Annotated in this window: 36 protein-coding genes and 1 pseudogene; 14 read left to right on the plus strand and 23 right to left on the minus strand. The window is 44.7% G+C overall.

The annotated features are described in order from the left end of the window. Positions 1–130: 130 nt before the first annotated feature. A complete protein-coding gene (locus V2H45_RS11460; RefSeq protein ID WP_330483785.1) occupies positions 131–343 on the minus strand; it encodes a hypothetical protein in 213 nt (70 codons plus the stop codon). Between the two features lie 319 nt (positions 344–662). Between V2H45_RS11460 and V2H45_RS11465 the strand changes: the two genes are divergently transcribed. Further along, positions 663–1,034, plus strand: coding sequence for a hypothetical protein (locus tag V2H45_RS11465; RefSeq protein WP_330483786.1), 372 nt, complete (start codon positions 663–665; stop codon positions 1,032–1,034). Positions 1,035–1,183: 149 nt separating this feature from the next. On the opposite strand, the gene V2H45_RS11470 is transcribed toward V2H45_RS11465, so the two are convergent. The 4 genes from V2H45_RS11470 to V2H45_RS11485 form a co-directional block, all read right to left on the minus strand. Continuing rightward, complete coding sequence (locus tag V2H45_RS11470) at positions 1,184–3,559, minus strand: tetratricopeptide repeat protein (protein ID WP_330483787.1); 2,376 nt, start codon at positions 3,557–3,559, stop codon at positions 1,184–1,186. A 278-nt stretch (positions 3,560–3,837) separates the two neighbouring features. Continuing rightward, positions 3,838–5,184 carry a S41 family peptidase gene (locus V2H45_RS11475; RefSeq protein WP_330483788.1) on the minus strand — a complete coding sequence of 449 codons (1,347 nt, stop codon included), beginning with the start codon at positions 5,182–5,184 and terminating at the stop codon, positions 3,838–3,840. A gap of 134 nt (positions 5,185–5,318) precedes the next feature. Beyond that, positions 5,319–5,849 carry a Coq4 family protein gene (locus V2H45_RS11480; RefSeq protein ID WP_330483789.1) on the minus strand — a complete coding sequence of 177 codons (531 nt, stop codon included), beginning with the start codon at positions 5,847–5,849 and terminating at the stop codon, positions 5,319–5,321. A gap of 168 nt (positions 5,850–6,017) precedes the next feature. Continuing rightward, positions 6,018–6,470 carry a Spy/CpxP family protein refolding chaperone gene (locus V2H45_RS11485; protein ID WP_330483790.1) on the minus strand — a complete coding sequence of 151 codons (453 nt, stop codon included), beginning with the start codon at positions 6,468–6,470 and terminating at the stop codon, positions 6,018–6,020. Between the two features lie 174 nt (positions 6,471–6,644). Between V2H45_RS11485 and V2H45_RS11490 the strand changes: the two genes are divergently transcribed. Both V2H45_RS11490 and V2H45_RS11495 read left to right on the plus strand, forming a co-directional pair. Next, the gene (locus V2H45_RS11490; protein WP_330483791.1) at positions 6,645–7,997 is read left to right on the plus strand and encodes a sensor histidine kinase; all 1,353 of its coding nucleotides are present in this window, start codon (positions 6,645–6,647) and stop codon (positions 7,995–7,997) included. 27 nt (positions 7,998–8,024) lie between these two features. Continuing rightward, complete coding sequence (locus V2H45_RS11495) at positions 8,025–8,714, plus strand: response regulator transcription factor (RefSeq protein WP_330483792.1); 690 nt, start codon at positions 8,025–8,027, stop codon at positions 8,712–8,714. 168 nt (positions 8,715–8,882) lie between these two features. On the opposite strand, the gene gyrB is transcribed toward V2H45_RS11495, so the two are convergent. Both gyrB and ilvC read right to left on the minus strand, forming a co-directional pair. Beyond that, positions 8,883–10,820 (minus strand): DNA topoisomerase (ATP-hydrolyzing) subunit B, encoded by a 1,938-nt coding sequence (gene gyrB, locus V2H45_RS11500; RefSeq protein WP_330483793.1) that lies wholly within the window; start codon positions 10,818–10,820, stop codon positions 8,883–8,885. A 334-nt stretch (positions 10,821–11,154) separates the two neighbouring features. After that, on the minus strand, positions 11,155–12,150 hold the full coding sequence (gene ilvC / locus V2H45_RS11505; RefSeq protein ID WP_330483794.1) for a ketol-acid reductoisomerase: 996 nt from the start codon (positions 12,148–12,150) through the stop codon (positions 11,155–11,157). Positions 12,151–12,367: 217 nt separating this feature from the next. Here ilvC and V2H45_RS11510 point away from each other — a divergent pair, with 217 nt between their 5' ends. Both V2H45_RS11510 and V2H45_RS11515 read left to right on the plus strand, forming a co-directional pair. Then, positions 12,368–12,778 (plus strand): cupin domain-containing protein, encoded by a 411-nt coding sequence (locus V2H45_RS11510; protein WP_330483795.1) that lies wholly within the window; start codon positions 12,368–12,370, stop codon positions 12,776–12,778. Between the two features lie 246 nt (positions 12,779–13,024). Then, positions 13,025–14,131 carry a DegT/DnrJ/EryC1/StrS family aminotransferase gene (locus tag V2H45_RS11515; RefSeq protein ID WP_330483796.1) on the plus strand — a complete coding sequence of 369 codons (1,107 nt, stop codon included), beginning with the start codon at positions 13,025–13,027 and terminating at the stop codon, positions 14,129–14,131. 45 nt (positions 14,132–14,176) lie between these two features. Here the strand turns inward: V2H45_RS11515 and V2H45_RS11520 are convergent, their stop codons facing one another. The 9 genes from V2H45_RS11520 to trxA form a co-directional block, all read right to left on the minus strand. Next, the gene (locus V2H45_RS11520) at positions 14,177–17,707 is read right to left on the minus strand and encodes a CHASE4 domain-containing protein (RefSeq protein WP_330483797.1); all 3,531 of its coding nucleotides are present in this window, start codon (positions 17,705–17,707) and stop codon (positions 14,177–14,179) included. Between the two features lie 232 nt (positions 17,708–17,939). After that, positions 17,940–18,821 (minus strand): 6-carboxytetrahydropterin synthase, encoded by an 882-nt coding sequence (locus V2H45_RS11525; RefSeq protein ID WP_330483798.1) that lies wholly within the window; start codon positions 18,819–18,821, stop codon positions 17,940–17,942. A 108-nt stretch (positions 18,822–18,929) separates the two neighbouring features. Beyond that, a complete protein-coding gene (locus V2H45_RS11530) occupies positions 18,930–19,757 on the minus strand; it encodes an LbetaH domain-containing protein (RefSeq protein WP_330483799.1) in 828 nt (275 codons plus the stop codon). Between the two features lie 48 nt (positions 19,758–19,805). Next, positions 19,806–21,866 carry a ribulose bisphosphate carboxylase small subunit gene (locus V2H45_RS11535; protein ID WP_330483800.1) on the minus strand — a complete coding sequence of 687 codons (2,061 nt, stop codon included), beginning with the start codon at positions 21,864–21,866 and terminating at the stop codon, positions 19,806–19,808. 368 nt (positions 21,867–22,234) lie between these two features. Then, positions 22,235–22,537 carry a EutN/CcmL family microcompartment protein gene (locus V2H45_RS11540; RefSeq protein WP_330483801.1) on the minus strand — a complete coding sequence of 101 codons (303 nt, stop codon included), beginning with the start codon at positions 22,535–22,537 and terminating at the stop codon, positions 22,235–22,237. Positions 22,538–22,668: 131 nt separating this feature from the next. Next, entirely contained in the window at positions 22,669–23,010 is a 342-nt protein-coding gene (locus tag V2H45_RS11545; protein ID WP_330483802.1) for a carbon dioxide-concentrating mechanism protein CcmK, read from the minus strand. 124 nt (positions 23,011–23,134) lie between these two features. Next, positions 23,135–23,443: a carbon dioxide-concentrating mechanism protein CcmK gene (locus V2H45_RS11550; RefSeq protein ID WP_330483803.1), complete on the minus strand. Its 309-nt coding sequence runs from the start codon at positions 23,441–23,443 to the stop codon at positions 23,135–23,137. Positions 23,444–23,979: 536 nt separating this feature from the next. Beyond that, positions 23,980–24,528 carry a bifunctional pyr operon transcriptional regulator/uracil phosphoribosyltransferase PyrR gene (pyrR, locus tag V2H45_RS11555; RefSeq protein WP_330483804.1) on the minus strand — a complete coding sequence of 183 codons (549 nt, stop codon included), beginning with the start codon at positions 24,526–24,528 and terminating at the stop codon, positions 23,980–23,982. A 69-nt stretch (positions 24,529–24,597) separates the two neighbouring features. Next, the gene (gene trxA, locus V2H45_RS11560) at positions 24,598–24,921 is read right to left on the minus strand and encodes a thioredoxin (RefSeq protein WP_330483805.1); all 324 of its coding nucleotides are present in this window, start codon (positions 24,919–24,921) and stop codon (positions 24,598–24,600) included. 432 nt (positions 24,922–25,353) lie between these two features. On the opposite strand from trxA, the gene V2H45_RS11565 reads away from it, so the two are divergent. The 3 genes from V2H45_RS11565 to V2H45_RS11575 all read left to right on the plus strand — a co-directional run bounded on the left by V2H45_RS11565 (position 25,354) and on the right by V2H45_RS11575 (position 27,940). Continuing rightward, positions 25,354–26,718 carry an AmpG family muropeptide MFS transporter gene (locus tag V2H45_RS11565; RefSeq protein ID WP_330483806.1) on the plus strand — a complete coding sequence of 455 codons (1,365 nt, stop codon included), beginning with the start codon at positions 25,354–25,356 and terminating at the stop codon, positions 26,716–26,718. 103 nt (positions 26,719–26,821) lie between these two features. Continuing rightward, complete coding sequence (locus V2H45_RS11570) at positions 26,822–27,586, plus strand: ABC transporter ATP-binding protein (protein WP_330483807.1); 765 nt, start codon at positions 26,822–26,824, stop codon at positions 27,584–27,586. Between the two features lie 78 nt (positions 27,587–27,664). Beyond that, positions 27,665–27,940: a PepSY domain-containing protein gene (locus V2H45_RS11575; protein ID WP_330483808.1), complete on the plus strand. Its 276-nt coding sequence runs from the start codon at positions 27,665–27,667 to the stop codon at positions 27,938–27,940. A gap of 47 nt (positions 27,941–27,987) precedes the next feature. On the opposite strand, the gene V2H45_RS11580 is transcribed toward V2H45_RS11575, so the two are convergent. The 7 genes from V2H45_RS11580 to V2H45_RS11610 form a co-directional block, all read right to left on the minus strand. Further along, a complete protein-coding gene (locus V2H45_RS11580) occupies positions 27,988–29,964 on the minus strand; it encodes a glycosyltransferase (protein ID WP_330483809.1) in 1,977 nt (658 codons plus the stop codon). Between the two features lie 44 nt (positions 29,965–30,008). Further along, entirely contained in the window at positions 30,009–30,812 is an 804-nt protein-coding gene (locus V2H45_RS11585; protein WP_330483810.1) for a class I SAM-dependent methyltransferase, read from the minus strand. A gap of 107 nt (positions 30,813–30,919) precedes the next feature. Then, positions 30,920–31,753, minus strand: coding sequence for a glycosyltransferase family 2 protein (locus V2H45_RS11590; protein ID WP_330483811.1), 834 nt, complete (start codon positions 31,751–31,753; stop codon positions 30,920–30,922). A gap of 89 nt (positions 31,754–31,842) precedes the next feature. Beyond that, complete coding sequence (locus tag V2H45_RS11595) at positions 31,843–33,135, minus strand: ABC transporter ATP-binding protein (protein WP_408648771.1); 1,293 nt, start codon at positions 33,133–33,135, stop codon at positions 31,843–31,845. Positions 33,136–33,304: 169 nt separating this feature from the next. Beyond that, entirely contained in the window at positions 33,305–33,937 is a 633-nt protein-coding gene (locus V2H45_RS11600) for a response regulator transcription factor (protein WP_330483813.1), read from the minus strand. Between the two features lie 14 nt (positions 33,938–33,951). Continuing rightward, positions 33,952–35,052 (minus strand): sensor histidine kinase, encoded by a 1,101-nt coding sequence (locus V2H45_RS11605; protein ID WP_330483814.1) that lies wholly within the window; start codon positions 35,050–35,052, stop codon positions 33,952–33,954. Between the two features lie 21 nt (positions 35,053–35,073). Further along, entirely contained in the window at positions 35,074–35,787 is a 714-nt protein-coding gene (locus V2H45_RS11610) for a Uma2 family endonuclease (protein WP_330483815.1), read from the minus strand. 319 nt (positions 35,788–36,106) lie between these two features. Here V2H45_RS11610 and kdpA point away from each other — a divergent pair, with 319 nt between their 5' ends. The 6 genes and pseudogenes from kdpA to V2H45_RS11640 all read left to right on the plus strand — a co-directional run. Next, positions 36,107–37,894: a potassium-transporting ATPase subunit KdpA gene (kdpA, locus tag V2H45_RS11615; RefSeq protein ID WP_330483816.1), complete on the plus strand. Its 1,788-nt coding sequence runs from the start codon at positions 36,107–36,109 to the stop codon at positions 37,892–37,894. A 248-nt stretch (positions 37,895–38,142) separates the two neighbouring features. After that, positions 38,143–40,206 carry a potassium-transporting ATPase subunit KdpB gene (gene kdpB, locus V2H45_RS11620; RefSeq protein WP_330483817.1) on the plus strand — a complete coding sequence of 688 codons (2,064 nt, stop codon included), beginning with the start codon at positions 38,143–38,145 and terminating at the stop codon, positions 40,204–40,206. Between the two features lie 34 nt (positions 40,207–40,240). Beyond that, positions 40,241–40,471 (plus strand): potassium-transporting ATPase subunit F, encoded by a 231-nt coding sequence (locus V2H45_RS11625; protein WP_330483818.1) that lies wholly within the window; start codon positions 40,241–40,243, stop codon positions 40,469–40,471. A 13-nt stretch (positions 40,472–40,484) separates the two neighbouring features. Then, on the plus strand, positions 40,485–41,090 hold the full coding sequence (gene kdpC / locus V2H45_RS11630; RefSeq protein ID WP_330483819.1) for a K(+)-transporting ATPase subunit C: 606 nt from the start codon (positions 40,485–40,487) through the stop codon (positions 41,088–41,090). A 26-nt stretch (positions 41,091–41,116) separates the two neighbouring features. Continuing rightward, positions 41,117–42,301 (plus strand): sensor histidine kinase KdpD, encoded by a 1,185-nt coding sequence (locus V2H45_RS11635; RefSeq protein ID WP_330483820.1) that lies wholly within the window; start codon positions 41,117–41,119, stop codon positions 42,299–42,301. A gap of 289 nt (positions 42,302–42,590) precedes the next feature. Beyond that, positions 42,591–43,026, plus strand: a pseudogene (locus V2H45_RS11640) (hypothetical protein); the annotation flags it as partial.

Here is a 43,026-nt window from a genome sequence, read left to right on the forward strand (position 1 = left end):
CTTACCCTCTTTTTTACCTCATATTTTACCCTGTCTTATAGCGGAAAGGGAGTAATGGCTTCAATTGATTTATTGGAGAGCTTTTCAGATTGATTCATCCACCAAAGCCAAACATGGGTATCGAGAATAATCATTGCTCGGCTTCCCACAGGGTATCAATCGGAGAAATGATGTCATTTTCAAAGGTGATACTGCCTTTAAGTGGATTGGTTGTTTCTAAGAAAGCGAGATTTGAAGTAATTGGTATGGGTTTTCTGAATGCCAAAATGATACGATGGAGCATTTCGAGATGCGTGTCATCGATCGCATCAATGGCTAGTTTTAGCTGATCGCGGCTAATCATTGGCTTAACAAAGAAAAAGTTTTTGATAGAGTTTATCCTAGCAAAAAACAAGATTGCAGGGGTTAGGCAAGAGTATCGAGTAAATAGGCTTGAGTTGCGACAATTATAAACTTTGCTCATTTCATCAACTCCGATCGCAAGTATTCTCTAAGCGATCAGGAATCTTTCTCTAAGCGATCGCGACTTACTTCCCCAGCGATCGCAAGTTTTCTCTAAACGATCATAATCTTCCTCTCGCGATCGCTAGAACTCTTTACTAATATAGGATATACACTTCTTCTTTATGCAATAATTGAGCTATAAAAATAAAGGAGATAAAATGGCAAATAACCTAAACGAGGCACAGATAGATGCTATAAAAAATCCACGAATAGAATGGTCAGATAAATATCATAAAGATGGAAGTTCGTCTGGAGAATTTTTCTTTAATCTTGCTCCCTTTTCATTGCAACCCAAAGAGCATGGAATTGGGATTCATGCCACGTATTGTGATGATGGGAGGAAAGTAATTGTACAGGGGCATAAAGGTTCGGTCGGTGTTCTTTGTGGTTTGGAGGATTGTCTAAGTGAACTACTATCCAACTTGGAAGAGGTGTATGAAATCAGCTTCTGCCCATTAGACAAATGCTTGCAACGTATAAAAGTTAGCACTGAAAGGAGAATGGGCACTGACTTAGTTGAATTTACCTAGTCTTGATAGTTGATAAAAGAGCGATGTCAACCACTTATACAACTTTGCGTGAAAAGCTGAAGCAAGATCAAGGATAAGGAACCTCCGTTCGGGTTAAAAGGAACCTCTGTTCGGGTTAAGACGATTTTATAGGTTATTCTACGACGAAATTATATTTTTGCTGAATTACTTTGTTCTTTAAAAAGTTCAGTAGACTTTTGAAAGTCCGTTTGTGCTCCCTGATAATCTCTTAATTCGGACTTTACAAGCCCACGATTGTAGTAAGCATTAGCGTCGTCAGGATTGATGCGGATGGCTTCTGTGAAATCAGCAATTGCTCCTTGATTATCGCCTACCTTTGACTTGTCTACCCCGCGATTGCCATAAGCATTAGCATAGTCAGGATTGATGCAGATAGCTTCTGTGTAGTCGGCAATTGCTCCCTGAATTTCTATTAGTTTGGACTTTGCTAATCCGCGATGGTAGTAGGCATAATCATCAGAAGGATTGATGCGGATGGCTTCTGTGTAGTCAGAGATTGCTCCCTGATAATCTCTTAACTCGGACTTAGCTACCCCGCGATTGCCATAAGCATCGGCATAGTCAGGATTTAGACAGATGGCTTCTGTGTAGTCAGAGATTGCTCCCTGATAATCTCTTAACTCGGACTTAGCTACCCCGCGATTGCTGTAGACATTAGCATGGTCAGGATTGATACGGATGACTTCAGTGTAGTCAGCAATTGCTCCCTGATTATCTCCTAACTTTGACTTCGCTACCCCGCGATTGCCGTAAGCATCAGCATAGTCAGGATTGATGCGGATAGCTTCTGTGAAATCAGCAATTGCTCCCTGAATTTCTCTTAGTTTGGACTTTGCTAATCCGCGATGGTAGTAAGCATAATCGTCAGAAGGATTGATGCGGATGGCTTCTGTGTAGTCAATAATTGCTCCTTGATAGTCTCCTAACTTTGACTTCGCTAACCCGCGATTGTAGTAGTTGTTAGCATCGTTAGGATTGATGTGGATAACTTCTGTGTAGTCAGAGACTGCTCCTTGATTATCTTCTACCTTTGACTTCGCAATCCCACGACTGTAATAAGCATTAGCGTAATCAGGGTTGATACGGATAGCTTCTGTGTAGTCAGAGATTGCTCCTTGATTATCTTCTACCTTTGACTTCGCTACCCCGCGATTGATATAAGCATAATCGTCAGAAGGATTGATGCGGATGGCTTCTGTGTAGTCAGAGATTGCTCCTTGATTATCTTCTACCTTTGACTTCGCTACCCCGCGATTGATATAAGCATAATCGTCAGAAGGATTGATGCGGATGGCTTCTGTGTAGTCAGAGATTGCTCCTTGATTATCTTCTACCTTTGACTTCGCAATCCCACGACTGTAATAAGCATTAGCGTAATCAGGGTTGATACGGATAGCTTCTGTGTAGTCAGAGATTGCTCCTTGATTATCTTCTACCTTTGACTTCGCTACCCCGCGATTGATATAAGCATTAGTGAAATTAGGATTGATGCGGATGGCTTCTGTATAGTCAATAATTGCTCCCTGATAATCTCTTAATTCGGACTTCACTAGCCCCCGATTATAGTAGGCATCAGCATAGTCAGGATTGATGCGGATATCTTCTGTGAAATCAGCAATTGCTCCCTGATTATCTCCTAACTTTGACTTCGCTACCCCGCGATTGCCGTAAGCATCAGCATAGTCAGGATTGATGCGGATAGCTTCTGTGAAATCAGCAATTGCTCCCTGAATTTCTCTTAGTTTTGACTTTGCTAATCCCCGATGGTAGTAAGCATCAGCATAGTCAGGATTGATGCGGATGGCTTCTGTGAAATCAGCAATTGCTCCTTGATTATCTCCTAACTTTGACTTGTCTACCCCGCGATCGTAGTAAACAAAGGCAAAGTCAGGATTTAGACGAATGAATTCTGTGTAGTCAGCAATTGCTCCCTGATAATCTCTTAATTCGGACTTAGCTACCCCCCGATTGTAGTAGGCATCAGCATAGTCAGGATTGATACGGATAGCTTCTGTGTAGTCAGAGATTGCTCCTTCTTTGTCTCCTAAAATAGACTTGCATGTTCCGCGATTGCCATAAGCATCGGCAAAGTCAGGGTTGAGGCAGATGGCTTCTGTATAGTCAATAATTGCTCCCTGATAATCTCTTAATCTAGACTTTGCGGAACCACGATAATTGTATACTTCGACATATGAAGGTTCAAGACGAAGAGCTTTGTTGAAATCAGCAATTGCACCTTTGATATCACCTACTTCGCGCTTTATTAACCCACGAGTAGAGTAATCTTCAGCATGACTCGGTTCAAGATGGATGAGTTCATCGTAATCATCAAGTGCTTCTTCGTAGTTTCTTAATCTTATCTTCGCTATTCCTCGATAACGGTAGGCTTCTGTAAAATCAGGTTTTAGATGTATGGCTTCTGTAAGGTAATCAATTGCCCCTTGACTATCTCCTTCATTTAAGGTTTCTAAACCACGATTAAAACAAGCTTCCAGTCTATTCATATGGATTACTCTCAAGTAATTTTTTATACTCTTGTCTTGCAGACAGGTGCACTTTAATACCAGTGATAAACTAGCCTTATATCTTTATACGTTTGATGCAGAAGGCTTTCGTGCGATCAGTAAACTAGATCTGCATCGATCGCAAAACTTAGCTGTTAGTGGATTCGGACAATTGCAAGCAAGACAAAGGCAGTTGCTCATGCTTCAAATTGTTGGAAAATCTGGCTTCAACAATTATGACATTTTCATTAGTGGTTGCAATCTGCCTTAGTCACAAATTAACCTTTGACTTCAGTTTGGCTCATCCCCACCTTAGAACTCAAGAGTTGTAAAGCAGCGACATATTGTCCATCATCTTTTGTGCCCAGTTTCTCGCGGGTGAGCGGTTCGGTGAGTTTGACCTCAACATCAGGCGTAATTCCTTTTTTGTGGATGTCGTGATGTTTGGGCGTTTCATATTTAGCGATCGTTACAGCTAAACCAGAACCATCATCAAGATCGTAAAGGGATTGAATCAACCCCTTGCCAAAAGTGCGCGTACCTAACAAAGCAGCACGCCCATTCTCTTGTAATGCGCCTGCAAGAACTTCGCTAGCACTTGCCGTACCACCATCAGTCAAGATCACCAAAGGATCGCCAGTCAACGCTGCATTTGTCGCAGCATAGCTTTCTTGCAAACCTTGCCGATCGCGTGTAAACACAATTACGCCTTCGGGCAACCACATCCGCGCAATTTCTAAGCCAGCATCAAACAGCCCACCAGGATTGCCACGCAGGTCTAAAACATAGCGATCGGCTCCCTTGGCTTCGAGTTGCTTAATCGCCTTTGACATATCAGCGGCGGCATTGCCGTTAAATTGACTCAGCCGAATGTAGCCAACCTTATGCTCTTCTTCTTGGTTGAGCTTAGCAATCACGGGGTTTACCGCAATGCGATCGCGTTGGATCGTCACCTCAAGGGTATCAACCTTGCCTTTTAAGCCATTCTTCGCATCCTTAGGCTCAGACTTAGGATCGAACTTAGGATCGGGGGCTTGACTGACTAATTCTGTCGAGACAGGTCGTGCGATCGTCAGCGTCACTTTTGAGCCAAGACTACCGCGCATGCGTTCGGCGCATTCATCTAAAGTCATGTTTTCCGTAGAGGCATTATCGATCTTGACAATGCGATCGAGCGATCGCACGCCAGCTCTATCCGCAGGGGAGCCTTCGATCGGCGCGACGACAATAATGCTGTGCGATACCGTATCGACGGCAATCTGCAACCCTACGCCCGTGAGTTCGCCAGCGGTACTGGTTTGCATACTGCGAAATTGATCGGGTCTGAGTAGGCGCGTAAACGGATCGTCCAGCGTCGCCAACATTTCTTGAATTGCCGTGTAGGTTTCGTCGCGGCTGTTAAACTTACGGTTAGCAAATTTGCGCCGAACTTTGTACCAGTTTTGATGGTTAAAGCTGCTATCAACGTAGGAACGATTGACCAGTTGCCAAACGTTGGTTAAAAATTTTTGTTCGTTATTGTAGTCCGTTACGGCTGCGATCGCACCACCCATAAACAGCAACTGGGCACTCAAAACAACAGACAAGACTACAAGCCAAGACCAAAATTTACGCTGCTTCAACATGCTTGATAAATTAAAAAATTAAATAGGAGGAAATAAAATCTGATTTTATTCTCTCCATGTTACCCAATCCTGACCATACGTCACAGGATACAGTTCGTCGATCTTCAGCGCGAGTTAGATCGGGTTAGATCGAGTTAGATCAAGAATAGTTGCCGAACTTCAGCCAAGGAAACTTCCCACAACAATTCGGGTTGCCATGTATCCGCATCAAAGTTAGACTCACAGCCGCGATTGTAGGCAGCTTTTAGCCTTGCTTCAATGGCTTTTTCACCCTGTCCTGATAGGGATACCTCACGCCCAATGCGTCTCATCAAAGCCGCTAAAAGCACAATGTGCACCAGCATAAATTTGGAACCCAGCAGAAATGCCTGCACCTCTGCCTCACCGATCGCATCCGTACCATAGCCAGTCAAAACGTGAACGCCATCGTGAAGTTGCTTGCGCCGCGCACCCGTGGTCAAGGGGGATAGGCGATTTCGATCGAGAAAATCAGCCCAAGCCCGTCCAAAACTGCCTACAGGCAGCGATCGCAACTGAGCGATATTCACAATGGGCGAGACATTTAAACCCATGACGCCTGTGACACGATCGACACTTTTTAAAAAGCGATCGACATTGCCAACATGATTTGAAGGAGAGAGAAAAGCAAGTGTGGGACTAAGCATAACGGTATGGGGGGGTAGGAATAGTTATGTCAATGAATTCCAGATTTAGTGTCATTAGATAGAGGCGAAGCCTTGGGAACAGAAACCTTCGCAAATTGCAAATTTAGAGACCAAAAGCCGCACCTGTCTAGAGAACTTTAATCGTTCGCGATCGCCAGCATGGGAAGCCTAATTCCCTCGATTCATAAACTGTTGTTGCATGTGCTGCCGCATTTTTTGCTGTTGCTCGGGCGTAAGAACGGCTTGCATCTGTTTGCGAGATGCTTGCATAATCGCTCGGATTTGCGTTTTTTGTTCGCTAGAGAGAACGCTATCCATTGCCTCTCTGAAATCTTCCCCATTGTCGATCGCCGTTTTAACCTGCTGTTTTTGATCGGGTGTGACAATACCTTCAATTTGAGCACGGGTTGATTTGCGAATCTGGTCTAATTGTGTTTTTTGCTGTTCGGTCAAACCAAGATCTGGGGGCATCATATGTCCGCCACCGCCTGGGTGGGGAGCCATCATGCGATCGCCACTGGTGGGGCTACCGGGCATAGATTGGGCTAAAACAATGGTAGGGGTTGCGATCGAGAGGGCTGCGATCGCCGCTGAGACAAGGGGAATTAGCTTAAATTTCATAGGATTATCTTGTTTCGGAGGTCTTTAACAATGCCAACATCCTAGAAACATTCACCAAATTTGCCATGCTGCAAACGTCATGAATACAGTCATGACAAAAGTCATAGTTTTTAAGTGCGAGAAAGTGACTAAAGAGCGCGATCGAAAGTGACAGGATGCCATACATTAAGAGGTATGAAACTGCGATCGCCTATTCATACCCATCCCTTTAAACTGCTGCTCTACTTAGAGTGGGCGTTGCTAGCGCTCACTTTTTTAATTGAAGCTTCACCACCAGGTCCATCCCTCCCATTTATGCCTAATGGGACGATCACAAATCTATTGAGCATCTTGGCATTTGGGTTGATGGGTTTATGGATCCCCACGAGGCGACGTACGCACAAACTAGTCTATACAGGTATCGAAGTTGCACTCTTGCTGTTCATGACCATACCCAGTCGTGTGATGCTGATGCCGTTGGTTTGTGTGGTTATGGTGATCCGTGGGTGTGTCATGTTTTCAATGCCCGGTCGCATCATCACCGTGGCTTCAGCCTTTGGACTGTTTCTGTTTGGGCAAATACAGCATTTTAATCGGTTCAAAAGCTTTGCTCCACCCGGATTAGAATCCTGTCTGGTTTTTAGACCCCGTGATGTGGGTTCGCTTTCGGCCGGACTAGATTCGCTCAGGCAATTTCAGATTGGTTTATCGATTATTTTTGGTTTGTGTTTAATCTTTGTTTTATTGCTTGTGAATGCGGTCTTATCAGAGCGACAGAGCCGCGAAGAACTCGCGATCGCCAACGATCGCTTGCGTCGCTACGCCCTACGCATTGAAGATCAAGCAAAATTAGAGGAACGCAATCGTATTGCCCGTGAAATTCATGATTCGTTAGGACATTCGCTCACGGCTTTAAATATTCAAATGGAAACAGTGCTAAAGCTTTGGCAGGCAAATCCCGAAAAAGCTGCCACATTTCTTGCTGAAGCCAAACGCCTAGGTTCTACAGCCTTGCAAGACGTGCGTCAATCGGTCGCAACCATGCGATCGGATCCCCTAGAAGGCAAGTCCTTGGATGAAGCGATCGCTTCTCTTTGTCAAGAATTTCAACTTTCGACAGCGATCGTCCCCCATGTCCAAATCGATGTCCCCCTTGACAGTCTGCCTTCTGATGTTAATGTTGCCGTATTTAGGATCGTGCAGGAGGCGCTCACCAATATTTGCAAATATGCTGTAGATGGAACAGAACCCTTAAAAGTTCAAATTGGTTTGCAGATTCAGAATGCAAGTCTACATTTACAAATCCAAGATAACGGCAAGGGATTTGAACTGAAACAGAACAAAACGGGATTTGGTTTGCAGGGAATGCGAGAAAGAACCCTAGCTCTAGATGGGCAATTTCACATTTCTAGTGCGATCGATGCTGGCTGTAAGATTGATGCCTATTTCCCTCTACCCAAATTAAAGCTGACTGGCCCACCAACTCCCCTTCCACTCGTTCCAGCTTGGAATCGAGAAGAAGATTCCCAAAATGGACGCTGCTTTTAATCGCTCATCCAATCATCAACAAAAACTATGATTCGCGTTTTGTTAGTTGACGATCAAAGTTTAATTCGCCTAGGTTTGAGAGCATTACTCGAACTAGAACCCGACCTAGAGATTGTAGCCGATGCTGAGAATGGTGAAATTGCTATAAATCTATTGGAAAATTTGAGCGCTACGGCGACATTACCCGATGTGATCTTGATGGATATTCGGATGCCAGTGATGGACGGTGTTGCGGCAACCCAAATCATCAGCCAAAAGTTTCCCAGTGTAAAGGTTTTGGTGCTGACCACCTTTGACGATCGCGACTATGTGACAGAGGCATTGGCAGTAGGGGCTGTTGGTTATTTACTCAAAGACACGCCCTCAGAGGAGTTAGCTAGTGCCATTCGCACGATCTACAAAGGCTATACGCAGTTTGCTCCAGGGATTTTGCAAAAAGCCTTACCCAAAGTGAATTCATCTCTGTCTACTCAAACTAGTAACAGCAAATTGAATGCGAGCGAACAACTGCCCCCAGGGTTTCACGATCTCACCGCGAGAGAAAGAGAAGTTTTACGCTTAATTGCTACAGGCGCAAGTAACCGAGAAATCGCTCAATCTCTCTATATCTCTGAAGGCACGGTCAAAAACCATGTCACCAATGTGCTCAGTCGTCTCAATTTACGCGATCGCACCCAAGCCGCAATTTTTGCCAATTCGGTTTTAGATGAGCTGTGAAGTTCTATCCATCTCATGTAACGCTTCAAACGGGCATGAGTTGACATACCGATCTCAAGGGTTCTAGGAGGATTCCTAAAATCTGAAATCACTGTATGCCATATCAATTCACATACCTCTCTCAAGTTTCGCCCCAACCTAATGACTATTCCCAAATTCACATAAACGCTAAATGTCCAAATCAGTGAGATTCATCTTAGGCCCATAGGTTTCGATAAATTCCCGTCGAGGAGCAACCTTATCGCCCATCAAGATTGTGAAAATGCGATCGGCTTCTGCGGCATCTTCGATCGTGATTTGCTTGAGCGATCGCGTCGCAGGATTCATCGTGGTTTCCCAGAGCTGCGTAGGCATCATTTCACCCAACCCTTTAAACCGTTGGATGTTGTAATTGGCATTGGCAGGGAAGCTGGAGAGAAGTACCTGTAAATCGCGATCGGTGTAACAATACTGGGCATTTTTGCCACGTTCCACTTTATACAGAGGAGGACAACCAATATAGATATAGCCCTGATCGACAAGCTGTCTTTGATAGCGATAAAAGAAGGTTAGCAAGAGGGTGCGAATGTGCGCTCCATCCACGTCCGCATCAGCCAGCAGAATAATCTTGTGATAGCGCAGTTGCGAGAGATTAAACTCTTCGCCCTTAATGCCCAATCCCAAACCTGTAATCAGCGATTGAATTTCGTTGTTCTTATAAATCTTGCTATCTTCGGCTTTCTCAATATTCAGCACCTTACCGCGCAAGGGTAAAATTGCTTGAAAGTGGCGATCGCGTCCTTGCTTGGCACTTCCACCTGCAGAGTCACCTTCCACCAAAAAGATTTCTGATTCTCTAGGATCGCGAGAACTACAGTCAGCTAACTTTCCTGGTAGGGTAGAAGACTCTAGGGCAGATTTGCGGCGTACCAGTTCGCGCGCCCGTCGAGCCGCCTCAGCCGCATTGAATGCTTGAATTGCCTTGTCGAGAATGGAGGCGGCAACCGCAGGATGGAACTCCAAATATTCATTCAGAACTTCGCCGACAAAGGAATCCACGATGCCTCTGACTTCTGTGTTTCCCAGTTTCGTTTTGGTTTGTCCTTCAAATTCGGGGTTGGGAACCTTGACCGAAATTACCGCAGTCAGACCTTCGCGGACGTTCTCACCCGCTAGATTAGAATCTCCTTCTTTGAGCTTCTTTAACTTGCGGGCGATCACGTTAAGACTGCGAGTCAGGACTGTTTTCAATCCTTCTAAGTGCGTACCGCCATCAATGGTACGGATGTTATTCGCAAAGCCGAGAATGTTGTCATTATAGGCATCGGCACACCATTGCAGGGCGACTTCCACCTGTACGTTATCCCGTTCCCCTTGCACGTAGATGATGTCAGGATGAATCGGTTCCTTTTCGCGAGTCATGTAGGCGACATACTCTCGAATGCCCCCATCGTAGTGATAGATCTCAGTTTTGGGTTCCTCTTCGCGGCGATCGGTAAACTGAATTTTTACGCCTGCATTGAGATAGGCTAATTCCTTTAATCTTCCCGCTAGGGTTGTGAAGTCAAAAACGGTATCGGTTTGAAAGATTTGGGCATCGGGCTTAAACCTAACTTGAGTACCGCGACTGGGCGACTCGGCAATGCTCGTCTTCATATCGCCTAGGGGAACACCACGCTCAAATCGGTGCTCGTGTACGTTGCTCTGCCGCCAAACTTTCACTTCTACCCATTCTGATAAGGCATTGACCACAGAAATACCAACGCCATGCAGACCGCCAGAGACTTTATAACCGCTTTCACCGCCAAATTTTCCACCTGCCCCCAGCTTTGTCATCACGGTTTCTAGGGCAGATTTACCAGTTTTGGGGTGAATATCAACGGGAATCCCGCGCCCGTTATCCGTAACCGTAACGGATCCATCCTCTAAAAGTTCTACGAGAATCAGGTTGCAATGTCCGCCTAACGCCTCGTCAACGCTATTGTCTACGACTTCAAAAACAAGGTGGTGTAGGCCTTTAGGTCCCGTAGAGCCAATGTACATACCCGGACGTTTGCGAACATGCTCTATCCCTTCCAGGACTTGAATTTGGTTGGCATTATAAGTCTCGGCGATCGTTTCAAGCATGAACTAGACAACTCCAAATAAGGCTTCTAGGGTTAATTTTGACTTTAAACATCAAAATACTACGCCATTATAGCTTAAATGGTTTCTGGGTGGTAATAAGTGGCTTTTGAATGTATTTTTTGACTAATGTGTAAGATGCAAGAGTTTCTGGTTTTATTCGGAAGCTCTTGTCATGCTAGGCAAGCACTATGCTACAGGCGGGCTTTGAACTTAGAAAGAATTCGCAGTAATTGGCGCTTTAACCCATGCCTCTTCATATCTAGAATTGTGGGTAATTTAATCCACAATTTCTAGCTCTGCTCAGCCAACCTTGACTGAGCAGACTTGAGTGGATCTAGACTTTTTTTAGCCAGCTAAACATGGCACGTAGATCTTTTCCAACTTCTTCGATTGGGTGTTCGGCTTCACGGCGACGCATAGCGGTAAACCCTGCTTTGCCAGATAGATTTTCTAAAACAAACTCACGGGCAAATTGTCCAGACTGAATCTCAGACAAAATCCGCTTCATTTCAGCACGAGTCGCATCGGTGATGATCCGAGGCCCACGGGTATAGTCGCCATACTCAGCGGTGTTTGAGATACTGTGACGCATTTTTGCCAAGCCACCTTCCACGACGAGATCCACGATCAACTTAACTTCATGCAAACATTCAAAGTAAGCTAATTCGGGTTGATAGCCAGCATTGACGAGGGTTTCAAATCCAGCCTTAATCAATTCGCTCAAGCCACCGCAAAGAACGACCTGCTCGCCAAACAAATCCGTTTCAGTTTCTTCACGAAACGTGGTTTCTAAAATACCTGCACGAGTAGCACCAATACCCCTTGCATAGGCCATAGCGCGATCGCGAGCTTGTCCAGAAGCATCTTGATGAACGGCAAACAAGCCAGGTACGCCTTGTCCTTGGGTAAACACGCGACGCACTAAATGTCCAGGGCCTTTGGGGGCGACCATTACGACATCGACATGGGCAGGGGGAACGACTTGAGCGAAATTAATATTAAAGCCATGGGCAAAGGCAAGCACATCCCCTTGCTTTAGATTAGGGGCAATTTCTTTGTTGAAGATTTCTTTTTGCGTTTCGTCTGGCAACAAGATCATAATAAAGTCGGCAGCAGCAGCGGCATCGGCAACTTTTTTAACAGTTAACCCTTCGGAGGTTGCCTTTTCCCAAGATGGGCTGCCTTCATATAAGCCCACAATCACATCTAAGCCACTATCTTTGAGGTTAAGGGCATGGGCGTGACCTTGAGATCCATAACCAATGATGGCGATCTTCTTATTGGCTAAAAAATCAAGATTAGCGTCCGTGTCGTAGTACATGCGAGCCATAGTATTTAGGTATCTCCGAGGCGATCGATGAGTGATTTATAGAATATGCAAAGTTAATGCGATCTACTAGTTTAGCCAAAATCTGCCCCTATTTTGTGACTCCTGTCTGGGGAAATTGGCAATAGTTTACGGAGCTTTTGTTGGTTACTAGTGACTCACCTTAATCAAACTGATATGCTTAACAAGTAGTAATCCTCACCTTCTGATTAAAATCACTATGCTACAGGTAGAAGAAACTGTTCAGTCGATTCCATCTCTCAATGGCGATGGTCAAAACTCAGTGGCGACACAAAGACCTTGGGGCTCTTTTACAGTATTAGAAGAAGGGCGAGGTTATAAAATCAAGCGCATTGAGGTCAGACCCGGACATCGACTGAGCTTACAGATGCACCATCACCGCAGCGAACATTGGATTGTGGTATCTGGTACTGCAAGAGTTGTCTGTGGAGAAAATGAAATTATGGTGCATACAAACCAGTCTACCTATGTGCCCCAATGTACGGCTCACCGTTTAGAAAACCCAGGGGTTATTCCGCTGATTTTGATTGAGGTGCAAAATGGCGAATATCTTGGGGAAGACGATATTATTCGCTTCCAAGATGACTATTCAAGGCACGAAAAGAAGTAAATCAAGTCCTAGATTGGTAAGTTTAGATAAAATCTAAACTTTATAGCTACAAAATTTTATAGCTATATTAGAGCCGACCTATAGCAATCAGACATCATTCCTAAGAATCGTAGGGGCAATGCATAAATTGTCCTTACATATACATCAAAGAGGATTGCTATATCTAGATCTTGGCTAGCGATCGCCAAATTTTGATGGCTAAAATTCTATCCCCCTACCTAAATCAACTCAATCCTTAACTAAAGCGTGATCAAGATTCCTCCATTTGATGTAACCAAGCAATTTGAACTAATTGGTGAAGAATTAAACAAAACGGTTACAGCCGTCTTAGCCTCAGGTCATTATGTTGGTGGCGAGCATGTCACCCAATTTGAGACTGAATTTGCGCAATATATTGGCACTGAATTTGGTGTTGCTTGCAACTCGGGCACAGATGCACTGTATCTCGCTTTACGATCGCTGGACATTGGTGCAGGGGATGAGGTGATTACGACGCCTTTTACGTTTTTCTCAAGCGCAGAAGTAATCGACATGGTGGGGGCAAAACCTGTATTCGTCGATATTGAGGCCCATAGCTTTAACATTGACCTCGCTTTGGTCGAGCAAGCAATTACAGAACGAACCCGTGCGATTTTACCCGTACATTTGTTTGGTCGTCCCGTCGATATGACCCAACTGATGGCGATCGCCCGCAAACATAGCTTATATGTCATCGAGGATTGCGCTCAAGCCACAGGGGCAACTTGGGCAGATCGTAAAGTCGGCAGCATTGGTGATATCGGGTGCTTTAGCTATTACCCTACGAAAAATCTGGGCTGTTGCGGGGATGGTGGGCTGGTAACGACGAAGGATGCCGCGATCGCTCAGAAAATTCGGGTTTTGCGCGAACATGGCAGCCCCCAACGGTACTACCACGACTACATCGGCATGAACTCTCGCCTAGATGCGATTCAAGCCGCGATTTTACGAGTAAAGCTTCCCTATCTGGATAAGTGGAATTTTTTAAGAAAAGCGATCGCCGACCGCTATCAGCAGTCGCTGCAATATCTTGAGGGCATCGTATTACCTGCGGATTGTGCAGGCAGTGTTTGGAATCAATACACGATTCAGATTTGTAACCGAGATCGCAACGCGATCCAAGCCAAACTCAAGGAATTGGGCGTAATTTCCATGATTTACTATCCCTTGCCTTTGCACTTGCAAAAGGTTTATGACTATTTAGGTCATGGGAAAGGTAGTTTTCCCGTTACTGAAGCCGTAAGCGATCGCGTCCTTTCGTTGCCCATGTTTCCCGAACTTTCGGATGAACAGCAAGATATTGTGGTCGATGCACTGAAACAATGCCTGATTTAATGGGCTGGGGTAAAAACCTAACCGCCAATCGCTAATTGCCAAATACTACTGGCTATGAATCTTTCCCCCCCAATGATTTAGCGCTGCTTTAAGCGTTTCTAAACGGATGGGTTTGCTAACGTAATCATTCATGCCAGCCGCAAGACAGCGATCGCGATCTTCGTTCATGGCTCCTGCTGTCATGGCAATAATAATCGGACGCTCTTGGGGCTGCCATTTCTGGCAAATTTGTTGGGTTGCCTCTAAACCATCCATTTCAGGCATTTGCACGTCCATCAAGATGATGTCGTAGGTGCTTTGGTGCAAACAGGTCAAGACTTCTAAGCCATTGTTAGCAACAACCGCATCATAGCCAAGCTTACCCAGCATTCTTAGAGCCACGATTTGATTGACAGGGTTATCTTCAGCTAAAAGGATGCGTAAAGTCGTTGAAGTCTTAGCTTCTCGCTCTGCCTCTACTGAGTCGTCCTGAACCACAACCCGATCGCCGAGATTGGCGAGAATATCAAACCGAAACACAGTGCCTTGCCCTAAAACACTAGTGAAGGTAATTTCTCCCCCCATCAAGCGCACAATCTCACGGCTAATGGGCAAACCTAAGCCCGTTCCCTCATTGGATTTAACACCTGATTCAGTTTGGGCAAAAATTTCAAAGACGCGGTCGCTTTCTTCCGCTGCAATCCCAACCCCAGTGTCTTCCACTTCAAACTTTAAATTCACGGTTGATGAGGAACGATCGATCGCTCCTGTTGAGGCGCGTAACATGACAGATCCCCTGTGCGTAAATTTGATCGCATTGGTGAGCAAATTAATCATCACTTGCCTCAGTTTCATCTCATCGGTTTCAATATGTTGAGGCAGTGACTGCGCGCGTTCAAAGATCAGTTGCAAGCCCTTCGTCTCAGCTCTTTGCCGTAACATATCTTGGATGCCATCCAGGAGGGCATAGAGATCGAAAGGATTGGCATTTAAACTGATTTTGCCTAACTCAATTTTGGACATTTCCAAAACATCGTTGATCAAAGCCAATAAATGTTCGCCACTGTTGTTGATGATGCGAAGATTTTCTCTTTGTTCTTGGGTGAGGGCTAGATCGCTTACCATGAGTTGTGTAAAGCCAAGAATGGCATTGAGGGGCGTGCGCAACTCATGACTCATTTTGGCAAGAAAACTGGTTTTGGCTTTGTTCGCAGCATCTGCATCTTCTTTGGCTTGCTGAAGTTCGAGTTCAGAAGCCTTGCGATCGCTAATATCTCTTGCTACCCAGATCACCGAGTCATCGGCGATCGGCGAAACACTTGCCGAAAACCAAATTGGCTTACCGTTGATTTCCAAGAGGTACTCGGTATTTAGGGTTTGCTGGGTGTTAAGCACCTGCCAAATCTGATGCATAAATTGCTCTGCCTGCGATCGCTCAAACACCTGATATAGCGTCTTACCCACAAGTTCATCGGCAGGTCTGACCAAAAGCGCATCATTCGTAGGCGTAACCTTGAGGTAATATCCTTGCGAATCAATCACCATAATCACATCAGTCATTGCTCTAAATAAGGCTCGCAATTCGGCAGCAGTCCGCTTTTGTTGAATTGCGGCGCCCAATTGTTCGGCTACATCTGAAATTAATTTAACCGAGCGGCGATCGTGTTCCCGAATTTTAACTGTACAAAAAATTAGAATCGCTAAGACCTGACTTTGAGAACTGGTCGGCTCATCTTTAATCAAAATCGGGATGCCCAAAAAGGAATTTAAATCTGCTGCCGTGGCTAAACTCGTTCTCAAGAAACTCTGAGGATATGAGTCAAGGTCTTGAATCCACTCCACCTGCTGGCTCGCCCAAACACGACCGACTAGTCCCTCATTCGGTAAAAAAGAAAATCCCTCCGAAAACGTGCGAAATTCTTGCAAAGCTGCCGCCATCTTTTCATCGTCAAGTGGCTTACAGTAACGGGAAGGCCGACATTCGAGCACAAGCCCATCTGCACTGACCGACCAAGCTTCCCCATAGTACCAACCTGTGGCTTCGCAAACCCCTTGGAGCAACGCTTGCAAGGCTGCATCAAAATCAGGCGCTTCATTAATCGCTTGATTGAGACTGAGCAATAACTGAGTCTCCCGATCTGCCCGCTTGCGATCGCTAATTTCTCGCACGATCATTAAAACTTCATCTTCACCGCTGACTGCAATGCGCCCCTCATAGTCAAGCATCTCGCCATCGATCGACAACTGGTAGTCAAAAATTTGAACTTTACCCGTCAAAAGAGCTTGTTCTATATGGTGCATGCGCTGTTGATAGACATCAGGTGGCAAAAAATCCACAATATTTTTGTGAATGGTTGTCTCAATGGGATAAAGAGTTTTTACATCTTTACCGGGCTTCATATCCAGATAGGTACCATCTCGATTTAACCGAATCATTAAATCTGGAAACGCCGATACGATCGCTTGATTGCGGTTTTCGCTCTGCTGTAAAGCAATGGCTGACTGACTTTGTTGGCGATCGCGCTGCTCCAAGACTTGCAGCAATTGATTCATCGAATTTGTGAAATTTCCCAGCTCATCGTCGCTAGTTGAACCGAGACGGGCAGACAGATCGCCCGTCTTACTAATCTCAGAAATGGATTTATCCAAGCGTGAAATCCGCGAGAGCACCAGCTTTTCTAAACAAAAGAGAGTAACGACACCAAAGATCGTACCTGTCACCACGATCAACCACATCAGTTGAATCACTGCCTGCTGGGCATTTTGGTAGGTTGACCGATTAAGCTCTATGCGTAGGAGTAAAGCAGGCTTACCATCAATATCTGCGAGCAGTGTATAGGAAGAAAGTACCGATTCGCTGAGCGGTTTGATAAAAATAGGCATCGACTCAGAGGATGGATTCGACGCACTGAGCATCAAGGTAGCTTTTGCAGCTTGCCAATCAGCAGGCAAATTTCGATCATCAAACGCAAATACTTTCAGATTGACACCTGATAGTTGAAACAAGTTGGTCAAGTAATTGCTATCCATATAGCGTCCAAAGATTGCGGTGCCACGTACTGGGCCTTTGGCATCGCTGGTGAGAATTGGATGGGCAGTAATGAGCATAGGAGCTTTGGGCATCATCACAATCCCCGTCAAGGGCTTTGGGATTTCTGCCGTAGTGGGTTTACGCAATAGGCTGCCCGTTATGATGCCCTGTTCGATCTGCTCGGGAATTGGCGATCGCTGCTTTTGCAGCCAATCAAACCCCGTTGCATAAATGGTTTTGCCTGCAAGATTGACATAGGCGATCGCATTGATTTTGAGGTTCACCAACTGCTGATCGGCTAAATTTGAGGAGATATAGGTTTGATTGCGATTCTCAATAAATGCGTAGGTATCATCCCATTGACTCCAGTCATACCAACGCTCTTGAAACAGACGGCGATCGCTGAGGAGAATATTGACAGTTTCTTTAATGTTTTGACGCACATCAATTTTCTCTTCTTCCAGCGCATTTCTCACTAAAATCGATGATGACACGACATATAGTGCAGCATTAAGACCAATTAGGGTTGTAGCGATCGCGAAAAGGGTCTTTTTCCGCAGTGTCATAGAACGATTCGTCCAAAGAATTCAGAAAATCATTACCATTGCTTAGGCGTTGCTGAATCGTGGCATAAAACCATATGGGTAGCTTACCCTGTTAACTGTCCTTACAAAAGCTATGTAGTAACAAACTATTAAAAAACTATGTAGTGGTAGGCTCGATCGTAAATCTAGGGCAATAGAGTTCATAATGCCCCTATTACCCTAACTAATAATACTTCCAAGTCAAAATTTCAAGCTATGCGATCGCCATTGGCTCTGGAATCGCTTCCGCCAGAGACTGCTCGACCTGCAACAGCAGATCGGGACTGTACACCTCACAAGAATTATTTGGGCTTTCGATCAATTTGACGCAGTACAACTCAGCACCCAATTCGCGAATAGGCTGGGTTAAGACCGTTTGAATGTAAATTGCAATATTTTCTGCCGTAGGGACGACGTTGGCGAAGTAAGGAATGTCCTTATTTAAAAAGGTATGATCCATCGGATCGAGCACATACTCAGCGATCGCCTGTTGGACTTTTCCTAAGTCGGCAATCATGCCCGTACGCGGATGGATCTCGCCACGAATCGTCACTTCTAAATGATAGTTATGACCATGCCCATTTACACGAGCGCATTTGCCATAAATTTCTGAGTTTTCATCGAAGCTGAGATGATCGAGCGCCAAACGATGAGCTGCCGAAAAGTGCGTACTAACTGTGAGATGTGCGTGCATAGCTTTACCTTGATAATCTGCCCAGAGTTCGGGATGTTCAAATAGTCGAATTTTAACCAATGGCAAATGGGGTGCGAGACGTTGCCATATAATGCGGGCAATATTTTCGGTTGTTGGCAAGGTTTGCTCAAACTCAGCCCAAGCATGATTCAGAAAACCGAAATTTAACTGAGAGATAACCTCTTTGGCAATAATATGCTTTACCTGAGATAGGTTTAGCACCATTCCCGTATTATCGATCTCTCCCAACATCGAAACATACAAAACATAGTTGTGACCATGCCCTGGAAAGTTAGAACAAGCACCAAATTCAATTTGGTTCTCACGATCTGAAAGTTCGGGTAGCCAATAACGATGACTTGCCGAAAATTCAGCCCGTCGGTTAATTACGCATTTAGGCATCAGATATAGGGGCTTTAGAGATTGTAAAGTTTCTTTTAATAAGGTAGCACTGCTATAGGATGCATGGGAAAGGTTCCATCTCCATATCTCTAAAACCTATCTTTGGGCTTATGCTGGTGGGTTAGGAGGTTGAGTGGGCTGAATGAGATTATTTTGCCTGTGGGCAAAGAGCTTGCCCATCAGTTGATTGAGTTGCGTTTGTCCGTAGGTTTGCTGCGTACTGATATTTGTTGAAGCTTGCGTTTCTGGCGTTTGTGGAGTTGGGGTTACTTCAGCAATTTCTGGGGTTAGCGATGCTCGATCGGGAATCGCACCGTTCGGCTGATTGGTTGGCTGACTAGTGGGCAGATTGAAAGGTTGATTCAGCAAAGGTGGTGGAACAAAAGGAGTCGCTGGAAAAGGCGAACTCACAGAAATAAGTTCGGGTGGTTTATAGGGGGATGGATCGACAAACGTAGATATGGGCTCAGTGGAAGGCGTTTCTGTTGATTTCTCTATGGTTACTGGCACTGCCGATGGGGGTAATGGGGGTGCAGGATCCTCTGATACGGATATCGCTGGTGGCGCGATCGCCTCACTAGGTGGAGCTATGGTTTCACACAGCAAAGATCCAGGTGCAATTAAAGCCCTTGCTGCGATCGCATAGTTCACAATCGAACTAGATGACCCCACGCAGGCATTTTCACCGACTTTGCTCTTCCCAAAGATGAGAACCCCAGCACCGAGATTTACCCCTGCGGCGATTTCGATCGCGCCATCTTGAGCGTGTAAAACCGTGCCCATGCCAATGCAGACCCCAGCCGCAATTGTGATTTTGCTGCCAGGGTCTGCTTGGATTAATACACCCGGTGCGATCGCCGCACTAGGATGAATTGTGACATCGCCACTTATGTAGGTGTGAAAATCACCAATTGGTTCCAGAGGTGGCAAATGCATTGACTTATTTGGTTGGCTTACTTGATGAACTCTCTAAAGCAGAGCAGATTAAGGACGTTGAATAATTCCTTCAAATACACGACGCTTTGCCTTGGAATCAATTCCTAGCAAACGGACATATTCACCGTTGTGTTCGTTCATACAGGCTTCAAGCGCTGCAATCACTGAGGCTTCTGTCGTTGCTTCTAAAGGAGAGCAGCTATGCCAAGAACTAATGCGGAAGCGACGCTCATCGGTATGTTCCGTACCAATGCGATAGCCCTGTGACAGCAACTGACGCACGCGGTTCACAATATCAGCACTGAGTTTGCCTAAATAGGCTTGGGCTGTACCTTGGGCTTTGCCACTCGTAGCAGCAGAACTAGAACTTGGAGCAGCGCTAACACTTGGGTTACCACCAGGACGATGAATAATGGTTTCAACAACCCGACGTTTGGCTTTTGGATCGACACCCACCAAGCGTACATACTCACCGCTATATTCGCGCAAGCTGGCTTCTATCGCCGCGATCGCACCTGCTTCATGGGTTGCTGTAATTGGAGCGCAGGGCTGCCAAGCACTGGTTTTTAAGCGGCGATCGTCGGCATGTTCGAGACTAATACGATGACCTTGTCCCAGCAAATTTCTGACTTGACCGACAAAATCATTCCCTCCAGCACCGCCTGCATTAGAGCTAGCACTCTTGTACGAACTGGCGGATGGCGAAGAACCTTGAGCAGAGAGAGGGGCTTGCCCAGGACGATGCACGATCGCTTCAAAAATGCGACGTTTGGCTTTTGGATCGACGCCCACCAAGCGTACATATTCGTTACTATGCTCGGCTGTATAAGCAGATAGCGCCGAAATTACACCAGCTTCGTTAGAGGCATCAAAAGCAATGCCCGTTTGCCATGCACTCGCCTTTACGCGACGTTCGTCGGCAAACTCAGTACTGACGCGATAGCCTTGAGCCAATGCCTGTCTGAGTTGACTCAGCACATCTTGGGACAAAGCACTTCCATTCCCGCCACCATTTGAGGGGCTATGGGTCGCTCCCACATTGGAACTGGCACTATAGGAAGATGGAGATGAACTCGAACCGGTCGAAGCAGCCACAGGTTGGTCGTCAGGACGTTGCACGATGATTTCTTGCACCCGACGTTTCGCTTTTTGATCGATACCGACCAATCGGACATATTCACCCGTATGCTCTTGCAAGCAAGTTTGGATCGCAGAAATCACGGTTGATTCGCTGCTAGATTGTGGCAAGGTAAAACTCTGCCAAGAACTCGTACGAAAACGACGTTCATCCGCATACTCTGCGCCGATCCGAAGTCCTTGAGCTAAAAGTTGGCGAACTTGACCTGCAAGATCCTGTTTGTGTTGTCCGTTCTGTGACTGCATATTCGTGAGGTTTTGATTAGTAGATTTTGATTCAGTCGTTGCTTTCGCGGCTTTTGCGGCTTTTGCTCCATTCGCTCTAGAGGACTGTTTGGAGGGCTTGCGCAAATTATCACGAATAGGGGCGATACATTCAATATTATCGGCACAGCGATAGCCCATTCGCAATGCATTATTTACACCAATCACATGACTGGCAAATTTCTGTTCGTCTTCATGAACATCAGGCAAGCGATCGGCTTGCTGTTGCGTCGTAATCACAGATCCAGAGGGCACATACTTACCTTCTGGAATCTCTACATCTTCTATAAGTACGTGCATTCCTACAATACAACCGTCCCCTACGATGGCGTTAAAGACTGTAGAGCGAAAACCGATAAAGCAGTTATCCCCAACATAGGCAGGTCCATGGATTAATGCCATGTGGGTAATCGAAGAGTTATTGCCAATCCAAACAGAGTATTGTTTGTCATCATCCCCAGTTACTCGCCCTTGTTCGAGCCCATGAATGACAACGCCATCTTGAATATTCGTGTTATCACCGATGCGAAAGGGATTGCCCTCATCAGCACGAATAGAAGTTCCGGGTGCAACGAGAACATTCGCTCCAATCCGAACATCACCTATGATGTTAGAGAAGGAATGAACATAGGCAGATGAGTCAATTGTTGGCTCAGCTAAATTTTTAGACCAAGGGGTGGGGGGAGCAGCAAAGCTACGAACTACCATACTCTTAAACGTGCCATAAAACTTCCTTGATTACCGCGATCGCGGCGACATCGGTGAGCTAAAAGCGCACTCTCCAAATAACGATTACAATGACAAAAATGACTTAAATACGTCTGCAAATCCTTTAACTAAATAGCTTATTTAGGCTTATTTAGTTAGTCAACTGACCGAACGCCCAAGGGCGAGAGGATGTGAAGCCTGATTAATATACATGCTTGATAAATCTGGAATAAATCTTCGGACTGCGAGACATCACAAAACCGATAAGATTCTCTCTAAATAATTTTCTCACGAATTGATTAGCCTTGAATATTTTTGGATCGAAATATTTTGATCGAAATAAAATATTTCGCTCGAAATCGTAAGCGTTATCTTCCTTCAGATTTTTTGCTGTAGAGAAGGTAATTATCAAGGCTAACTGTATCAATGATTGCTATCACAGCAGCGTCAATGGGACGTTTTTCACTATCTCGTACAAGACGTGCACCACTACCACGACTAACGAGTACCCACTCTTCTACACCTGCTCCTACAGTATCGGCTGCCACTTCATAGTCCATCGAGAGTTGTCCTTCAATATCAATGAGTTGCAACATCAAAAACTTAGTTCCTGATAGATTGTCCTCTTTGTATGTACTGACAACTGTGCCGACAACTTTAGCAATTTGCATGATTCTATAGAGAGGTGAAAAAGAGTCGCGAAGTTTGAATTGAGATCGCCATGGCGATTAAGTTCATGATTCTTGACTCGCAGTCATTTCGTGGCCGATAACCCTATAGGGCTAGGTCTACATTAAGCGCTTTATGGTCTGTTTAGAGGACGGATAGCGTTAACATTATCGCGGAATTGTTCAACTTCTTCGGTGTAGCGAATCGGTAGAACGTATTCTAAGTTTTCATGAGGACGAGCAATGATGTGGGTAGATAGCACTTGTCCACCATTGACTCTCTTAACAGACTCAGTACCAGCGGCAACTGAAGCTTGTACTTCAGAGACATCCCCTCTAACGATAACGGTTACACGGCCACTACCAATCTTTTCGTAACCAACAAGGGTGACACGGGCGGCCTTGACCATAGCATCTGCGGCTTCGACTACGGCTGGGAAGCCTAGTGTTTCGATCATGCCAACTGCGATCGCCATAAAATATACTCTCCTTAAAGTTCAGTGATAGATTTTCAGTGGTTTACTATTTCTAGAACAGTAATGTTTTAGAAATTAGTCATTCATAATTCGGAATTGCTCAGATCGATATGATTCGCGTTGCTCAAAAAGCGAATTGTTCTACTTCACGCGTATAGCGAATAGGTAAGACATATTCGAGGTTTTCATGAGGTCTGGCAATAATGTGGGTAGATACAACCTCACCACCATTGACTCGCTTCGCCGACTCAACGCCTGCTGATACGGAGGCTTGTACCTCAGACACGTCACCTCTAACGATGACGGTTACACGCCCGCTACCAATCTTTTCGTAACCGACAAGAGTGACACGAGCGGCTTTGACCATAGCATCTGCTGCTTCGACAATAGCAGGAAAGCCTCTGGTCTCAATCATTCCAACTGCAATGGGCATATTATGTTGATATCCTATGGCTTTATATAGAGGCTGATGACAGCCATAAAGCAATTTGTACTTCAAGAAATGCGATGAGACAGAGTAAAAATACTTAGTTTTTCATCTAGTGAATTGATTCCAAATTGCTTAAGCTCTAGGCAAGAATTAACCTGAGCGCAACTTTAAATTTTAGCTAGGATTGTGAACATATTTGATATTAATTTTTAATGATTAATACAACGCAATATTCTTCAATTGCTAAGTTCACAAAACGACCAAAAAGTTAAGTGGAATTTGCTACGAGGATAGCCATGATCGAAATTAAAATTCGATAACGGACTATTCAAGTTTGCTTACCTATATATCAGCATAAGCAGTGAGTTTGCATTTTGCAACATAAGTTACGATGATTAATCTAAATGCCTGACATAATAGGTGGTTATACTTAATGTCAGCTTAGCTTAATATCGGTTTGGGATGCGATCGCCCTTACCAAAGCATCTCAAAGCTCGTCTGGCTTTTCGGAAGTGAAGCTTCTGCCTATCTACTCAGTTCTACTCAGCGATCGGCTTGATCAGAACGACCCCATCTCGTTGGTCAAGGTCTTGGAGAAAAACTTTTATCTGCTCGTCTTTGGCAGTGGGTAGAGTTTTCCCAACAAAATCGGGATGAATCGGTAGCTCCCTATGCCCTCGATCTACTAAAACCAACAGCCTAACCACTTTAGGTCTGCCATAGTCATGGATTGCACTCAGCGCCGCACCAATCGTACGACCGCTGAAAATAACATCGTCCACGAGAACGACTAACTTGCCGTTAATATCAAACGGGATTTCTGTTTTACCAGGCGCACGTAAACCAATCCGATCTAAATCATCTCGGTAAAACGTAATATCGATCGCACCTACAGGCACAGAAACGCCTTCTAAGAGCAGAATCTGTTTGGCAATTAGCTCACCTAAAGGGACGCCTCTGGTACGAATACCCAATAAGGCAATCTCTGACAAACTGCTACTACCCTCAATCACCTGAGATGCTAATCGATTTACAGTACGACGTAATTCATCAGCAGAAAGAATCTCAACCGTTTTTTGCTTAGGCACACAAATTAGGTTCTTTAGCTAGATAGGCTTTTGAATATTATGCTTACTGGCAAGGATGCCAAGATATGTTTAGAGATATTTCTCAATCGTACCTGCAAGTGTAGCCTTAGGAACAGCGCCAACAACTACATCAACTCTTTGACCTGCCTTGAACAGCATGAGTGTAGGGATACTCCGAATGCCATACTGACTGGCAACATTAGGGTTCTCATCGGTGTTGAGCTTCACAACTTTGATTTTGCCTTCATATTGCTCGGCAATTTCATCAACCACAGGAGCTACCATGCGACAAGGACCACACCAAGGTGCCCAGAAATCAACCAGAACAGGCACTTCGCTGTTTATTACGTCCTGCTCAAAGCTAGAATCTGTGACTGCAACCGCTGATGACATGTTCTGTTAACTCCCTATGGTAATAAGTGGACAGCTTTTAAGGCAAATAACTTTGTAGCTAGTATAACAGTTAAGTGCAGGAACACAAAAAACGATCTATGCCCAACGACATGTATTTTTAAACTAGGGTTCTTAGAAAAAGCGCCATCCTAAAATCTAGAAATCTCCATCACTTCAGTCTCTTCGGTGACGATTTAGACTAATGTGTAAGTATTCCTGCTCATTCACAAAGAATATATAAGAAACCGCCTAGACAAATTGCCTAGGCGGAATGTGGTGTGAGGAGTGAACGGAAACTTTCGTCTCCGCTTATCTATATATTGTAATCTAATCTCAAGGATTGTTATTAGCTACATGCAATGTCTTCAGAATTGTGTAGAGATTTTATCAATTTATGTATTCTTCTTAACCAATGAGAGCCACTGTTAACCAATGAGAGCCACTGAATCTTTGCTGAAGGTATTTCAAAGTCGGAAGATGGCTGCTCTCTTGTTATTAGGTTTTTCGTCAGGCTTGCCCTATGCCTTAACAGATGATGCTTTTAGAGCTTGGATGACAAAGGCTCAGCTAGATTTAAGCACCATAGGCCTGCTTGGCTTGATTAACCTACCCTACTCGTTAAAATTTCTGTGGGCTCCCTTTATCGATCGCTTTGTCCCCCCTTTTTTAGGACGACGACGCGGGTGGATGGTCATTACACAGGTGGGTTTATTGCTGGCAATTTTGCTAATTTCGGCACAAATGGCGAGTCTGATCGCTTTACCTGTTACAGAACGATCAGGTGCGCTCGGTGCTTTGACCATTACGGCTTTGGCGATCGCTTTTCTGAGTGCTACCCAAGATATTGTGATTGATGCCTATCGTACCGATGTTCTAGAAGAGCGAGAACTTGGCGCAGGCGCGGGAATTTGGACGGCAGGTTATCGAGCGGCACTGATCTTAACAGGGGTTATAGGGTTTAATCTTGCTGATCGGATTAGTTGGCATTGGGTGTATGCCTTGATGGCGATTTTAATGGCAGTAGGTATATTTACAGCAACCTGGTCGCCCGAACCCGTTCGTCCTGCTACGCCACCAGAGACCCTCGATCGCGCGGTGATCGGCCCCTTTTTGGAATTTTTTCGCAGACTGGGCTGGCAGCAGGTCGTTCTGACCTTAATCTTCATCATTCTTTATCGCTTGGGTGATGCCATGGTTAGCAAGATGGCAGTTCCGTTTTTGGGCGGGAAAGGACTGGGATTTAGCGATGCGGATATTGGCAATGTCAGGCAGGGGTTAGGGTTATTTGCCACAATTGTGGGCACGTTAACGGGGGGAGCAATTCTCAGCCAAATTGGTATCAACCGATCGCTATGGATATTTGGATTTTTACAGGCAGTGAGCAATTTAGGCTATTACGCCCTCGCGATCGCGGGGAAAAATCTCTACTGGCTGATTGCTGCCATTAATGTTGAGAACTTTTGTGGTGGTTTAGGAACGGCTGCATTCCTCGGTTTTTTGATGAGTCTATGCAATCCTAGTTTTTCGGCAACGCAGTTTGCTTTATTTTCTAGTCTTTTTGCCGTAGGTCGCGATCTATTGGCTTCTCCTGCCGCTGGCGAAATCGCACAACGATTGCAACAGTATGTTCCTACACAACCTGCTCTCAGCGAAATGATTTATTTAGCAGGAAGCGATCGCAAAGGGTGGCCTTTATTCTTTTTGATTACGCTAATTGCCGCAATCCCCGGACTACTGCTTTTACCCTTTTTTGCACCTTGGAATACCAAACATGATGCGAATCTTGATGATGGATAGAATTCAGTTGTCAGTTGTCAGTTGTCAGTTGTCAGTTGTCAGTTAACAGTTCAAGAGCCAAAGGCTTTTTTCTTAAAATTCGCGATTAAAAGGAGGTAAAAACTTGGAAGAAAGTTGTTTGGATATCAGGTCAATTACCCGTCGTTTTGGTGGCTTGGTCGCAGTCAATCAAGTCTCTTTTTCGGTGAACCGAAATGAGATTTTTGGCTTGATTGGTCCAAATGGAGCGGGAAAAACGACCCTATTCAATATGATTACGGGATTATTGTCTCCCTCTAGCGGCAAACTGGTTTATGAAGGGCGAGACATTACCAAATTGCGGTCTCATCGAATTGCGGCTTGCGGTATTGCGCGAACATTCCAAAATATTCGGCTCTTTGGTGAATTGTCGGCATTAGAAAATGTAGCGATCGCGCACCATATTCATACTAAAACAGGTATCTTTCGCGGCATTTTAGGCTTGCCACCAACAGCCAGAGAGGAACGTCACACCCGAAACAACGCCCGTTCGCTTCTCGATTTGGTTGGTTTAGTTGAGAAAGCCGATCAAAAAGCTAAAAACTTTGCCTATGGCGATCAGCGCCGCCTCGAAATTGCCCGTGCTTTGGCTTTACAGCCCCAAGTTCTGTTATTGGACGAACCCGCCGCAGGCATGAATCCCAATGAAAAGAAACAGTTGAGCGAGTTCATTCGCCAGATTCGCGACCAGTTTAACTTGACAGTGCTGTTGATCGAGCATCACGTTCCATTGGTGATGGGGCTATGCGATCGCATTGCGGTTTTAGACTTTGGTCAATTGATTGCGTTGGGCGAACCTGAAGTGGTTAAAAACGATCCTGCGGTAATTGAAGCCTATTTGGGGGATTGAGGCGATGTAAATGTGCGAAGATCTGTTGTATTTCTTATTGGTTACCTTTCCACCAAAAATCATAGGGACAAACGCATGATGAAATTTTTCCTTTTTCGCAAGTTGCATCGTTATATAGCGCTTGCTGTTTGCCTTCCTCTCTTTCTAACGCTGATCACAGGAATGTTGATTACGGTTGTCCAAGAATGGCAGTTAGATATTGGCGTAAAATCTAACCTACTTTTACGGATTCATACCGGTGAGATCTTCCATTTGCAGGCTTTTTATCCAATTCTCAATGGATTGGGACTGATCGGATTGATTGTGACGGGCTTGAGCATATCAGGCTTATTTAGGAAGCAGCAGCGATCGTAATTGTGGCAGCAGAATAAGGGTTTCGGCTTATCCTGAACTAACGTTATTTAGGCTTGACGTAAGCGCAAAAATCCCATTACAAGACCCAATAGAGATCTTTTCCCATACATACGATATATACAATAGGCTCTTGTCAAGTAATAGGATAATAATTGAATTGAATTGGAATTCTGAGAAAGATGCTCCTTTTGAATATCTAATCTTTTCATAGTTAGCTCTAACTGAAATCTAGGTTCAAGCAGACTGAGTAAACTCTCAAAGAGTTTTACTTTTTCAATCATGCCCCGATCTTCAGAAAGCAAAATGCATTTAACTAGTTGTTTTGCTAACATCTCTTCAAATAGACTAAATGGTTTGCTGTCTTTTATAAGCTTCGTTACATGATTCAGAATATTGGCACTGTCCTGCTTAAATACTTCATTGGTATCTAACACGCGACTAATTCTTTGAGGAATCTCTACAGCCAAATAGAGATCCATAAACTGTCTCCAAATTTCAGCTTCAATTTTGGCTAATCTCCCTGAAGAGATCCAATTTTCAATAAAGATCTGAGAGTCTCGGTCAAATAGTAAGTCAGCTTTTGCAGATCGATAGGGTAAAGTTGCCCCGCCGATATGAGTTACCGTAGTATAGGGCGTACAAATAATCTGATGACCTGCTTCCCAAACTTTTAAACTGTAATCAAGATCTAAAAAATACTTTTTATACTTATCGTTAAATCTGATTTCTCTGCATTTACGCATATCAATCAAAAGCAGCGCACTACATAAGCATTGACAGACTCTTGGTTGATTGGGTAAATCAGTTAGATGTGCGTGCGTACCTAATCCATCGCCTTTAAGATAAACACCCGAAAAGGAAATTCTACCTCTACGATCTTTATGCATGGGGGCAACTACACCCGTGCGATCGTCTACTGATTTGAGCAATCCTTGCAACCATCCATCCTCTACAAAGACATCATCATCCATAATTACAAGAAAATCAGTTTTGACGATATCGAGAACCTTGTTAATCTCTCTAGAATGATTAAAGTCTTTGGTGCCATTGTTATCAAGAATAATTAACTCAAAATCGTTTGTGTACCGTTTTAACTGCGCTAAACATCTACGTGCGTGAGGCTTATAGATACTTGATGTGACTACAGCAATGGTAACTTTATCCTTTACTTCTACCCGATCTGAGCTAGATGTATTAACTTGTCCAATAAATTGAGGTTTACGATAACTAAAGGAATCTCTCAAATCTCGCAACAAGCTCTCGTGTACGATCTGTTGTTGATGCATTCTATGTGAGTCAATGAGATTTATTAGCTTTAAGGCATCTATTTTCCGTTGCTCAAAGGTTGATTGAAAAAATTGCTCGTCTTTGTCAATAATTTGCTGATTGGGTAGATAAACTTTATGGTCGGTAGATTTGAAGACTTGACTTTGAAGTTTCTGTTGTGGATCTAAGCTTTCACGGAGGGCGTAATTGTCATGCTCGAAGATCACATCTGGCAGATAGACGATTCGCTTGTATCCTAGATAAGCCAAAAGATTGTAAATCTCGTAGATATGATCGTCAATACGATATCTTTGATACTCAGGAGCGCAGATACCAATTTCCAAACAAGATTTTCGAGAGAGCATGGGGAAAGTAGGTAACTTTTCCCGAAAGAGAAGATCGTTGACATGAATCAGCACCACATCATCTTCAAACCTCGTTAGTACATCAGCGATCGCTCGATCCCAACCTTTAGTCCGAACGATTATATCGTCGTTGACCAGCATGACATAACGTCCACAAGATGCCTCAAAGCAAGCACGGTTCAGATTACCCATCGTAGAACCTTTAGGCAAAATAACCTTCTTCAGTTGAAGTTCATTATGAATGATATCCTGACTAGCTAAATCATCTTCATCAATGGCAAGAATGATTTCTATCTCTTTGAGGTTTTCGGTTGTATCGACCAGACTTTGAAAGAAGCGATATACTAGTTCGACGCGATCGCATGTTGGCAGCAATAAGGAAAAGGTAGTCATCGTATTATCGGTACTCATTAATTCACGATTTATCAGTAGGGCATTCACTTGATCTTGCGAAAGAAATAGTTGGGCGTTTTGCACACTAGTTCGTAGGCAGGATTGGCAATCACCTCAGCAACTACTTTCTTGCAATCAAAAGGCGAATCATCAGCAGAATCATCAAAAAGCACAAAACCACCCGGCAAGAGATAGCGATCGATGCCGAGAAAGTCTTCTTTGGCTGCCTCATAGGTATGAGCCCCATCGATATAGGCAAAGCTGATTGAACCACCAAACTCTATTGAACGACCAAACACATCTTGAGCGGTTGACTTAGCATGCCAATTTTCTAAAAAATTTCCAGATAAGTCTTCTATTGCGTAGGGTTTTCTATTTCCACTAAAAAGTTCTAAATTCATTTCAAATACTTTTTTAGCATAGTCACGATATTCCTTGCGACTAGCATCAAAATAACCACCAATGGGTTCTTCGGTACATTCAAACAACCAAGGATCGCAACTAAAAAATGGGTTCTTGCGATCGTGCTTAATTGTGAGGTAAGCAATAATATTGGTAGATAACCCTAGAAACGAACCAATCTCAATAACTGCACCATTCTCAGGCATCTGTTTGATCGCATAATCAAACGCAGCAATGTTGCCATGTCCCGCAGAAAGCCATCCTCCTAAAATCTGACAGATCCATTGAATATATTCATCAGATTCAATGCTTTGTTTACTTTCATGAAATCCCTTAAGCTCATCATTCTGTTGATGTTTTGAACGATGAATCAGTTGCCTAATTAAACCTGTTAAAATAGGTGGGGTAACCCCAAAGAATATCTGCTTTGCCAATCGATTGATCATAATTTTTAAAAGCTTTGAGTCCAATTCAATTTACCCATTCTCATTATCCTAAATCACAGCTTATAGCTTTAATCCCCCACGTACTAATAAAACACTTTGCATTAAAATCAACCGTTTTTTAGCCTATTCTTTAACTGATGCCAAAAATTACGAAGTTTCCAAAACCTGCTACTTTCCATAGCTTCAATTTTTTGCCTTAACTCAAGCTCAGTTTTTTGCTTGGACTCCAGCAATCTTTTATAGATGTACTCAAATCCTGGGTTGTTTACAAATTCCCAATTTTCCATAGCCCAATGTTTATCTACCCCCTCACCTAATTTGTCATGCCACTCATTAAAAAAAATCTCTTTATCTTTATCAAAATAATTTTTTAAGTTATCTGATTTTATAGAATCATGAATATCCTTTACGATAAGAACCGCATCTTCACAGACCTCAACTCTTCCACCCAAAAGCCAAACTCGAAGGCACAAATCAGGATCTACCCAAGCAGTTCTATAACTTGGGTTGAAGAGTCCACCCACCATTTCAGCAGTTCCTTTAGATATGCATCCCCATCCAGCATACAATCTACCGTAAACACTGAAGACTGGGAACTTCTCTCCACTCATATATTGTGGGGAGAACCCCGCAATGAATGGTTCTTTCTTTGTTTTTATAAAGTCAAGCATGATAGATAGGCAGTTTATTGCAGGAGACACATCATCAGACAAGTAAACTACGTATTCTCCTGAAGATTTTTTATACGCTAGATTCATGGCTGCAACCGTCCCTGATGGAGTTTCTTCACGAACATGAACTACTCTATCTCCAGTTACTAAAAATGGGCTAACAACAACAATTTCATAGTCTACGTTCGCATTTGTCTCAGCAAACTCTTCTATTCTTTGCAAGATCTCAGTAGGTCGCAGTGTTGGAATGAGAAGACTAATTTTTGACATACCTAATTCCTCAATACTAACAAATTTATTTTAAAACTTTCAACTATCTATCTTGCTACTTAAAAAGTATAAAACAATACAATAACTACTCAATCAATCTTGTCCACCTGCCAATTTAGTCTTGGGCGTACACCAGCATCAATCCATTCATACTGAAAATTCCCACGAACTCCTTCTGGATCGAGTCTATCTGTAACACTAAAGCATAGGATATCATCCCCCCTCGCATGGATGTTATGATGTCCTGTAATAATTCCATAGCTGACAGAAATTGTTCCATCATTCAGAAAGTCCATTGGAATTTCACAAACACTTCGATATAGACCTAAAGGGTATTCCACATCTTTCCACGGAGAATCTAAATTATCCTTGGAAGCAAAAGTAATTTGTCCAATTTCATTACGGAAGAAAAATTCGACAAAAACTCGAACTTCTTTTAAAACATAAAATTCTATTTCTACAAAGACTGGATCTCTAACATCAAAAGTAGTACAGACCTTGTTTTCCTTATCGACAATTCGTATAGCTCTCACACGCACAAATTCATCCCCAGGAGATTTATTCAAGTCTGACCAAACCTGTTGCCCTGCTGAATAACTTGTAGCTGAAGTGAGATATTGTTGTATAACTGAGCCTGCAGCTCCATCAAGGACTAAGTTTCCTTGATTCATCAGTATACATCTGTCGCAAAGAAAGTTGATCGTTCCCATATTATGGCTAACAAATATGACGGTTCTTCCTTCGGATGACAAATTTTCAATTTTCCCAAGACACTTTTTCTGAAATTCTCCATCTCCCACTGCTAAAACTTCATCAACAATTAAGATCTCAGGTTCCAATTGTGCTGCTACAGCAAATGCCAGTCGGGTATACATTCCACTAGAAAAGTGCTTTACAGGAGTATCAAGAAATTTTTCTACCCCTGAAAAGTCAACAATTTCGTCAAATTTTTTACTAATCTCAACTTTACTCATACCGAGAATGGCACCATTGAGAAAGATATTCTCTCGACCCGTGAGTTCTGGATGAAAGCCTGTTCCTACCTCCAATAAACTGGCAACCCTTCCTTTAATAGCAATACGTCCAGAAGTTGGTTCGGTAATGCGACTGAGGATTTTCAATAAAGTTGATTTCCCTGCACCATTGCGACCAATAATGCCAACGACTTCTCCCTGTTTAATTTCAAAGGAAACATCTCTCAATGCCCAAAATTCTTCATAGCTAGGAGCTTCTACTTTCTGATAGGGATTGAATATTCTTTGAGTAATGGATTTAGCCGTGTTTGACAATAGATCGCGCAGTGTCGAATTACGCTGTTGCATTTGATGCCCAATCATGTACTTTTTACTGAGTTTTTCCACATGAATGACAGTTTCAGGCATTTTGCTTCCAACAATGTATAGCTATGTAGATTCTCGCAAATCAAGATGAGAAATAACAGCAATCAAAGACCACACCAGAATATATTGGTAGGTTTTGTTACCTAAAAGTATCTTACCCAAGCTAAGACAGATTACGATCGCTTTAGCGCACCATTATGAGTTAGACCAGTTAGATTAAGCCATTTTGAAAGGCAAAGATGGCGGCTTGGGCGCGATCGCTGACGCCTAATTTATGCAAAATCGTATGGACGTGAACTCTGACCGTTCCAGGCGCAATATAAAGAATATCGGCAATTTCATGGTTGGTTTTTCCTTCTGTAATCAGAACGAGAATTTCTTGCTCTCGCTTGGTTAGGGAATTGGGCGTTGATTCAGGGCTAGATTTGAAATTTCTTTGAAAGGCTGCTTGAATTTCGCCTGTGACGGACTGATCCCACCAAGAAGCCCCTGCTGCTAGCGATCGCAATGCCAAAATTAGGACTTTGGCTTCAATTCCCTTCAGGCAATATCCCTTTGCCCCAGCTTCGATAAGTTGAGCAATCAAAGATTTTTGGGCGCGCGAAGTCAGGATTAGAATCGGAAGTTGCGGTTTAGCCTGTAGAATTTGACGGCAGGCCTCAATGCCACCAATGCCGGGCAAGCCGACATCTAGCACGACTACATCGATAGGTAATTGTTGCGCTAGTTGAACTGCCGTTTCACCATCGCTCGCTTCGGCTAACACATCAATGCCCTCTTGCTGGAGTGCTACCCGCAAACCTAAGCGAAACAATTCATCATCTTCTACCAACAAAATCTTCATGGCATGAATAGGGCTTAATTAGGTAGCGTAAAGCCAAACATAGCACCTTTAGGAGCTTGGTTTTCTGCCCAAATTTTACCGCCATGGGCTTCGATAATTTGACGGCTGAGATAAAGCCCCAAGCCCGAACCCGTATTGAGTCGGCGGTAGGCATCTGGATGGGAATCGCTTTCACCTTGATAAAACCGATCGAATAGGTGGGGCAAATCTTCTGGGGCAATCCCTGACCCCGTATCTAAAACTTTGGCAATACAGATATGGGGAGGCGCTTCTAAAATTAGCCGAATTTCACTGCCACGAATGCTGTGGTGCAGAGCATTGGCAAGTAAATTCACAAATACTCGTTCTAATTGCAGAGCATCGGCATGTAACCAAAAATGGGCAAAACTACTCGTGACTTCCATCCGAATTTCGATCTCGCGACTGGAGGCGATCGCGGCGATCGCTTCCGTAGCTTCTCTGGCAATTTCCACGAGGTTTACCCTTGTAACCTGTAGCCTTAGTCCTCTGGCATCGTTATGAAATACATCCAAAAGCATCTGAACGATGCGCAGGGTATTTCCATGACTTTTTCGCAGGGTTTCAAATACTTGCTGTTGCTCGGGTGTGACCTCGCCAAATTTTCCGTTGGCAAGAAATCGCATCATTTCGATCGCACCCAGTAAGGGTGTCTTGAGATCGTGGGTGAGGGTGGCGATAAAATCTTCTCTCACCTTTGCCAAGGCTTCTTGCGCGTGCAACTGTACTTTCACCTTGGTCATATCCTCAGCATAGTCACGATTGCGATCGGTGAGAATGAAGGTGACGATTAAGGCAATTATCGCGATCGTGCGGTTGGCTACCGTTGAGGCGGCAAAAGCTGTCCCCCCTGGAATCCATAGATCGCCCAAGGTCAAGACGATCGCCAAGGCATAAATCCAGAGAGAAGTGGAACGGCGAAAACGAGAACCCACGATCGCGAGTGGAGCGGTATAGAGGTAGCCAAAGATATAGTCTGGTGGCGTTGAATATTCCATCACTGCGATCGCAATAAATAGAGCGATCGCGACTACACGCGCATCAAATTCCATGCCAGCAATAAATAAACTATTTTGTGGGTGGGATGGGGTGGGCATGGAATCAAGACAAAGTGATTTTTATTGAGGAAGTTCGCCAAAGCGATCGCGATATTGTTTGAGCATTGCCTCCATATCGACAAGCTTTTGAGTAGCTTCCTCGGCACGTAGCCGTTCTTGCTCAGCCCGTAAGCTTTCTTGCTCGGCTCGTAAACTTTCTTGCTCTAACATCCTATGGATTTCAATATAAGAATAGAACTTAGTTCCATCAGGTCGATAGATTTGAAGTTCATCGGCTGACAAATCGAAGCGAATACCGAGTCTAGGACTAACCCAATTATGAGATTCGGGAATGCTATCCAAACTACTACCATGTCTAACCCAGATTTCTAGATTGTCATTCTCAGGGTTATAAATGTAGTACTCTTCAACGCCGTAGCGATCGTAGAAAAGCAGTTTTTTTGCCATGTCTACAGACTTATTGCTGGGCGAGAGAATCTCGAAGACAACTTGAGGAGCGATATTGTCCTCTTCCCATTGTTTGTAGGAGCCTCTGTCTCCTTTAGGGCGACCAAATACCACCATCGTGTCTGGGGCAGCCGAAATTTCAGTTTGTCCCTCAACGGGATACCACAATAAATCGCCAGCAACAAAGACCTGAGGGTCGTTGCTGTATAGCCAGTCAATATTTTGCTGGATTGTCAAAATCCATCGGAACTGCTTGGTATTGTCTGCCATTGGTTTCCCATCGCTTTCGGGATAAATAATTTCAGTTTTGCTCAGTTGGCTGACCATGGGTTTTGGCTCCTGAACTCATTGGTTGCTTTTATTATATAGCGAAGGATTGGGAGCGCTTAGCTGGGTTTGTTTGCAGCGATCGCGAATAGATTGCAGATGATGACTTTGACCGATGGGAAGTGGCTTTGAGCCCGTGCAATCCTTAACGAATCGCGTTTAGATGGTTTCTAAACACAACCTATATCAAGCTTATAAATCACGCCTAAACGCCAGACTATACCTTGCGCAACATGGATTTTCGCGCAAAGATCGAGGGGTTATCGAGTTTACGTTCGAGTCTGTCGATCGCATCTTAAGCACTCGCATTTTAAGCAATATGTTTCAAGGATTTCTGCAAATCGCCCTCACCTTACTGACGATCGTCGCGATCGCGCCCTTTTTGGGCAACTACATGGCGCGTGTATTTCTTGAAGAGAAAACCTTTCTAGATCCCGTGGTACTGCCCATTGAGCGATTTATCTATGCCCTGTTTGGCATTCACAAAAGTAAATCGAATGGGAATATGACAGGCTGGCAATATATTCGTGCCTTGCTCTATAGCAACCTCGTCATGGCTGCGTTCATCTACGCGATCTTTACGTTTCAAGGGTCGCTGCCGCTCAATCCTACGGGCTTGCCTGCGCCCACTTGGGACACTTCTTTGCACACGGCGATCTCGTTTGTTACGAATACGAATCAACAGCATTATTCTGGCGAAACGACCTTTAGCCACTTCAGTCAGATGTTCGCTTTGGGGTTTATGTTTTTCACCTCAGCGGGAACGGGTCTGGCGGTGGGAATTGCCTTCATTCGCGGTTTAACGGGGCGATCGCTGGGAGATTTCTATCGCGATTTAACGCTTGCGATTACACGCATCCTATTACCACTCTCGATCGTGGGCGGCATCTTATTACTGATTGCGGGCGTGCCTGAGACCTTAGCTGCTCCAAAAATAATTACGACCCTAGAGGGTGCAACCCAAGCGATCGCACTGGGCCCCGTCGCTCACTTTGAAATTATCAAGCAATTGGGCGAGAATGGTGGTGGTTTTTTTGCGATTAACTCCGCCCATCCCTTTGAGAACCCTAGTGCTGCCTCAAACCTGATCGCAACGATTGCTATGGTTGCCATTCCATCTTCCCTGATTTATACCTATGGCATCTTTGCTAACAATCGCAAGCAAGGTTGGTTAATTTTCTGGATGGTGTTTGGAATTGCCTTAGTCCTGATTGCTATCGCTGCGATCGGTGAGTTTCAAGGCAATCCCTTAGTTAACAGTTCCCTCGGCTCCCTAGGCACAAATGCACCTAATCTAGAAGGGAAAGAAGTTCGCTTCGGCTGGGCGCAGACAGCTTTATTTGCAGCAATCACGACGGCTACCATGTGCGGTGCGGTAAATGGCATGCATGACTCTCTCATGCCCACGGGTGGTTTTGTCACCCTGTTCAATATGTTCTTGCAGATCGTTTGGGGCGGACAGGGTACAGGCACCGCTTATATCTTTGTCATGCTGATTTTGACCGTATTTCTCACGGGGCTGATGGTAGGACGTACACCAGAATTTCTCGGTCGCAAAATTGAGAAACGCGAAATCGTTCTCTCTAGCGTAATTTTGCTCGTTCATCCCATTGCGATCTTGATTCCAACGGCAATTACCCTCGCCTTTCCCGACTTTCTATCTACTTTCACCAATCCTGGATTGACCGATCCCGCTCAAATCAAAGCCGTAGCCGATGCTTGGAGTACAAGTGGGGCAAGCAATCCCACCTTTCACGGTCTTTCTCAGATCGTCTATGAATATACTTCAGCCGCCGCCAATAACGGTTCGGGATTTGAGGGCTTGGGCGATAGTCAACCCGCCCCAACCGCTCTATGGTGGAATCTCAGCACTTGCTTTAGCCTTTTGGCAGGACGCTATGTGCCGATTATCGCATTACTCCTCCTCGCTGAGAGTATGACGAATAAGCAACCCGTACCGCAAACAGCAGGCACGCTCCGCACCGATACAGGACTGTTTACGGGCGTAACCACTGGGGTAATTCTCATCCTCGGCGCACTTACCTTCTTCCCCGTTCTAGCTCTCGGTGCGATCGCTGAAGCATTCCAGATTGCTAGAGGTGGCTAGCCTTAGAACCTTTGTCCCTGCACTTTCTTCTAAAGTTTCCTGTTGCTTCGTTTTGGGTTTAGATCCCCCCCAGCCCCCCTTAATAAGGGGGGAGAATCTAGAAAGTCCCCCTTATTAAGGGGGATGCCCGATAGGGCAGGGGGATCAAACCCTTTGGATAAATGGAATGTGAGCATAAGGCAGTCACATTCAGAAGGATGTGCAGTAACTCTCCTCATCCGACTAATATAAATTCATAACTGTTCCCTATGACAAATCCATCGCGCCGCAAAACGGCAAAAGTTGATACTTCTGGACTCTATCAAAGGGCAATTCTAGAGTCCTTTACCAAGCTCAATCCCCGCATTGCCGTCAAGAACCCTGTCATGTTCATCGTCTGGATCGGTACGATTGTCACAGCCCTTGTGACGATTGAGCCCAATCTCTTCGGTCAGGCGAGTGGAACGAATCCTAGACTGCTAAATGGGTTAATTACGTTCATCCTGTTTTTTACGGTGGTATTTGCCAACTTTGCTGAAGCTGTAGCCGAAGGACGAGGCAAGGCACAGGCAGATTCGCTCAGAGCCACCAAGTCAGATACCACAGCACGCAAATTACTTCCCGATGGTTCGATTCAAGAGATCAGTTCCACGGCGCTCAGAAAAGACGATACGATTAAAGTTGTCGCTGGAGATATGATTCCCGCCGATGGTGAAGTGATTGGTGGGATTGCCTCTGTGGATGAGTCTGCAATCACGGGTGAGTCGGCTCCCGTGCTTAAGGAACCGGGGTCTGATATGGCAAGCTCAGTTACAGGCGGAACGCGGATTATCTCAGACGAATTGGTGATTAGGGTCACTTCCGATCCTGGGAAGGGATTTATCGATCGCATGATTGCCCTTGTCGAAGGCGCCGAACGCAGTAAAACCCCCAATGAAATTGCCTTGACCGTACTTTTAGCCGTACTCACGCAGGTGTTTCTGATCGTGGTGGTGACCTTGCCACCGATCGCGAACGATGTCAAAAGTCCAGTCAGCGTAGCCTTGCTGATTTCTTTGCTCGTGGCACTGATTCCCACGACGATTGGCGGCTTGCTCAGTGCGATCGGAATTGCAGGCATGGATCGGGTCGCCCAGTTTAATGTAGTTGCCACCTCTGGACGTGCCGTAGAAGCCTGTGGTGATGTCAGTACGCTAATTCTCGATAAGACGGGTACAATTACGCTCGGTAATCGCCTAGCAGAAGAATTTATTCCCGTGAATGGAAATTCGCTCCAAGAGATGGCGAGCGTTGCTCTTGCTGCCAGTGTATTTGACGAGACCCCAGAAGGAAAGTCGATTGTCCGACTGGCAGAGAAGCTAGAGGCAACAGTGGATTTTGAGCGATCGCAAGCGGAGGGCATCGATTTCTCGGCAAAAACCAGAATGAGCGGTACAAATTTACCTGATGGGAAGGAAGTTCGCAAAGGTGCGGTGGAGTCGGTCAAGGGCTTCGTGCGATCGCGGGGTGGTGCCAGCGCTCAAATCTCCTCGGAATTGGATCTTGCCTACGAGCGGGTGTCTAGGCTGGGCGGTACGCCCCTAGCGGTTTGTCAAAACGATCGCATTTATGGCGTGATTTACCTCAAAGACATTATCAAACCCGGCATTCGCGAACGCTTCGATCAACTCAGGCGTATGGGTGTGCGCACGGTGATGCTGACCGGTGATAATCGGATTACGGCGGAAGTGATTGCCGCTGAAGCAGGGGTAGATGATTTTATTGCCGAAGCCACACCCGAAGATAAGATCAGCGTGATCCAACGCGAACAGGCGGAAGGTAAAATCGTAGCGATGACGGGAGATGGCACGAATGACGCTCCTGCCCTAGCCCAAGCCAATGTCGGCGTTGCCATGAACTCTGGTACGCAGGCAGCAAAGGAAGCAGCGAATATGGTGGATCTAGATTCCGATCCGACGAAGCTGATCGATTTGGTGACGATTGGGAAGCAACTCTTGATTACACGCGGAGCCTTGACCACATTTTCGATCGCCAATGATGTTGCCAAATACTTTGCGATTATTCCTGCGATGTTTGCTAGTGCGGGCATTGGTGGCATGAATGTATTATTTCTCAGCAGTCCGAATTCAGCCGTACTCTCGGCACTGATCTATAACGCCCTGATTATTCCAGCCCTGATTCCCTTAGCGCTCAAGGGCGTGCAATTCCGCCCCCTCACTGCCGATCAGCTTCTGCAACGGAATATTCTGATTTACGGGTTGGGTGGTGTGATTGCGCCCTTTATTGCAATTAAAGGCATCGATATCGCGATCGCAGCAGTGGGTCTTGCCTAATTCTATCGTTCTCAATTTTCACGAACCTAAACCTATGAACAGCAATCAAGTTTTCGCTCAAGTTAAGCAACAATGGCAAAAACGGAGAGTTCCCCTAAAGCTATTTCTGTTTATGTGTGCCAACCTCGCCGTTGCGCCAGCTATCTATGCCAATAACGAAGGGATTTCGCAAGGACAGGCTTACGCGATCGGGTTACTCATTCTTACGACCTTCGTTCTGTCTGTCTATCTATTTGTAGTCATGTTCGTACCTGAAAAATTTTAAAGGGAAAGTTTAAATGTTATTCCTGCGAGAAATCACTACTGCTATCCGTGCCACTCTCGTTCTGTGGGTGCTTACCACTGTGCTCTATCCTGTTTTGATGTTGGGAATTGGTGCAATCTTTCCCTATCAAGCAAACGGCAGCATAATTGTCAGTCAGGGGAAAGTTGTGGGTTCGGCTTTGATCGGACAGAACTTTACGGCTGACAAGTATTTTTGGGGTCGTCCCAGTACCACCAACTACAGCAGCTTTACGGATAAAGAGAAAGATCCTAAAAATATCGGTCAAACGACGGGTGTATCGGGAGCTAGCAACTATGCCCCCAGCAATCCCGATCTGCTCAAGCGCGTTTCAGATACCATAGGGAACCTCAAAAAAGCAGGTGTTACGCCAACCGCCGATCTGGTCTATACTTCTGGCTCTTCTCTCGACCCCCATATTACGCCTGAAGGTGCGAAAGCCCAGCTCGATCGCGTCGCAAAAGCGAGATCTTTACCTGCCGCCCAAATCGAACCTCTGATTGCCAAGAATACGGAAGCGAGATTCTTGGGTATCTTTGGAGAGCCTGCTGTGAATGTGCTTAAGTTAAATTTAGATCTAGATGTATTGAAGCCAATTTAGCCGAATCCTGATCGCAATCTACTCCCATGATTTCTTCTCAAGACGCCCAAAATCCTCAAAACGCCCAAAAGAGCGATACCCAAACCCATTACGAGCGACCTCAGCGGCGCGGCAAGCATAAGGTGTTTATTGGTATGGCTCCGGGGGTTGGGAAAACCTATCGGATGCTAGACGAAGCCCATCAAATGAAAGCGGATGGTATTGATGTCGCGATCGGCTTGGTCGAAACCCACGGTCGTAAGGAAACGGCAGCAAAAATCGAGGGTTTGGAGGTGATTCCATGTCAGCAGATCGTTCGGGGTGGGGTGACGCTCCCCGAGATGGATACCGAGGCGATTTTACAACGTCGGCCCCAAGTGGTTCTCATTGACGAACTCGCACATACGAATGTATTTGGTTCGCAACGAGAAAAGCGCTATCAGGATGTTGAAGTCATTCTTGCTGCTGGCATTGACGTGCTTTCGACTGTGAATATTCAGCATCTAGAGAGCCTCAACGATCTAGTTGCTAGAATTACTGGCGTGGTTGTGAGAGAGCGCATCCCCGATCCATTTTTGGATGAAGCGGATGAGTTGGTGGTTGTGGATGTAACACCTGAAACCTTAGAAGAACGTCTCAAAGAAGGAAAAATCTACGCTCCCAACAAGATTCAGCAATCCCTAGAAAACTTCTTTCAGCGTAAAAATCTAGTGGCTCTGCGCGAACTCGCCCTGCGCGAAGTTGCCGACAACATCGAAGAAGATCGCTATGAAGAGCAAAACTCCCTGCCTCGGAGTGCGATCGCGGGTCACAGCTCCACCAATAAATTTTGTAATATCCATGAAAGTGTGATGGTCTGCATCTCGACCTATCCCAACTCCATCCGCCTCCTGCGTCGTGGCGCGAGAATCGCCAGTTATATGAATGCGAGGCTATACATTCTCTTTGTCGAAAACCCCGATCGCTTTCTTACGAAAGAAGAAAGCTTACATATTGAGACCTGCGAACGCCTATGTCGCGAATTTAATGGAACCTTTTTACGGCAAAGCAGTCATGATGTTGCCAAAGCAATAATCGACATGGCAGATAAGTATCATATTACGCAAATTGTGATCGGAGAGAGTCTCAAATCACGCTGGGAAATGTTTTTAAAAGGTTCTCTCACGCAAAATATCGTGCGATCGCTAAAACATATCGATCTCCATATCATCGGTATCGATCGGGATGTATAGAGAAGTGTCAAGACATATATTTTAACGTGGGCTTGGGGCAATCATTTCGGAACAAGGCAAGCTACCTTGTTGGGACTAAAGGGTTTGAGCCCTCGCACATTTCTCTTACAAAACAGCAAAAAGCGTTGTTGTTTTTATTTGAAGACATACTCAATAAAGAGCGAGATCGCCTTAGCAATAGTAAATTGCTTTTCTTTGTAGGATTGTGGCATTTTACATTAAACTAAAATTTTAATGACTATTTATACAATTGTGGGATTTATAGGCGTAATGCCCGATCTAAATCAATATGCAAAGAAGAAAAATCCTGATTGCGACCAAAACCTATCCTTCTATAAGCCAAAAATATAAAGAAACGGTTTGCACAGCTGGGATCCTTTTAGATGACAATGAAAAACCCATACAATGGATTCGTATCTATCCAATTAGATATCGCGGACTAGATACTGACAAGAGGTATAAAAGATGGTCAATTATTAGCGCTGAGATCGAAAGAAACGAAAAAGACTTCAGAGAAGAGAGCTATAGGATCAATGACACATCCATCAATATTATTAGAGAGATAGGAACCAATAATAATTGGGAAGAGCGTAAATCCCTTGTTTTGCCTTTGGAGTTTAATTCAATTACTGAACTTCAATCACAAAAGAAATCCATAGGTATTATTAAACCTAGCCTGAATAATTCATCAGGGAGAGAAAGTGGAGAAAAAAAAGAGCCTAAAA

Source organism: Tumidithrix elongata BACA0141, assembly GCF_036349135.1.
GTDB lineage: Bacteria > Cyanobacteriota > Cyanobacteriia > Pseudanabaenales > Pseudanabaenaceae > Tumidithrix > Tumidithrix elongata.

What these genes read in the sequence shown, in the direction of transcription:
- V2H45_RS11460 (WP_330483785.1), bottom strand. Translation starts at nt 343, where the DNA reads ATGATTAGCCGCGATCAGCTAAAACTAGCCATTGATGCGATCGATGAC.
- V2H45_RS11465 (WP_330483786.1), top strand. Translation starts at nt 663, where the DNA reads ATGGCAAATAACCTAAACGAGGCACAGATAGATGCTATAAAAAATCCA.
- V2H45_RS11470 (WP_330483787.1), bottom strand. Translation starts at nt 3,559, where the DNA reads ATGAATAGACTGGAAGCTTGTTTTAATCGTGGTTTAGAAACCTTAAAT.
- V2H45_RS11475 (WP_330483788.1), bottom strand. Translation starts at nt 5,184, where the DNA reads ATGTTGAAGCAGCGTAAATTTTGGTCTTGGCTTGTAGTCTTGTCTGTT.
- V2H45_RS11480 (WP_330483789.1), bottom strand. Translation starts at nt 5,849, where the DNA reads ATGCTTAGTCCCACACTTGCTTTTCTCTCTCCTTCAAATCATGTTGGC.
- V2H45_RS11485 (WP_330483790.1), bottom strand. Translation starts at nt 6,470, where the DNA reads ATGAAATTTAAGCTAATTCCCCTTGTCTCAGCGGCGATCGCAGCCCTC.
- V2H45_RS11490 (WP_330483791.1), top strand. Translation starts at nt 6,645, where the DNA reads ATGAAACTGCGATCGCCTATTCATACCCATCCCTTTAAACTGCTGCTC.
- V2H45_RS11495 (WP_330483792.1), top strand. Translation starts at nt 8,025, where the DNA reads ATGATTCGCGTTTTGTTAGTTGACGATCAAAGTTTAATTCGCCTAGGT.
- gyrB (WP_330483793.1), bottom strand. Translation starts at nt 10,820, where the DNA reads ATGCTTGAAACGATCGCCGAGACTTATAATGCCAACCAAATTCAAGTC.
- ilvC (WP_330483794.1), bottom strand. Translation starts at nt 12,150, where the DNA reads ATGGCTCGCATGTACTACGACACGGACGCTAATCTTGATTTTTTAGCC.
- V2H45_RS11510 (WP_330483795.1), top strand. Translation starts at nt 12,368, where the DNA reads ATGCTACAGGTAGAAGAAACTGTTCAGTCGATTCCATCTCTCAATGGC.
- V2H45_RS11520 (WP_330483797.1), bottom strand. Translation starts at nt 17,707, where the DNA reads ATGACACTGCGGAAAAAGACCCTTTTCGCGATCGCTACAACCCTAATT.
- V2H45_RS11525 (WP_330483798.1), bottom strand. Translation starts at nt 18,821, where the DNA reads ATGCCTAAATGCGTAATTAACCGACGGGCTGAATTTTCGGCAAGTCAT.
- V2H45_RS11530 (WP_330483799.1), bottom strand. Translation starts at nt 19,757, where the DNA reads ATGCATTTGCCACCTCTGGAACCAATTGGTGATTTTCACACCTACATA.
- V2H45_RS11535 (WP_330483800.1), bottom strand. Translation starts at nt 21,866, where the DNA reads ATGGTAGTTCGTAGCTTTGCTGCTCCCCCCACCCCTTGGTCTAAAAAT.
- V2H45_RS11540 (WP_330483801.1), bottom strand. Translation starts at nt 22,537, where the DNA reads ATGCAAATTGCTAAAGTTGTCGGCACAGTTGTCAGTACATACAAAGAG.
- V2H45_RS11545 (WP_330483802.1), bottom strand. Translation starts at nt 23,010, where the DNA reads ATGGCGATCGCAGTTGGCATGATCGAAACACTAGGCTTCCCAGCCGTA.
- V2H45_RS11550 (WP_330483803.1), bottom strand. Translation starts at nt 23,443, where the DNA reads ATGCCCATTGCAGTTGGAATGATTGAGACCAGAGGCTTTCCTGCTATT.
- trxA (WP_330483805.1), bottom strand. Translation starts at nt 24,921, where the DNA reads ATGTCATCAGCGGTTGCAGTCACAGATTCTAGCTTTGAGCAGGACGTA.
- V2H45_RS11565 (WP_330483806.1), top strand. Translation starts at nt 25,354, where the DNA reads ATGAGAGCCACTGAATCTTTGCTGAAGGTATTTCAAAGTCGGAAGATG.
- V2H45_RS11575 (WP_330483808.1), top strand. Translation starts at nt 27,665, where the DNA reads ATGAAATTTTTCCTTTTTCGCAAGTTGCATCGTTATATAGCGCTTGCT.
- V2H45_RS11580 (WP_330483809.1), bottom strand. Translation starts at nt 29,964, where the DNA reads ATGACTACCTTTTCCTTATTGCTGCCAACATGCGATCGCGTCGAACTA.
- V2H45_RS11585 (WP_330483810.1), bottom strand. Translation starts at nt 30,812, where the DNA reads ATGATCAATCGATTGGCAAAGCAGATATTCTTTGGGGTTACCCCACCT.
- V2H45_RS11590 (WP_330483811.1), bottom strand. Translation starts at nt 31,753, where the DNA reads ATGTCAAAAATTAGTCTTCTCATTCCAACACTGCGACCTACTGAGATC.
- V2H45_RS11595 (WP_408648771.1), bottom strand. Translation starts at nt 33,135, where the DNA reads ATGCCTGAAACTGTCATTCATGTGGAAAAACTCAGTAAAAAGTACATG.
- V2H45_RS11600 (WP_330483813.1), bottom strand. Translation starts at nt 33,937, where the DNA reads ATGAAGATTTTGTTGGTAGAAGATGATGAATTGTTTCGCTTAGGTTTG.
- V2H45_RS11605 (WP_330483814.1), bottom strand. Translation starts at nt 35,052, where the DNA reads ATGCCCACCCCATCCCACCCACAAAATAGTTTATTTATTGCTGGCATG.
- V2H45_RS11610 (WP_330483815.1), bottom strand. Translation starts at nt 35,787, where the DNA reads ATGGTCAGCCAACTGAGCAAAACTGAAATTATTTATCCCGAAAGCGAT.
- kdpA (WP_330483816.1), top strand. Translation starts at nt 36,107, where the DNA reads ATGTTTCAAGGATTTCTGCAAATCGCCCTCACCTTACTGACGATCGTC.
- kdpB (WP_330483817.1), top strand. Translation starts at nt 38,143, where the DNA reads ATGACAAATCCATCGCGCCGCAAAACGGCAAAAGTTGATACTTCTGGA.
- V2H45_RS11625 (WP_330483818.1), top strand. Translation starts at nt 40,241, where the DNA reads ATGAACAGCAATCAAGTTTTCGCTCAAGTTAAGCAACAATGGCAAAAA.
- kdpC (WP_330483819.1), top strand. Translation starts at nt 40,485, where the DNA reads ATGTTATTCCTGCGAGAAATCACTACTGCTATCCGTGCCACTCTCGTT.
- V2H45_RS11635 (WP_330483820.1), top strand. Translation starts at nt 41,117, where the DNA reads ATGATTTCTTCTCAAGACGCCCAAAATCCTCAAAACGCCCAAAAGAGC.